Below are 54242 nucleotides of genomic sequence, written 5' to 3' on the forward strand. Positions count from 1 at the left end.
GAGGACCTCAAGCCCTCGGACATCCTCACGAAGGACGCCTTCCACAACGCGATCAAGGTCAATTCGGCGATCGGCGGCTCCACCAACGCGCCGATCCACCTGGCCGCGCTGGCGCGCCACGTCGGCGTCGACCTCCCGCTCAAGGACTGGGAGACCGAGGGACATCAGGTGCCGCTGCTGGTCAACCTGCAGCCCGCGGGCGAGTATCTCGGCGAGGATTATTACCGCGCCGGCGGCGTGCCCGCGGTGGTGGGCCAGCTGATCGGGCAGGGGCTGATCGCCGAGGGCGCGCTGACGGTCAACGGCCGCACCATGGGGGAGAATTGCCGCGGCGTCCCCATCGAGGACGAAGCGGTGATCCGCCCCTACGACCGCCCGCTCAAGGAGGCGGCGGGGTTCCTGGTGCTGACCGGCAATCTGTTCGACGCGGCGGTGATGAAGACCAGCGTGATCTCGCCCGAGTTCCGCGACCGCTATTTGAGCAACCCCGCGGATCCCAACGCCTTCGAGGGCCCCGCGGTGGTGTTCGACGGGCCCGAGGATTATCACGCGCGGATCGACGATCCCGCCACCGGGATCACGCCCGAGACCTTGCTGTTCATGCGCGGCGCCGGGCCGGTCGGCTATCCCGGCGCGGCCGAGGTGGTGAACATGCGCCCGCCGGCGTATCTGATCACCGAGGGCGTCCACGCGCTGCCGTGCATCGGCGACGGGCGCCAGTCGGGGACGAGCGGGTCGCCGTCGATCCTCAACGCCTCGCCCGAGGCGGCGGCGATGGGGGCGCTGGCCTTGCTGCGCACCGGCGACCGCGTGCGCGTCGACCTCAACCGCGCGCGCGTCGACGTGCTGGTGGAGGAGGCCGAACTGGCCGAGCGCCGCCGCGCGCTGGAGGCGGCGGGGGGCTATGCCTATCCCGCCTCGCAGACGCCGTGGCAGGAGATCCAGCGCGCGGTGGTGGGCCAGATGAACACCGGCGCGATCCTCGAGGGCGCGGAGAAATACCAGCGCATCGCGCAGACCATGGGCCTGCCGCGCGACAACCACTGACGGGGGAGGGCGTGGCGGCGCTCGGCCGCCAGCGCCGTGCGTGGCGGGGTGGCACCACCATCCACCGCTGGCGTCATCCTGAGCTTGTCTCAGGATCCACTGTCCCGCAGGCGCCGCGATCGCTGCATTCGCGGCACGGTGGATCCTGAGACGAGCTCAGGATGACGCCAGGAGGTGAGGGCGCCGTGCCGACTTACGGGATGGCACACTGACGGGATGGCGCACTGACGTGACGAGATGGCGCTCGGGGGCGAGCGCGCGGGGCAGGTGCGCTCACCGCTCGCCCTCTCTGCGCCTCCGCGCCTCCGCGTGAACAAATTTTCTCACGCGAAGCCGCGAGGACGCGAAGCAGTGAGACGCGGCACGATCACCGCCTGAGCAACACCTTCGCGTCCTCGCGTCTTCGCGTGAGATGATTCCGCGCGAAGAGACAGGACGCCCCCGACCAACATTCGCGCAGCGACGAAGCACCAGCCCGCTCAGGCGACCAGCGCGCGCTCGGTGTCGATGCCGGCCTGGCCGATCAGCTGCTCGGTCACGCCGCGCGCCGCCGCGGTGTCGCCGTTGGCGATGGCCTCGAACAGCTCGCGATGGAGCGGGATCGGATCGCGATAGTGCAACGGCACGCGATATTTGAAGAAGGTCGTCCAGCGCACCGCCGCGGCGATGCTGCTTGACAGGCTGACCAGCAATTCGTTGCCCGTCGCCTCCAGGATCGTGGCGTGGAAACGCTGGTCGGCGGTCTGGCCGTCCTGGGTGCGCAGCCCGTGCTGCGCCATCACCTCGAGCGCGTGCCCCATGCGCGACAGCTGCGCCGCGCTGCGCTGCACCGCCGCCAGCTCGGCCGCGGCAGGCTCGACGATCATGCGCAACTGGAACAGGCTGCGCACGAAGCCGAGCGAGGGCGCGCCCTCGAACATCCAGGCGAGCAGCTCGGGGTCGAGCAGGTTCCACAAGGCGCGCTCGCGCACCCGCGTCCCTGCCTTGGGGCGGCTCTCGACCAGCCCCTTGGCGCTGAGCATCCGCAGCGATTCCCGGATGACGCTGCGCGAGACGCCGAACTGGCCCGCCAGCTCCAGTTCGCCCGGCAGCACCGCGCCGCTCGGATATTGGCCGGTGACGATCGCCACGCCCAACCGGCGTGCGAGCGTGACATGCGCGGGGCCTCGACGCTCTCCGTTCGTCACTGCTCGTCTCCCTCCCGGAACGACAGTCTAGGCCGTCGTCACCGGTCGGCAAGGAAATTGTCTAACAACTTCCGGACTGATGCACCGATGCCCGGTCAGGCGGCGACCAGCGCGGGGTCGGTCGCGGCGATCCAGCCGCCGCCCATCACGCGCTCGCCGTCGTACAGCACCGCGGCCTGACCCGGGGCGACGCCATATTCGGGCGCGTCGAACACCAGCCGGTCGCCGTGGAAGCGTGCGGCGACCGGCTTGGCCATCGACCGCACCTTGGCGGTGAGCGCGCCGTCGATCGGGCCGAGCAGGTTCATCCGCTCGAGCCGCGCCGCGGCGGTGGCGAGCGCGACGCGCGGGCCGACCACGACCCGCCGCGTGTCCGCATCGAGGCGGACGACGTAGAGCGGCTCGGCGCTGCCCCCGATCTCCAGCCCGCGACGCTGGCCGACGGTGTAATGGACCAGCCCGCGATGCTCTCCCAGCTTGCGCCCGGCGAGATCGACGATATCGCCCCCGCTCGCCGCTTCAGGGCGCAGGGTCTTGACGAGCTTGGCGTAATCGCCGTCGGGCACGAAGCAGATGTCCTGGCTGTCGGGCTTGTCCGCGACCAGCAGCCCCAGCTCGGCCGCGATGGCGCGGACGCGCGGCTTGGGCAGCGCGCCGAGCGGGAAGCGCAGGTAATCGAGCTGTGCCTGGGTCGTGGCGAACAGGAAATAGCTCTGATCGCGCGCGGGATCGGCGGCGCGGTGCAGCTCGGCGCCGCGTGCGCCGACGACGCGACGGACATAATGGCCGGTGGCGAGGCAGTCCGCGCCGAGGTCGCGCGCCAGCGCGAGCAGGTCGGTGAACTTCGGCCCCATGTTGCACTGGACGCAGGGGATGGGGGTGCGCCCGGCGAGATAATCGTCGGCGAACTGATCGATCACGCGGTGGCGGAAGCTGCTCTCGTGATCGAACACGTAATGCGCGATCCCGAGCCGGTCCGCGACCGCGCGCGCGTCGCGGATGTCGCGCCCCGCGCAGCAGGCGCCGGCGCGCTGGGTCGCCTCGCCATGGTCGTAGAGCTGGAGCGTCACGCCGATCACCTCGGCCCCCGCGCGCACGGCGAGCGCGGCGACGACCGAGCTGTCGACCCCGCCCGACATCGCCACGACGATGCGCCGCGCGCCCGGCGTGAGCTGGAAATCCACCGTGTCCATGATCGCTCGCGGATACTCCCTCCACCCCGCGCGCGTAAACCCAAATGAACGAACCGTTGCCGCGGGCTTTACGCGACCTTCAGACCGCGCGCGGTACAGCCCGCGCCATGTCACTCGAACCGACCATCTCCGACCCGCCGCTGCTCACCGCGTTGCGCCAGCGCCAACTCGCGTCGCGCACCGCACAGGTCGCGCGCGGACTCGACGTGCCGCCGGGCGCGCGTGCCGCCAAGGGCACGTTCAACGCCACCGCGGCGGCGGCGCTGAGCGATTGGAGTAGACGTGAATAGCTCGTTTACCGGTCCGTTTTAGAAGGCGTTCAACCAGCGTCCGTTACGCAAGAGGCACAACAAGGGTCCAACGTGGCGAGGGGGCCGAACCCCCGAAACCGAGGTAGGTAATGATCGAGAATCAGAAAATCCGTCCGGCCAAGGTGATAGGCCCGCTCGGCGAGCCGCTCACGCTCGACTCACTGCCGCCGGCGGACACCACCCGATGGGTGGTGCGGCGCAAGGCCGAGGTCGTCGCCGCGGTCAACGGGGGGTTGCTGACCGTCGATGAGGTGTGCCAGCGGTACAATCTGACGGTGGAGGAGTTCGCCGGCTGGCAGCGCGCCATCGATCGTTCGGGGATGCCCGGGCTGCGGGTTACGCGGATTCAGCACTATAAGTCGCTTTACGAGCGGCAGCAGAACTTCTAACCCGTCACGTCCCATTTTCAGAATTACGGGGCCGGAACAATGGGCCGGCCTCGTGAGTATTTCCCCGCAGAGCCCGTCACCGTGTGGGCGCATCGCAGGGGAGTATCGTTATGGGTATCATCATCTGGCTCGTCATCGGCGGTGTGATCGGCTGGCTCGCCAGCATCATCATGCGCACCGACGCGCAGCAGGGCATCTTCCTGAACATCGTGGTCGGCGTGGTCGGCGCTTTCATCGGCGGTCTGCTGTTCACCGGCGGCTCGATCAACAACGCGCCGCTGACCATCTATTCGTTCCTGGTCTCGCTGGTGGGCGCCGTGGTGCTGCTCGCGATCGTGAACCTGGTTCGTCGCGGCCGGGTGCGCTGAGCGACTGATGGCTGAGCCGGCGTCGCGCCCGCGGCGCGCGCCGAGCTGAACGAGGCGGTCGCCCTTCGCGGGGCGGCCGCCTCTCTCTTATGGGAACGGCGAGATCCTCGCCGCATGGTGGGAAGGGCCTCGCCGGGCGGCGCTGCGCTCGTGAAGGACCCTCCACCCGCCTGCGGCTGGTCCCCCTTCCCGTGCCGGGGAGGATCCTACCCTCTCTATCCTCTCGCCTTCGGCTCCCTATTTCAGCAGGAAGCGGACGTTGAGCGTGGCGCTGAGCTCGCTCTCCCCCGGCAGCACCGCGCTGGCCGCGTCCGCCTGCGGTGCCGCCGCCCGCATCTGCGCGAAGGGGCGCGGCGGCTCGCCGTCGCTCTCGCCGGCCTCGCCGATCGACACGATGCGATCGACCGTCAGCCCCGCCGCCTTGGCGTAGAGCGTCGCCCGTGCCCGCGCGCGCGTCACCGCGTCGGCGCGCGCCTCGTCGAGCGCGCCCGCGGCGTCGGTGAGCGACAGCGTCGGCCCGTCGATCTGGTTGGCGCCGGCGCGCACGAGCGCGTCGAGCACCGGACCCGCCTTGGCGACGTCGCGGAACCGCACGCTCACGGTGTTGCTGGCCTGATAGCCGGTGACCACGGGCGGCTGGTTCTCGGCATAGCGATATTGCGGGGCAAGCGCGACGCGGCTGGTGGCGATGTCGCGCGGTGCGATCCCGGCCTTCTTCAGGGCGGCGACCACCGCCGCCATCCGCTGCGCGTTCTGCGCCATCGCGGTGGCAGCGACCGCGTCCTGCGTCACCACGCCCGCGCGCACGGTGGCGAGATCGGGCACGCGCGACACCTTGCCGACCGCGGTGACGTCGAGGATCGTGCCCTCGGGCACCACTGTCGCCATCGGCAGCGGGGTCTGCGCCGTCGTCGCGACCGGCACCGACCCGAGCGCCAGCAGCGCGCCACCTAACAGCCAATTCATCGTCTTACCTCCCAGCCTTCAACAACTTGCGCTGTGTTGGACCGCGATGGAACGCAAGCTGAACGCGATAAACTACGTTGTCGCTTGCACAAAATGTCGCGCTCGGGCAGCGCCGGACTTGTACGCGGTGATGTATGCGGGTAATACACGCCGGCCGGAGGGGGATGGATGACGTACGAGGCTGGTACTCTGCAGGGCGAGCAGCTGATGATCGAGGACGCGACGCCGCGCCGCCGTCGGCGCTGGATGCTGATCGCGGGGATCGCGCTGCTGGTCGCCGCGCTCGCCGGCTATTTCCTGACCCGGCACAAGGACGCGCCCGCGGCCGCACCGGCGGATCAGGCACCGACGGTGACCGTGGTGGTGCCGGGTGCGGAGTCGGTGGCGCGCCGCGTCAGCGCGACCGGCTCGCTCGCCGCCAAGCGCGAGATGCCGGTCGGCGTCGCGGGCGAGGGCGGGATGGTCAGCCGCGTGCTGGTCGAGCCGGGCCAATGGGTCCGCGCGGGTCAGGTGCTGGCCACGATCGACCGCTCGGTACAGGTCCAGACCGCCGAGTCGCTCGCCTCGCAGATCGCGGTGGCGCGCTCCGACCTCACGCTCGCACAGGCCGAGCTGGAACGCGCGCAGAGCCTGGTGGATCGCGGCTTCATCTCCAAGGCCGACGTGCAGCGGCGTATCGCCACGCGCGACGCCGCGGCGGCGCGGCTCAAGGTGGCGGGGGCGACCTATTCGGAGCAGCGCGCGCGCAACGCCCGGCTCGATATCCGCGCGCCCGCGGCGGGGCTGATCCTCACGCGCGGCGTCGAGCCGGGACAGATCGTCAGCTCGGCCTCGGGCACCTTGTTCCGCATGGCGCGCGACGGCGAGATGGAGATGCGCGCGCAGCTTGCGGAGAACGATCTCCAGGGCGTCCGCATCGGCTCGACCGCGCGGGTCACGCCGGTGGGCGACACGCGCTCGTTCGAGGGCCGGGTGTGGCAGATCGCGCCGATCATCGACACGCAGACGCGCCAGGGGATCGCGCGCATCCAGCTCTCCTACGACCCCGCGCTGCGCCCCGGCGGCTTCGCCTCGGCGACGATCGTGGCGGGGGCGGCGAGCCAGCCCGAACTGCCCCAGTCGGCGTTGTTGAGCGACGACCGCGGCAATTACGTGTACATCCTCGACGCGGAGAATCGCGCGCAGCGTCGCGACGTCACGATCGGGACGATCACGGAGAGCCGTGTCGCGATCGCCAGCGGGCTGAACGGGGACGAGCGCGTGGTGCAGTCGGCCGGCGCGTTCCTCAACCCCGGCCAGAAGGTCAAACCGGTGCGGGCGCGGGTCGCGGGCCAGTAGAGCGGGATCAGAACCATGGGCTTTCGCAACATCTCCGCCTGGTCGATCCGCAACCCGGTGCCGGCGATCGTCCTGTTCGTGATGCTGACGGTCGCGGGGATCGTCAGCTTCATTCGCATGGACATCAACGACTCGCCGGACATCGACTTCCCGGCGGTGATGATCACCATCACCCAGCCGGGCGCCGCACCGAGCGAGCTCGAGACCCAGGTGACGCAGCGGATCGAGGCCGCGGTGCGCACGCTGGAGGGCGTCGACGAGATCCAGTCGTTCGTGTCCGAGGGGACGTCGAACACGATGGTGCAGATGGCGATCGGCCAGTCGGTGGACCGCGCCGTCAACGAGGCGCGTGACGCGGTCACCCAGATCCGCGGCAACCTGCCCGAGGGGATCCTCGAGCCCCAGGTCAGCCGCGTGAAGATCAACGACAATGATCTCGGCAGCTACAGCGCGATCGCCACCGACATGACGGTCGAGCAGCTCAGCTGGTACATCGACAATACGGTGACCAAGGAGCTGCTCTCCGTCCCGGGCATGGGCGGGGTGGAGCGCAACGGCGGTGTCAGCCGCGAGATCCGCGTGATCCTCGATCCCGCGCGGCTGGCGGCGCAGGGGCTGACCGCGAGCCAGATCAACAACCAGCTGCGCCAGGTGAACCTCGATGCGCCGGGCGGCCGCGCCGAGATCGCGGGGGCCGAGCAGTCGGTCCGCGTGCTCGGCAACGCGCGCACCGCCTATGATCTCGGCCAGACGCAGATCAACGTCGGCGACGGCCGCACCATCCGCCTCGCCGACGTCGCCACGGTGCGCGACCTCTACGCCGAGCAGCGCTCCGCCGCGGCGGTCGACGGCAAGCCGGTGCTCAGCTTCGACTTCAAGCGCGCCAAGGGCTCGTCCGACGTCACCGTCTTCCGCGAGGGCAAGAAGAAGCTGGAGGAGCTCGAGAAACGCAATCCCAAGGTCAAGTTCCGGCTCCGCGTCGATGGCTCCAAATATCCGCTGGAGCAGTATAAGTCGGCGATCCACGCGATGCTGGAGGGCGCCATCCTCGCGGTGGTCGTGGTGTTCCTGTTCCTGCGCGACTGGCGTGCCACGGTGATCTCGGCGCTGGCGATCCCACTCTCGGCGATCCCGACCTTCTGGTTCATGGAGCTGATGGGCTTCACGCTGAACGAGATGACCATGCTCGCGCTGAGCCTGGTGGCGGGCGTGCTGGTCGACGACGCGATCGTCGAGATCGAGAACATCGTCCGCCACATGCGCATGGGCAAGACGGCCTATCAGGCCTCGATCGACGCCGCCGACGAGATCGGTCTCGCGGTGCTGGCGACGACGATGGCGATCGTCGCGGTGTTCCTGCCGGTCGGGCTGATGCCGGGCATCTCCGGCCAGTTCTTCAAGAATTTCGGGCTCACCGTGGTGGTGGCGGTGCTGATGAGCCTCGCCGTCGCGCGGCTGATCACGCCGATGATCGCGGCCTATTTCCTGCGTGCCGGCGGCCATGTCGAGCATGGCGGCGGGCCGGTGATGAACTTCTACCAGCGCGTGCTCGCCTGGACCCTCGACGAGGGCGGTGCGCCCGCGGCCCGCGCGAAGGGCGGGGTGCATCGCGCGCTCGGCTATTGGCGCGATCATCGTCTGTGGACCGTGATGATCGGGGTGGGGGCGTTCCTCCTCACGCTCTTCCTGTTCACGCAGATCCCGATGTCGTTCCAGCCCGCCTCCGACCAGCCGCGCAGCACGGTGACGATCACCATGCCGCCGGGCAGCACGCTGGAGACCACCCAGAACGCGGTCGACCAGGTCTATGAGCTGATCCGCAAGCAGCCCGAGGTGGAGAGCGTCTACACCCGCACCCTGGTGGGCTCGGGCCGCGTCACCGCGCAGCTGCGCGAGAAGCGCGACAAGACCTCGACCGAGTTCGAGCGCGGCCTCGCGCCCGAGCTCGCCAAGATCGCCGACGCGCGCGTCAACTTCCAGTCGCAGTTCGGCTTCGGCGACAACAACCGCGACATCTCGGTGACGCTCGGCGGCGACGATCCCGTCGTGCTGCGCCAGGCCGCCGACCGCGTCGTGCGGGAGATGGCGAAGATGCCGGGGCTGATCGCGCCGCGCATCGCGGGCGATCTCAACCGGCCGGAGATCATCATCAAGCCGCGCTCCGACCTCGCCGCCAACCTGGGCGTGACCACCGCGGCCTTGTCCAACGCGATCCGCATCGCCACGATCGGCGACATCGACCAGAACAGCGCGCGCTTCTCGCTGAGCGACCGGCAGATCCCGATCCGCGTCGCGCTGGAGCAGAGCTCGCGCTCGCGGCTGGCGACGATCCAGAACCTGCCGGTGCAGACGCAGAGCGGCGGCTCGGTGCCGCTCAGCCTCGTCGCCGACATCGGCTTCGGCTCGGGCCCGACGCGCATCCAGCGGATCAACCAGCAGCGCCAGCTCACCATCGGCGCCGATCTCCAGCCCGGCGTGGCGACCAGCGTGGCGCTGCCCAAGATCAAGCAGCTGCCGGCCATGAAGTCGCTGCCGGTCGGGGTGCAGGAGCTCAACGTCGGCCAGGCCAAGTGGCAGCTCGAGATGTTGATGAACTTCGTCACCGCGGTGGTGTCGGGCGTGTTCCTCGTCTTCTCGGTGCTGGTGCTGCTGTACCGCCGGCTGCTGCCGCCGCTGGTCAACATGGGCTCGCTGCTGCTCGCGCCGCTGGGTGGTCTGCTCGCGCTGCTGATCTCGGGCGACGCTTTGTCGATGCCGGTGTTCATCGGGCTGCTGATGCTGCTCGGCATCGTCGCCAAGAACTCGATCCTGCTGATCGACTTCGCGCTGGAGGAGATGACCGCCGGGGTGGCGCCCTATGCCGCGATCGTCGACGCCGGGCGCAAACGCGCGCAGCCGATCGTGATGACGACGGTGGCGATGGTGGCGGGCATGGTGCCGACGGCTTTGTCGCTGTCGGGCGACGGCGCGTGGCGCGCGCCGATGGGGATCGTCGTGATCGGCGGGCTGACCGTCTCGACCATGCTCACGCTGCTGATCGTGCCGGCGGCCTTCTCGCTGGCGATCGGGATCGAGCGCCGCGTCGGTCCGTGGCTCGGCCGCCGCCTGCTCACCTATCGCCCGGGTGATGATGGCACGCTGATCGAGCACGCGCCGCACCCGGCGATACCGGCGCCGCCGGGGCGGATCGGCTTCCACGAGGACGGCACCAGCCCGGCGGAGTGAGGGGGGCGGAAGGCTGATCGTCATCGGTGCATCCCCGTTCCCCGATGGAGGCCGGGGCCCAGGTGAGGGACGCTGGTGAGACCCACGACCGCCTTCCCACCTGGGCCCCGGCCTTTGCCGGGGAACAGGGAGGCACGGAGTGAGTGGGGCGGGCCGCCCTGTCCACGCTCCACCCCGGCGGACGCCGGGGTCCAGTTAGGTGACGTCCGCGGCTCTCACGATGGCCTTCCCACCTGGACCCCGGCGTGCGCCGGGGTGGTGCCATGGGAGGGAGTGGACTGCTATCCCGGGCGCCGTGCCGGGAAGGCGGCAGGGTGATCGCTGATCACGAACGACCTTGAACATTCGCGCTATTCACGGATTGTGCCGCTGATGCCAGCGCTCGCCCGATCCACCGCGCCGCCGCCCGCTCTGGTGCGGATGCGGCTGGTCGCGACCGGGCTGCTCGTCCTGATGGCGGGCGTGTTCCTCGCCTCGCGCGCGCTCGAGCCGCAGCACGCCGCCTGGGGCTTCGTCCGCGCCTTCGCCGAGGCGGCGATGGTGGGCGGGCTCGCCGACTGGTTCGCGGTGACCGCGCTGTTCCGCCACCCGCTCGCGCTGCCGATCCCGCACACCGCGATCATCCCGCGCAACAAGGACCGGATCGGCGACCAGCTCGCCCAGTTCCTGCGCGAATATTTCCTCGTGCCCGCGGTCGTGGCGCGGCGGATGGGGCGGGTCGACGTCGCCGGGGCGGCGGGGCGCTGGCTCGCCGACCCACCGGCGGCGGGCAGCCGGCTGACGCGCGGCGTCTCGCGCCTGTCGGTCGAGGTGCTCCAGTCGCTCGACCAGGAGCGGCTCGGCGGCATGGTGCGCGCCATGCTGGTGGCGCGGGTACGCGAGGCGCGGCTCGCGCCGATGCTGGGCCGCGCGCTCGCCGCCGCGCTGGCGGAGGGGCGCCATCTGGCGGTGATCGATAGCCTGATCCTCTGGGCGCGCGACGCGCTCGCCAGCAACGAGCACCTCGTCCGCGCGATGGTGCACGACCGTGCCGGCTCGATCCTGCGCTGGACCGGGCTGGACGAGACGCTCGCGAACAAGATCATCGACGGGCTCGACAAGATGGTCGCGGAGATGGCGGAGAACCGCGAGCACCCGCTGCGACTCAAGGCCGAGGAGGGATTGGCCCAGCTCGCCGAGCGACTCCAGCACGATCCGGCGATGCACGCGCGGGTCGAGACGCTCAAGCTCGAGCTGCTCGAGAACCCTGCGATGCAGGACTGGATCAACGGCCTGTGGGAGCAGGCGCGCGCGGCGATGCTGCGCGCCGCGCGCGACCCGGAGGCGATCCTGCGCGGCGGGCTGGGCGACGCGCTGCGCCAGCTCGGCGCGACGCTGCGCGACGAGCCGCGACTGGGGCGGACGATCAACCGCTTCGTGCGCCGCGCCGCGGTGGGGGCGGCGGCGGACTATGGCGACTCGATCGTGCGGCTGGTGTCGGAGACGGTGCGCGGCTGGGACTCGCGCACGATCACCGCGCGGCTGGAGCATGCGGTGGGCAAGGACCTGCAGTTCATCCGCGTGAACGGTACGCTGGTGGGCGGGCTGGTGGGCGTGCTGATCCACGCGGTCGACGTGATGCTGTGAGGGGGAGGGGGCGCCTCCTTCTCTCTTCCACCCCGGCGGATGCCGGGGTCCAGGTGGGAAGGCTGTGGTGGGACTCAGCAGCGTCCCCCAGCTGGGCCCCGGCGTCCGCCGGAGCGGTGGCAGCGGGGGCACGCCTTCACCTTCGCCGAGAGGTACGCCGGCGGAACGAACTGCGCGCCGGAACGCTTGTGGCGAGATGAGCTTTGCCGCATGGGATAGCAGATGACCGCGGCAGCTGATTTCAGCGAGGAGAGAGACGGCCAGGCGCCGGTGCTGCGCTTCACCGGCGATCTGTCGCTGGCGCGGCTCGGTAACCTGCCCGACCGGCTCGGCAAGGTGCAGGGCGAGGTCGCCACCGTCGACCTCTCCGATGTCGACCGGATCGACACGATCGGCGCCTGGGTGATCCACCGCTTCGCGCGCCAGCACGACGCCGAGATCAGGGGGCTGGACGAGGACGCGCGCCACCTGTTCGAGCAGGTCGAGGCCGCGGACCAGCCGGTGCAGATGCGGCCGCAATCGGGCTCGTCGTTCCGCCGCGTGCTCGGCGAGATCGGTGAGGCGACGAGCAACGCCGCGCGCACCTCGCTCGGCCTGCTCGGCTTCATGGGCGCGACCATCGCGACCTTCGGCGGCGTGATCCGCCATCCCAGCCGCTTCCGCTTCAACGCCACGGTGCAGCGTTTCGAGGTGGTCGGCGTCTCGGCGCTCGGCATCATCGGGCTGATGAGCTTCCTGATCGGCATCGTCATCGCGCAGCAGGGCGCGGTGCAGCTGCGCCAGTTCGGCGCCGAGGCCTTCACGATCAACCTGGTCGGCCGCATCACGCTGCGCGAGCTGGGCGTGCTGATGACCGCGATCATGGTCGCGGGCCGCTCGGGCTCGGCCTTCGCGGCGCAGCTCGGCACGATGCAGCTGACCGAGGAGATCGACGCGATGCGCACGATCGGCGTCTCGCCGATGGAGGCGCTGGTGCTGCCGCGCACGATCGCCGCGATCGTGCTGATGCCGCTGCTCGGCTTCTATTCCTCGGTGATCTCGATCATCGGCGGCGGGCTGCTGTGCTGGTTCGCGCTCGACATCCCGCCGGTCGCCTATGTCGCGCGGATCCGCGAGGTGGTGCCGATGACCGACCTGTTCGTCGGCCTGATCAAGGCACCGGTGTTCGGCGCGATCATCGCCGTCGCCGGCTGTTTCCAGGGGATGCAGGTGAAGGGCGACGCCGAGCAGGTCGGCCTCAAGACCACCTCGGCGGTGGTGCAGGCAATCTTCATGGTGATCGTGGTCGACGCCTTCTTCGCGGTCTTCTTCGAACAGATCGGCTGGATCTGATGGCGCGGCGTGACACCCGCCGGCGCGACGAGCCGATCATCCGCGTCAAGGGGCTGCGCAACAGCTTCGGCGACGCGGTGATCCACGACGAGCTCGACCTCGAGGTCCGCCGCGGCGAGATCCTCGGCGTGGTCGGTGGGTCGGGCACGGGCAAGTCGGTGCTGATGCGCTCGATCATCGGGCTGCAATCGCCCGATCACGGCGAGGTCGAGGTGTTCGGCGAGCCGACGCTCGGTCGCTCCGAGCATGAGACGGTGGAGATCCGCAAGCGCTGGGGCGTGCTGTTCCAGGGCGGCGCGCTGTTCTCGACGCTGACGGTCGCCGAGAACGTGCAGGTGCCGCTGCGCGAATTCTATCCCGAGCTCGACCTCGCGCTGCTCGATGAGATCGCCTCGTACAAGGTGGTGATGACGGGCCTGCCCGCCGACGCCGGGCCGAAATATCCGGCCGAGCTGTCGGGCGGGATGAAGAAGCGCGCCGGTCTCGCGCGCGCGCTCGCGCTCGATCCCGAGCTGCTGTTCCTCGACGAGCCCACCGCCGGGCTCGACCCGATCGGCGCCGCCGGCTTCGACGAGCTGACGCGGGCGTTGCAGAAGACGCTGGGGCTCACCGTCTTCCTGATCACGCACGACCTCGATACCTTGTACGCGATCTGCGACCGGGTGGCGGTGCTCGCCGACAAGAAGGTGATCGCGGTCGGCACGATCGACGAGCTGCTCGCGCTCGATCACCCCTGGATCCAGGAATATTTCAACGGGCCGCGCGGGCGCGCCGCGGTCGCCTCGCAGAGCGCGGCGGCGGAGCGGGTCGACGCCGCCGACGTCGACGCGCGCGCGCACCCGACCGACGTGAGCGAGCGAGTCACCGGGCAGCACAGCCAGGGCGGCCTCGCCGACAACAGGGCCCGCGGGGCCGCAGGGGCAGAGTGATGGAAACGCGATCGAACCACGTCCTCGTCGGCGCCGTCGTGCTGATCCTGCTGGCGATGGTCGCCATCTTCACGGTGTGGATCGCGCGCATCGGCGGCACCGAGGAGCGCGAATATGACATCTTCTTCCGCCAGGCGGTCGACGGCCTCGCCAAGGGCTCGTCGGTCACCTTCTCGGGCGTACCCTCGGGTCAGGTGAAGTCGATCTCGCTGTGGCAGCCCGATCCGCAGTTCGTCCGCGTGCGCATCAGCGTCAACGGCGACACGCCGATCCTGCGCGGCACCACCGCGACGATCCAGGGCAGCTTCACCGGCACCAGCACGGTCAGCCTCGACGGCGCGATCAAGGGCGCGCCGCCGATCGCCTGCCCGGAGAATGACGCGGGCAACGTCTGCCCGCTGGGCAAGCCGGTGATCCCGACCAAGACCGGCGGCATCGGCGCGATCCTCAACTCGGCGCCGCAGCTGCTCGAGCGACTGTCGACGCTGACCGAACGGCTCACCGGCATGCTGAGCGACCGCAACCAGGCCTCGATCGCGGGCATCCTCGACAACACCAACCGGCTGACCGACGCGCTCGCCGACCGTGGCCCCGAGATCGCCGCGACGCTGGCGCAGACCCGCGTCGCGATCGCGCAGGCGGGCAACGCGGCGCAGCAGATCGGCGAGCTCGCGCAGACCACCAACGGCGTGCTCGCCAACGACGTGCAGCCCGCGATGGCCAACCTGAACAAGGCGATCACCTCGGCGCAGGCGAGCGCGGACACGCTCAACAGCGCGATCGGCGACGCGCGACCGGGGCTGACCACCTTCAGCAAGCAGACGATCCCGCAGATCAACCAGCTGGTGCGCGACCTGCGCGTCACCACCGCGTCGCTGTCGGCGATCTCCGAACGAGTCGAGCAGGGCGGCGCCGGCTCCCTGATCGGGCAACAGAAGCTGCCGGACTACAAGGGGAAATGATCGTGCGATCGGTGGCCAAGACTCTCCTCGTGGCGGCGGTGCCGGTGCTGCTGGCGGGCTGCGTGCGGTTCGGCGCCGAGCCGCCGCCCTCGCTGCTGACGATCGCGGCGCAGTCGCAGCCCCAGCCCGGGGCGGCGCAGAACTCGGCCAACGCGCGCTCGATCGTGGTGCAGGTGCCCGCGGTGCCGACCGCGATCGCGACCACGCGCGTGCCGGTGCAGGAGACCGACACGACCATCGCTTATGTCAAGGACGCGCAATGGGCCGAGCCGCCCGCGCGCCTTTTCGCGCGGCTGCTCGCCGATACGGTGACCGCGCGCGCCAACATGGTGGTGCTGTCGCCGGCGCAGTCGTTCAGCGATCCCAGCGCCAATCTGGCGGGCGAGCTGCGCTGGTTCGGGCTGGATGCGACGCAGCGCCAGGCGGTGGTGGTGTATGACGCCGCGCTGACCCCGCCGGGGGCGACCAACGTGGAGAAGCGGCGCTTCGAGGCGCGCGTGCCGGTGGCGGCGATCGATGCGCCCTCGGCGGGCGGCGCGCTGAGCCAGGCGGCCAACCAGGTGGCACAGCAGGTCGCCGACTGGGTGGCGGGGCAGCGCTGACGCGCTCGCCCGTGCGCGAGGCGGCTTGCGCGCGGGCGCGCGAGCCTCTAGGCGGGCGGGCTTCCGGGTATGCGGAGCGGTGGCCGAGTGGTCGAAGGCGCTCGCCTGGAAAGTGAGTATACGCCAAAAGCGTATCGAGGGTTCGAATCCCTCCCGCTCCGCCAAAACCCCATTTCAATCATCCCCAAATGATGCCGAAAGCCGCTGAAAAGCGTGCGTTTTCGCGCTATGGTCCTCCCGATTGATCCCGAGTGATCCCGTCCAAGCGCGGGGTATCGGGGGGCATCAGTCGGGGTATGGATCTGGTGGAGTGGGGTACGATGGCGCTGACCGACGCAGCGGTGCGGAAAGCGGAGCCGAGGGACAAGCCGTACAAGATGGCCGACTCAGGCGGCCTCTACCTGTACGTGGCTCCTACCGGGCTGAAATCCTGGCGCATGAAGTTCAAGGTCAGCGGCTCCGAGAAGCTGCTGACCTTTGGCACCTACCCGGGCGTGAAGTTGACCGAGGCGCGCGACAAGCGCGATGACGCCCGCAAGCAGCTGCGCGACGGCTCGGACCCGTCGGGCGTGCGCCGGAAAGCCGAGGAGGCGAGGGAAGCTGAGCGCGCGGCGGCGGCACAGCTCCTGACCTTCGAACAGGCGGCGCGGCGCTGGTGGGAGCTACAGCGGGGCCGCTGGGCGCCGGTCCACGCCGCGGACGTGATTGCCAGCCTTGAGCGCGACGTGTTTCCGACGCTCGGCAAGCGCGCGCTGGTGTCGATCAAGGCACCGGACGTGCTGACGACGCTCCGCCTGGTCGAGGATCGCGGGTCGATCGAGACGGCAAAGCGCCTGCGCCAGCGGATCGCGGCCGTTTACGACATGCACAAGAGCGAGGGCGTCACCGAGACGAACCCGGCGGCGGGCATCGGCAAGGCGCTCAAGCCACTGCCGACGAAGGGCCGGCAGCCGGCGCTCACCGACCCGGACGAGGCGCGGCAGGTGCTGATCGCGGCCGAGGCGTCCGGCGCATCACCGATTACGAAGCTGGCCTCGCGCTTCCTCGCGCTGACGCAGAGCCGGCCGGGGATGGTCCGCGGGGTCACCTGGGACGAGATCGAGCGCATAGACTGGACAGGGGAGCGCTACGGCCCCGACCTGCCGGTCTGGCGCGTGCCGGCGGCTCGCATGAAGCTGGTGATGGACCTGAAGGGCGAGGAGACGTTCGAGCACGTCATTCCGCTCTGCTGGCAGGCAGTGGACGTGCTACGCACGATGCACCGGCTCACCGGCCGCAACCGGCTGATCTTCCCGGGCCAGCGCCACAGCCACCGCCCGCTCAGCGAGAACGCGATCGGCTACCTCTATAATCGCGTGGGGTATCACGGCCGGCACGTACCCCACGGCTGGCGCTCGTCCTTCTCGACGACGATGAACGGGCTGGCGGTGCGGCAGAAGCGCCTCGGCGACGAGGCGGTGATCGAGCTGATGCTGGCGCACGTGCCCGAGAACAAGGTCAAGGCGGCCTATGACCGCTCGGGCCATATGGAGCGCCGGCGCGAGCTGTCGCAGGAGTGGGCGGATCTCCTGCTCAAGGACATGGCACCGGCCGCCACGCTCATGTCAGGTCGGAGGCGATAGGCCATTGCCAAGCGGCGGCGGCCCGCCAAGGTTCGCCGCTCGTTTGGAGGGGTACGAATGGCGCGGAAGTGGGTGGTGGCGGCGATCGCGATGGTCGCACTGTTCATCGGGGCATACTTCGGGTCGCCCTACTGGGCGGCGCGCCAGCTGTACGCTGCGGCAGGTAGCGGCGACGTCGATCGCATTGAGGCCGCTGTCGACTTCCCGGCGGTGCGTGAGAGCCTGAAGGGCCAGCTCACTGTCGCGCTGACCGAGAAGTTCGACGAGGACCAGAGCGACGATCCGTTCAAGGGCATCGGCACGCTCCTGATGCCGACGATCGTGCAGCGCGCGGTCGACGCCTTCGTCACGCCGGACGGGATCGCCGCGATCGTGAAGCGGGGTCAGCTTGAGAAGAGCCAGGACAAGGGGCCGAAGCCCGACCTCTCCTACGACTATGAGTGGCGCAGCTTGGACCGGTTCGGCATCACGATCCACGCCAAGGACGTGCCGGCCGCGCGCGCGCCCATGATTGTGCTGGAGCGGCGCGGCCTGTTCACGTGGAAGATGATCCGCCTCCAGGTGCCGAAGGACATGATCAAGAACGGCTGACCGGCGGCATGGACTAGGATCGCCGCGCATGTAAGCTATGCCAAGCGCACGATATTGACAAACTGTGCGCCCAAGCGCCATATGATGCATAAGGAGAGTGTATAATGGCGTTTCGAGCAGATGAAGCGGCGGCCGAACGGCTCGCCCGGACAAAGAGCTTTCTGATCCCGCGCGCGTTCCCGGCGGCGCTGCGCGCCCGCGCAGAAGAGGTGTTCGACGAGGTCGTCGAGCAATGCGGCCCCGCGGTTGATGGCTATCCGAGCTGGCACCCACTGGTCAGCGGGCATCACGGCAGGCATCCGCACACGACTCCTGGCCGCCATCAAGGTTATGTCGGGCTAGATCATACGCGCTATTTCGCGCACGGGTTCGTGACCTGCCCCTATGGCGATGGTCAGACTGTGATCGACTCGGTACAAGAGCTGGCGCGCAAGTTGGACGTGCCAGCTTCCATTTACGCTGAGGCGCTCGATTGCAAGTTCTACAATGAGGGCACGACGCCGATCCTCGTTCGCTGCGACTGGACCTACGATCTTGAGGGCAACCACACGATCCCGAAGCGTGTTGCTGTCCCGATGATGATGGAAAACGAGCTGCCGAATTGGCGTCGGGCCGAGGTTGCCGAGACGTGGGAGACGATGCGTCCCTATTTCCTCGGCTCCCCGCATGGCAGCCGTTCGTCGCTGTTCGTCACCCAGGACACCGCCATGGCGATGAAGAAAGCCTACGCGGCCATGACCGACTCCGGCATGTTCGGCCCGCCGTACGACCGCGATTAGGTCAGCCGCGATAGTCCTTCCCTGCGGCAATTAGGGCGCGGTGCACTTCCGATCCGTGCCAAGACGGTGGGATATATGTGCCCGGGATGGAGCGACACAGCTGCACCATCTGGTGCACCTGGGCGAGATAGCCGTCCAGGCGCTCCATCTTCAGCCCCGTGAGGGTCTTGGATCCGCGAATATCGGTCGACTTGAGCACGTCGACTGGGGTGTCTGATACCCACCAGCGGTCAGGGTCGTCACCGACGTCGCGAGCGCTCTCGTTGAGTTCGCGTCCCTCGCCGGTGTCATATCCGCGATGAGCCGGCCAAGGCACGACGGGAATGTCGGCGCTGCGAAAGCCGATCGCCATGCGGTTCAAGACCATGGCGGCAGCGGCCTCGGGCGCAAGCTCGAGCCTTTTGCGCTGCCCCGTCTCCTTGTCGACCCCATACATATCGAAGTGCTGAAGGCACTTCGGCACGTTGATATCGGACGTGAACCACGCCAGCGCTGGGAAGTCGCGCATGGGACGCCGCATGGCGGTGGAGGTCATGATCTCGCCGAACGCGGGATGCATGGCGCCCTTCGATCGACCCTCCAGGTCGATGACACCGCTCATCCAGATCAGGTTGGTCCGCAAGATGCTGGTGTGGTGCCACACCATGCCGTTCATCTCAGCGAGTCGACGCTTAGCTTCGCCCATCGTCCTGTCCTTTACGCCGCTTCAGCCCGCCAGCCCATCGGGTTCGCCACCCATGCGTCGATATCGGTCTGATACCATGCGACCAGGCCGTCGCTGATCGGCACCGACGTCGGGAAGGTGCCGGCGGCGATCCTGCGGTAGATTGTGGTGCGCGACAGCGCGGTGCGCGCCCGGACCTCGGCCAGGCGCAGCAGACTATCGCGGCTGCGGTCGACGGTGATCATTCTCGTTTCCCTCTGATGGCCTCTGATATCCGGCCGATGGACGTGTGGAAGCGGTCGGCGAGCTCGCGCACGCCCAGGTGAGGGTTGCTGACGAACGCCTCGCGCACCGCCACCTTCTGGTGCTCGGTGAGGCGCGGCCAGCGAGCCCGCACCCGGCGCAGTGGCGACCTGCGGCGGGTCTCGTCGGCCAACTGGTGCAGCTCTGGAATGCCGTGCTCGTCCGCCAGCTCGTGCATGCGGTCGCGGATCTCGGGGATCCTCATGGCTGATGTCTCCCGACTCGCGCGACCTCACGCGTGATGATGAAGGTCTCGCCGGGATTAGCCTCGACCAGATGGAGGGCCGCGGCTTCAGCGTCAGCGAAGCGGCGGTGTGCAATGCCGCGCCGTCGGCCGTCCTTCTGGACGCGGTATGGGCCGGCTGCGGCGAGCACGTCGAAGTCGCCGCGGCTCATGCTGCCGCCTCCGACATCGCGACGAGCAGCCCGCCAAGGCGAAGAAGTGTCATGAAGGCGTCGTGGTCAGGCAGGCACTGTTCGTGAGCCGCGAGAAACGCAGCCAGATCCTCTGCCTGCTCGCGCCACGTCTCAGCCGCGCGTGGCCGCAAAGTCAGCTCATGGGCTTGCCCGGCGAAGAGGCCCATAAAATCCGCCGCAGTCGCACGCTGGATGGTCATGCCTGCGGCCTTCGATCATCGAGATGGATGACGTTGTCATCGGCGAGGTCCTCGCCTTCGTTGCGCTCCCACAACCAATCCTCACAGCCGCGGTTAGAGCGGGTCTCGGGCTGAAGCGACACCGGGACGCCGGCGATCGCCAGCACCACCGGCGCGCGGAAGGTGCAAGTGCCGAGCTCGCGATCGGAACCTTCGGGGCGGCGCCATCCGGTAGTGACGGCCGGCAGATCGCGCCGCCAGTATGCGCAGGTAGCGCATTTCACATCCGTGGGGATCATAGCTGGTTCTCCGCACGCTCAAGGAGCAGGCGAAGGGCGATCTCCAGATCATACTTCTCGCCGACGTTCGGGCGGCTAGCCTTGAAAATGGCGCGCGCGTCGATCGCGCTCTCGCGCTGTGCAGCGACGCCGAGGGCGAGGAATGCCTCGACCCTGGCGCGCGCATCGTCGTCGAGTGCGAAGCAGAGCGCAGTGAGCAACTCGCGCTCGGGCGACGGCCCCAATTTGATCAGGGTCGCAGCCGTTCGCATCGCTTCCCGGATCGTCGGGTAAACATACTCGACTTCCAGCTTCGGCAGTCCTGCCTTGGCCGCGCGAGCAGCCTGGTTGCGGTTCTGCTTCACCTTCCGCTTGGCTGCGGTGGGTAGTGAGATGACGACGCCGGTCACTTGCATTCTCCAGCAGGCATCGATTGATGCGGCACGCTCATTGCGTCCGCGATCGCCGGGCACACTGCCGCGATCTGCCGGCAGAGCCGGGTGATGAAGACTGGCTCATAATTGTGCGTCGACGACGTGCTGAGAAGCAGCGGCGGCTCGCCGCGCTTCGGCTCAAACTCGCGGACCAGGATGGGGTAGAGCTGCAGCACCACATCGTCCGCGTTCGCGGGGGTGAGGGCCTGAAGATGCTCATACAGGACACCGGCGCGGTCCGTGAGCTGGTCCATGATCTCGTCGGGGCACGGGCACGAATAGTGCACTGCCACCTCGGCCAGCTTCCAATCCTGAAAGGCCGCAGCCACGGCAGGCGAGGCGCTCACGCGACCTCTCCAGCCGCGAGCCGGCGAATGTCCGCAACGAGTGGCACGATCAGCGAGGGATCGTCGAGATCGCGACCGGACTCCGTCGTCAGGTCGATCTTCAGCACCACATCGGCGAGCGTTTCGGCCGGCTCCGCCATCGCGCGGTCCCACAGCGCGAAGTCGCGGTCGCACAGCTGATCATATCGCCGGTTGATGGCGACGATGTTAAGCCGGGCGAGAGCGGCGTGCTCATAGTCCTTCCGGCGGCGCTGCTGCTCGGCGATGATGGCGTCGCGCTCGTCAGCGAGATCGGCGAGCTCGACGTGCGCCGCATGCCACTCCGGGTCCTCCTCGCACATGTCGGCCCACTCAGGCCAATCACGCACGCGCCGCCCCATCTCGCAGGAGAAGCCGTCAGTGCTGAAGGTGCGACGCTCGCCGTTGATGTTGACGAAGGACTTCGTGGTTGTCCGGTGCGGCGGCTCCGGTTCGGCGACGTAGGCGGCGTGAGCAGCCTTGAGCGCCGCGTGCGCGGGCGCGCCGACCTCGCGCCAATAAGCCGCGGCGATCAGCTCGGCGCGCTTCTGGAGCGCGATCAGCCGGCGGAGGCGGGTGCTCCCGGCCGCCGCGGCGGTGGCGCCGTGAGCGGGCGCGGCGCACTGCGCGACGCCGGCGACGGCAAGAAGACCGGCGCCGCCGATCAGGGCGCGGCGAGTGGTGGAGCGAGTCATGCCTGGTTCTCGTGATGAGGGGCGCCGGCGCTGAGAGAGCGCAAAGCGCGGAGCGCCTCGATCGCGGGCGCCGAGGCGGCCATCAGGTTCGCCGCGGACTCCGCGAGGCTACCGACAGGGGCGGGGAAATGCGGAGCGCTCGAGGGCGAGTTCGTCTGTTCGCGCGAACGGGTCGCGCGCTGTGCTTCGGCGGCCATGAGCCAACCTCCCTGCTAAGTGTGGCGCAGGTGGATCGGCGGAGGCTGGCCCGTATCGCTGGTGGCCAAACGCGTCTTTCCAACCCTGCTCATCAGGGTCGGCTGGCCTCACGGCTGCACTCACCTGACAGAAGGGTTAATACAAAATGTATCAGATCGCGTCAATACGCTTTGTATCGACTAGGGGGATCCCATGCGGAAAACGATACGTCCGATGAATTCGGCCTCGGCAAGGCTGCTTCCGAAAACTGCGCTTTGGCCTGGCTCTCCCGGAAGGAGGAGGACCTGCCCCATCTCATCCGCTTGAGCCCAGGTCACTAAGGGGCCTGCATTGTCGCGCATAAGCCAAAGTTCCGGTGTAGCGCCTACAGCTCCTGTGGAGCTATCAACGATCAGAACGTCGCCTCGCTTGATCGACGAGCGAGGGAAGCGCTTACGAACGCGAAAGGCAAACACGTAGCCGCCGTAGATTGCTTCGGCGTCGACCTCGAGGTCGCTCGCTTGAAGGAAGTGCATGGGTGGTTGGCCATCGACGCCTTGGATCCACCTGGCCGCCTCGTCGTTGATCGACAGTTCCGGCACCATGATGTGGCCGGTTAATCGATGGATATCGTCGATGGCCGTTCGTAACGCGTCGTCCTCGCCTACCTCGTGTGCATACTCCGCTACATGAAACTTGGCATACGGCACGCGATCGTTGCTCACCACTTCGTCAAGGGCGAGTAGCCAGCTCGGCGCGACCGAGAATGAGCGACCATAAAGGGTCGCCTGCACCGCGCTAAACGGGCGGGTGCCGTTCTCGTGGTGGCGATATGCGCCTTCGCTCCAGTCAAAGTGCCGGGCTGCGGCTGATGCGCTTTTGAAGCCAGCAGCCTTGCGTGCAGCGCGAAGGCGGGATGCGGGAGAGGAGGGAGGTTCGTCGTTCACGCCTCCCTTATAGCGATCAGCGATACAGATGGTATCGTCAAAGATCGATACGGTCGGTATCGTTCTGGGATGCTCATTGACCCGTTCGCCATCTTTGACTCTGCCGAGGATCTTGGCCGGGAAATCAACGTCCGCGGTGTAACGGTGCGGCAGTGGCGTAATCGTGGCGGTCGCATTCCGCCGCGATATTGGCTTGTTATCCAAGAAGCCGCTCGCCGGCGTGGGCATGATCTGCCGCTCGAAAGCTTCCTGCCGGTCCTCTCGGCGTGAGTTTCGTGCAGCAGAGAGCCGAGCGCGACGCAGCCTTCCGGCGTGCGGTCGACGAGGCGAAACAGCGGCACAACATCAGCGACGTGGTGCGACGCCGCACGAAGGTGACGCGTGTCGGGCGCGAGTACCGCGCGCTCTGCCTGTTCCACACCGAGAAGAGTCCGTCGATGCAGTTGAACGATGCCAAAGGCACGTTCCACTGCTTCGGCTGCGGCGCCGCGGGCGATATCGTCTCGCTGGTGATGCACGCCGAGGGGATCGGTTTCGTGGACGCCATTAAGTGGCTCGGCGGGGCAGGGCTGCCGGCAGTCGACCCGGCTGAGCGTGTTAAGGCAGCGCAGGAGGAGGCGGCTGAGCGCGAGGCAGCGATCCAGCGTGCCCGCGGTGTGTGGGAGGCGGCAGTTCTCACGGACGGCACGCCGGCCGCGGCGTACGCGCGCTCACGGGGCATCACCATGCCCCTGCCGCCATCGTTCCGCTTCGGACTGACGCCAGCATGGTACGACGATGAGACCGGGGAGTGCGGCCCGAACCTGCCGGCGCTGCTCGCCGCGGTTGCCATCGAGGGGCAGCCTCACCCGATCGGGCTCCAGCGTATCTTCATCAAGCCGGACGGGTCGGGCAAGGCCGATATGCGCGCACCCAAGCGCTCGCTTGGGCGGATAAAGGGGGGCGCGGTGCGGATCACCGGGCGCAACAGCAACGCCCCTCACGAGGTAATCATCACCGAGGGGCCGGAAGACGCCTTGTCCTTGGCGCAGGAGCTTCCCGGCCGCGAGGTCTGGGCCACCCTCGGCACGGCTCTGATGATCGAGGCTGAGTATCCGGCGAGGATCACGACCATTGTCATCGCGGGGCAGAATGATGCGCCAGGCCGCGCGGCGGTCGCGAAGGCCGGAGCGGGCCTGCGCGGACGTGGATACGATGTTCGCGCGATGTGGCCCGGCGACGGCTTCAAGGACTGGAACGACCAGCTGCGCGGGGTGCAAGCGTGAGCTCCGCGGCGATCCAGGCACAATACGAGGACGCCCGTCCGTTCTGCCCGTCTCCCGCGGAGGGTGAGGACCGACCAGGCTGGCGAGCGCCTGATATGTCGATCCTCACGGGTGGCCGCACGACGCCGCCCACGATGCCGACGGACATATTCGGATCGCTGTGGCCGCTGATCAGTGACCTTGCAGCGGGTGCGGGCGCGCCGGTCGACTATGTCGCGGTAGGAGTGCTCGGCGCCGCCGCCTCCCTGATCGGGGCCAAACGTCGCGTCCAGCCCTTCGCCACCACACCCAAGTGGCAAGAGCCATGCGTGCTGTGGGTCGCTCCGGTCGGTGATCCGTCGTCGAACAAGTCGCCGGCGATCGACGCCGCCACCGAGCCGCTCAGCCTTCTCGAGCACGAGCTCGCGCAGCAGCATAAGTCGCGCCTGATCAACTATCAAACGGAGCAGGAACGCGCCCGCGCTGAGAAAGCCGAGTGGCAAAGCCTGGTCAAAGCCGCGACGAAAGATGGCGTCTCCACGCCGTCTATGCCGACTGCGGCGCAAGAGCCCGAAGAGCCGCAGAGGCCTCGGCTACACGTGAAAGATGCAACGCCGGAGGCGATGAGCGACATTCTCGCTGGTAATCCGAACGGCACTCTGCACTTGCGTGACGAGTTGGCGGCATGGCTCACCAGCTTCGAGCGCTATTCGCCCGGCGGACGCGAGTTCTGGCTTGAGGCTTACGGCGGTCGCCCGCACGTGGTCGATCGTAAAAGCAACAAGAACGGCCCGCTCTTCATTCCCTTCAACGGCGTCACCGTGCTGGGCGGCATCCAGCCCGAAAAGCTGCGCGACTGCCTGCTGAAGACGGCCGACGACGGTCTCGTGCCCCGCTTCCTGTGGGTATGGCCGGACCCGATCCGGTATCAGCGACCACGCGAGCTCGCCGACGTCAGCCAGCTTGAGCAGATCTACCGGCGGCTGTTGTCCCTCGAAGCTTCCAAGGGAGAGGACGGGCGTATCGAGGCGCGGGTCATCCTGCTCGCGACCGACGCTGCGGACGTGTTCGAGGCGTGGATCCGCGACAACGACGAGGCGGTCCGCGAGGCGTCATCGCTCTACAAGGGCTTCGTCGGCAAGCTGCGCGGCATGGTGCTCCGCCTGGCTCTCGTCGCCGAGCTGTTGAGCTGGGCGGCAACAGGAGACCGCGAACCGACGACGATCACGCTGCGCACGATCGTCGCGGTGCTCGAGTTCGTCGACGATTACGCCAAGCCGAGCGCCATCCGTGTTTTCGGGGATGCTGCACTGCCCGAGGCCGAGCGTAATGCGGCGGCGCTCGGTCGATATATCCTCAAGACCAAGGCTGAGCGGATTAACGCGCGCGATGTGCGCCGTACCAGCGGCATTGCCACCCTCAAGGCCGTGCCAGAGGTAGAGGCTGCGACCGAGGCCCTCACGGAAGCAGGGTGGCTTCGGCCGGCGCCTCACAGGAACGGCGAAGCCATCGGTCGCCCGTCCAAGGACTTCCTCGTCAACCCTGCCGTTCACGAGGCGTCCCGTGAGTAGCTGGAGGGACGTCGCTGCGGCGGCGGCCGAACAGCGTCAGCAGCTCGCGCCTCCCGAGCCGGAAACATACGGCCTGGCTCCCGACCTCATCCGTAGCCTTCGTGAGCTCGACCAGTCGCCGCCGCCGCGGCGTTTGGAGGATGCGCGCCAATGGCGCCCGGTCGTGCGCGACGCTCTCCGCATTGTCCGAGAAGGCTGGGCGGCGCGCGCCCTGACGCTCGGATGGTCGCATCACGACCTCTTCGGGATCGGACCGGTTGATGACTGGGAGTTCTCCGGTTTGGCCGTATGGCTGAACGGGCGTCCACTGCTGAGCCTCGATGACGCGACAGCATCCGCTGGCGGCGAGAGCCGGTTCGGGTCGATCTTCATCCGCGGCGGCATGGGGCATGGGACGCATCCTACCGTCACGCCGGTGCTGCTGTGGGAGTTTGCCCGATGAGCGCGCCTTTTGGCAGTTTTGGCACTTCTGGCAGCGGGCCTCGGTCGCAGTCTGAGCCGTCAGCCCCCCTCACGCGGCGTAGGCTAGAAAAGACATCTATCTATCTATTCCGGCAGGGCAGGCCTGAGAGCGACGGTGCCGCTGCCGAAACTGCCAAAAGCGCCAAAACCCCTCCCAAATCGAAAGCCTGCAACATGAAGGACGCTGAAGGAGCGCACTGGTGCATTCTGCGCACTGCCGGCCCCAGCACGACTAAGCTGGCGGCGTCGCTGTCGGCAGCCGGCATCGGGGCATGGACGCCGGCGCTGGTGACGAAGCGTCGCCTGCCGCGTCGCAAGGCGACGATCGAGCGGACCGCGCCGATCATGCCGACGTTCGTGTTCGTGCCGGCTGATCGGCTGCCGGACCTGATGGCGATCCTCGCTCGCCCGTCGAACCCGCATCCGCAGTTCTCGATCTTTCCCAACGCCTGCCGCACTGGCCCGGCGCGGATCGGCGCGAGCCAGATGGCGAGCCTGCGCGAGGTCGAGGAGCAGGCTGCCGAGGCGTACCGCCGCGAGAAGGAGCGGCAGCGCAACAAGGCGCTGCGCGCGTCGGCTCAGGCCATCCCGCTCGGCACCCAGGTGCGCGTGCCGCAGACCGCGTTCGCCGGGCTGATGGGCGTGGTCGAGGGACACGAGGGCCGCAACATGCGGGTCAACATGGGCGGCGGTTTCATCGTGAAGATAGAGGCTTGGCTGCTGAAGGCGGATCAGGTAGAGGTGGGCTCGCTCTGATGGGCGCCGCCGAGAACCGGCCCGCGGCACGTAGGACTGGAGGTCACCCGACCCGCCGCCACCGTGCCCCCAACGCAGGTCGCCCGATGAGGCGCCGGGCGAGCACAAGCGAAGCTATGACCGGCGATGCCGAGTAAGCCGCCCAGCCTGAGGCCGCGCAAGGTCTCCGCCTCCCGCAAGCTGTCCAACTGGACGACCACCCGCGCGAGCAGACAGGCTCGTGGCTACGGCCGCGAGCACGAGCTGATGCGGGCTCAGGTGCTGAGGGAAGAGCCGCTCTGCCGCATCTGCACCGCCGAGCACCGCATCTCGGCCACCGAGATAGCCGACCACATCGTGCCGAAGGCTGAGGGTGGAAGCGACGAACGCGACAATTATCAAGGCCTCTGCCGTCCCTGCCACAAAGCGAAGACCGCGCACGAAAGTGCGCGGGCGAGACGCAGGTCGTGATCGCAAGTGGTTGAGGGGGTGGGGGCGGGTCGAAACTCAGGGGCAAATCCGCGTAGGACCGTAACCCGGGGTCTTTTTTCACGCGCCCGAATTAAACTTTCCGGCCGAATTAAATTTTGAGGCGGCGATGAAGCCCGGACCCAAGCGGAAAACTCCCACGGAGAAGGCGGCGACTGGCACGCTTCGGCCATTCCGCGACGCTGGTGTGACCGAGATCGTCGTGCCGGGCAACCCGCCGATCGCGCCGGAGTATCTCACGCCCGAAGCGATCATCGTCTGGCAGGAAACACTGGGCCGGGTCATGTCGGCTGGAGTGACCGAGCTCGATAGCGCGCTGCTCGCGCGCTACTGCTCGCTTGAGGCTCTGGTGCGCAAGGCGTTCGCCGCCGGCAACGAGCCTCCGCCCGCCGCCTACCTGACGGTGCTCCGCCAACACGAAGAGCTGCTCCGCATCGCCGGACCCAAGAGCCGCGTCGGTGGCGGGAGTGCTGCGGATGGCGCGAAGTCGAGCAACCCCTTCGCCCGCAACGGTCGCGCCGGCCGGTAGGGATTACGCCGCGATCGCGCTGGCCTATGCCAAGGCGGCGGCGGCGGACAAGAAGCAGCGGAAGCACTGCAAGTGGGTCCGCCTGGCAGCGCAGCGCCACCTCGACGACCTGAAGCGTCAGCGGTCCGTGGCGTGGGGCTATCGCTTCGACCCTTGGCACGCGAACGATATCTGCGACTTCGCCGAGAAGCTGCCGCACGTCGAGGGCGTGTGGGAGACCCCGACCATCACGCTCGAGCCGTTCCAGATCTTCATCCTCGCGATGGTGTTCGGCTGGCGGCGGCGCGACACTGGCGGGCGCCGCTTCACCTCGGTCTACGAGGAGGTCGCCCGCAAGAACGCGAAGTCGACCAAGACCGCGATCGTCTCGCTCTACTGCCTCGCTTGCGAGGACGAGCCGGGGCCGCAGGTGCTGACCGCGGCGACGACGTTCGACCAGGCGAAGAAGGTCTTCCACCCGGCGAAGCGGATGGTCGAGAAGACGCCCGCCCTACAGGAGGCGTTCGCGCTGATCCCGTGGGCGAAGTCGATCACCTGCGGCGACAACGGCGGCTACCTCCAGCCGATGCACTCCAAGGCGAAGAGCCAGGACGGTCACAACCCGCACCTGGTCACGATGGACGAGCTGCACGCTCACTCCGATCGCGGCCTCTTCGACGTGATGAATTCGGCGTTCGGCGCCCGGCGCAACCCGCTGATGTGGATCATCACGACGGCCGGCTTCAACCTTCACGGGGTCTGCTACGAGCAGCGCACGCTGGCGACCAAGGTGCTCGAGCGCACGGTCGTCGCCGAGCATATCTTCGCGATCATCTTCACGCTCGATCGCGCCGAGGATTACGGCGACGATCGCAAGCTGGGTGATGATCCCTACGACGCGTCCAAGTGGATCAAGGCCAACCCGCTGATCGAAGCATCCCGGCCGCTGCGCGACGAGGTCGCGAAGCGCGCGGTGGAGGCACAGGCCAGCCCGGCGGCCGAGGGCGAGTTCAAGACCAAGCACCTCAATCAGTGGCTCGGCGCCGCCTCGGCCTGGCTCAACGTGACCCAGTGGGCGCTGTGCGCGGATGCGTCGCTCACCCTCGACGACTTCGTCGGTCTCGACTGCTATCTCGGCGGTGACCTCTCCAACGTCGATGACCTCTCGGCGCTGGTGCTGGCCGCCGAGGACAGCACCGGCCGGCTGCTCGTCAAGCCGTGGTTCTACGTGCCCGCAGCGCGGCTGGAGAACCAGAACACGTCGCTAAAGCAGATCACCGACCTATACCGCGGCTGGGTCGCTGAGGGCGCGCTGACCGCCACGCCCGGCGACTTCATCGATCACAACACGATCGAGGCGCAGATACGCGAGCTGAAGTCGCGGCTGGCGATCAGGCGGGCCACCTTCGACCAATGGAACAGCGCGCTCGCAATGGCGTCGCGGCTCAACCAGGACTTCGGCGACGGCGGCGAGGCCTTCGCGGTGCAGCTGGCGAAGAACGCCAACAACATCACCGACCCTGCCAAGGAGCTCGAGGCGCGGGTCAAGTCTGGGCCTGCTCGGCTGCGGCATGACGCGAACCCGGTGCTGACCTGGATGGTCGGCAACGCGGTGGTCGAGCGCCGCGTCAACGGGAGCATCCTTCCGAAGAAGGAAACCCCCAACTCGCCCCAGAAGATCGACGGAGTAGATGCTGTGCTCAACGCTACTGCCCCGATGATCGTGCCCGTGGCCGACGACAACCTCGACGACGTCATCGCCGGGCTGAAGGCGCACGTGAAGGCTGGCTTCTGATGGCCGGCGGCTGGGTGGGCTCCGTCCTAAGCTGGGCGGGTATCGGCAATCAGAGCGGCAAGCTCTCGGGCGCGCCCGAGGATCAGCCGACCGACAAGGCGATCAAGTACGGGTCGGCGATCGACAGCGTCGGTCAGGTGGTCAATCAGAAGACCACGCTCGGCCTCTCGACCGCTTGGGCGTGCATCGGGCTGAAGTCCGAGCTGGTCGCCTCAATGGGGTGTGGGGTCTACAGCAAGAGCTCGACCGGTGGCCGCAAGTCGGAGTCGGGCCACTGGCTCTACGACCTGCTTCACGAGGAGCCGAACGCGGATCAGACCCCGTTCGAGTTCTGGGCGGGCCAAGTCGCCGCCATGGATCTGTGGGGCAATGCCTTCGCCGAGAAGGAGACGCTCGGCAGCCGAGTGACCGCACTGACGCCGCTTCCGCCGCAGCTGGTGACCGTCACTCGCGACCGCAACAACCAGCGGGTCTATCTGTTCTCGGACCGCGGCAAGGAAGAGCGGCTGCCGGCCGAGAAGGTCTTCCACCTGCGCGGCATCACGCTCGGTGGTGACGTGGGCCTTTCCGCGATCGAGTACGGCCGGCGCACGCTGGGCGGCGCGATGGCGGCGAACAAGGTGGCCGGCGACACGTTCCGCGGCGGCCTTCAGCTCGCCGGCTTCATCGAAACAGCATCGCAGAAGCTGTCGCCCGAGCAACGCGCTGACCTGCTCGAGATCTTCGACGCCTGGGTCGGGCAGGCGATGCGCGGGCGCGTCGTCCCGCTCGAGAAGGACTTCAAGTTCCAGCCGCTCAAGATGAGCCCGGTCGACGTGCAGCTGCTCGAGTCCCGCGGCTGGGACGTCGAAGAGATCTGCCGGTGGTTCGGCATGCTGCCGATCCTGATCGGCCACGCGGCCAAGGGGCAGACGATGTGGGGCAGCGGCATCGAGCAGCTGCTGCTCGGCTGGCAGACGCTCCGCCTCAACCCGCTGCTGCGACGGATCGAGCAGGCCGCGAAGCAGCAGCTGCTACCGCGCGCGGAGCGGAAGCTGGTCTATCCCGAGTTCAACCGCGAGGCGGTGATGGCGACGGACAGCGCCGGCCGTGCCGCGCTCTACTCGGCCTTCGGTCAGAACGGCGTGATGGACCGCAACGAGATGCGGTCGCGCGAGAACCTCGATCATCGCGAGGGCGGCCAGTACCTGACGGTGCAGTCCAACCTCGTCCGCCTCGACCAGCTCGGCACGGATGGCGCCGCCTCGTCCGAGCAGCAGCTGCGCTCGGCGCTGCTCGGCATGCTGGGCGTCCAGGGCGGCGACATCGAGGCGCTGATCGCCAGCAAGGTGCAGAGCATGATGGGCCACAACGGCGGTCCGAGCTTGGAGGCATGACAATGAACATGGGTCGCGTCTTCGGGCGCAAGCACACGGGCGCGCTCAAGGTGCGCGACTTCGATTTCGAGGTGAAGGCGGTCGGCGATGACGGCACCTTCAGCGGCTACGGCTCCGTCTGGGACGTGGTCGACAGCTATCAAGAGATCGTCGCCCGCGGTGCCTTCACCGAGAGCCTCGCCGAGATCCAGGCAAAGGGGCGGCCTGTGCCGATCCTGTGGCAGCACCGGTCCGGCGAGCCGATCGGCGCCTGGTCCAACCTGAAGGAGGACGAGCGCGGGCTATACGGCGACGGCGAGTTGCTGATCGGTGACGTGGCGCAGGCGCGCGAGGCGCACGCGCTGGCGAAGCGTCGCATCGTGACCGGCCTGTCGATCGGCTACTGGGTGCGCGAGTCCAGCTTCGACGAGAAGACCGGGATCCGCACCCTGACGAAGCTCGACCTGGTCGAGATCAGTCTCGTGACCTTCCCCGCCAACGATGACGCTCGCGTCGAGGCGGTCAAGTTCAAGCTCGCGCACGGCGAATTGCCGACCGAGCGCGAGTTCGAGAAGTACCTGCGGGAGGTAGGCTTCTCCAAGACGCGGGCCGCTGGCGTCGTCGCTCACGGCCTGACGGAAATGCGGCGGAGGGAGTCCGACTGCGACACGACGACGAACCCGGCTCTCAAGAGCCTCTCGGACACCCTGAGCGGCTTCAAGCTCTAAGCCGCCCGCAAGAGGAAACCCACATGAACATGATGACCTCCGCCGCGGCGCTCGCCGCCGGCTCGACCCGTCTCGTCGCCGCTCAGCCGCGCGAGTTCGGCCGCAAGGACGGCGCCGCCGACGCGCCGTCGCTCGATCAGCTCCAGCGCAATCTCGACAGCGCCCTCACCGAGGTGAAGGGCTTCGCGCAGGAGTTCCGCGCGAAGAGCGCCGAGGGCACCAAGGTCAGCGATGAGGCCAAGGAGAAGGCCGACAAGGCGCTGGTCGACCTAGAGGCGATCCGCGGCGACATGAAGGAGCTCTCGCAGAAGCTGGCGCAGGGTCGGCGCGGCGGCGAGGACGACCCCGAGATCAAGAGCCTCGGCCACGAGGTCGCCAACCACGCGGACGTAAAGTCCTACGCCGAGGGCGGCTGCAAGGGCACGATCGGCTTCACCGTCAAGGCGGTGACCAGCGCGACGGGCTCGGCCGGTGGTCTGATCCGGCCCGAGCGCCAGGCCGAGATCGTCGGCATCCCGCGCCAACAGCTGCGCGTGCGTGATCTGCTGACGCCCGGCCAGACCGAGAGCAACTCGATCGAGTATGCGTATCAGACGGTGCGCACCAACAACGCCGCCGCGGTGGCCGAGGGCGCGCAGAAGCCCGAGTCCAACTATGGCTGGGACGTGGCGAATGCCCCGGTTCGCACGATCGCGCACTGGGTGCCCGCGTCGCGCCAGGCTATGGACGACGTGCCGCAGCTCGAGAGCCTGATCGACGGCGAGCTGCGCTACGGACTCGACGACGCCGAAGACGCGCAGCTGCTGCTCGGCGATGGCACCGGCCAGAACATCCTGGGCCTCTACACCCAGGCGCCGGCCTATGCGCAGCCGAGCGGCGTGAGCATCTCGGGCGAGACCCGGATCGATCGCCTGCGTCTGGCGATCCTCATGGTCGAGCTCGCCGACTATGCGCCCGACGGCATGGTGCTGCACCCGACGCAGTGGACGAACATCGAGCTGACCAAGGACAGCGCGGGCGGTTACGTCTTCGCGAACCCGCAGGGGCTGGCGTCCAACACCCTCTGGGGTCGCCCGGTCGTCTCGACCAAGCGGATCGGCACCGGCAACTTCCTGGTCGGCGCATTCAAGACCGCCGCCCAGATCTTCGACCGCATGGACACCGAGGTGCGCATCTCGGACCAGGATCGCGACAACTTCATCAAGAACATGCTCACGATCCGCGCTGAGAAGCGCCTGGCGCTCGTCGTCCGCCGCCTCACCGCGCTGGCGAAGGGCAACTTCACCGGCCTCTGAGGCTCGGACTCAAGGGGAGGGCGGCTCTCGCCGCCCTCCTTTCTCAACCGCCGCGCCCGGCGACGGTTCAGAAAGGAGACGACCCATGAAAAACGCATACGTGACCAGCGATCATCACGGCGACAACGGCACCGTTCGCGAGGGCATGATCCTGGGCGACATGACCCAGAAGCGCTTCGACGAGCTGGAGAAGCTCGGCCTGGTGCGCGAGGCAACCGCGGCAGAGGTCGAGAAGGGCTATGAGCCCAAGATCGATAACGATCCGACCAAGGCCGAGGGCCAGAAGCAGGCCGAGGCGCCTGCCAACAAGAAGGCGGCCACCCCCGCCAACAAGGCCGCCTGACCATGGCGCGCGGGCAGCGCCTTCGGGCGTTCGCATGCTCGCCGACCTTCGGCGCCGTCCCGGCCATCACCGGGACGGCGAAGGTCGGCTCTGTGCTAACCGCCTCGGACGGCGCTCCGCGCGCCGGTTCGGTGGCTCGCCAGTGGAAGCGCGGCGGTGTCGCGATCGCGGGCGCAACCGCATCGACCTACACGCCCGTGTCAGCTGACATCGGTGCCGCGATCACGGTCACCATCACCCTGACGAGCACCCTGCGGGCCAGCAACACGAAGGCAGCCACGTCGGCGCCCACGGCGGCGGTGGTCGCCTGAGCGTGCGCGTCGTCGTCGTCACGCCGCCTGAGCCGGTCGTCTCACTCAAAGAGGCGAAGGATCATCTGCGCGTTCGGCACAGCGCCGAGGACGCACTGATCACCGGCATGGTGGCGGCGGCGACGCAGCTGCTGGACGGTCCCGCTGGTGACTTCGGCCGCGCGCTTGGCGTGCAGACCCTGGAGGCGCGGTTCGGCCTGCCGCCGCACGGCGCTCCGCTGCGGCTGCCCTATCCTCCCCTCATCGAGGTGCTGTCGATCAGCTACCTCGACCACAACAACCAGGTCGTCGCGGCTGACCTCGCCGACTTCATCGTCGATGGCAGTGAGCTGACGCCCGAGGGTTCTTCCTTCGTTTGGGAGGGGGGATCGCTGCGCAGCGATGCAGTTCGGATCCGCTACCGCGCCGGCTACCCCGACGACACGAGCGGCGACGAGCCGAAATCGACGCTGCCGGCCGCGGTGCGCGCCGCAATCCTGCTGATGGTCGGCGACCTCTACCGCAATCGCGACACGGTCACCCCCGTGCAGGCGATCTCCATCCCCATGTCGACGACCGTCGATCGGCTGATCGAGCCGCTTCGGGTCTACGCCCGATGATCGGCCTCGACCGCGGCGCAATGGACCGCCTGTTGCGCATCGAGAAGCCGGTCAAGAAGAGCGGCTTCACCGGCGCCGGCAAGGGCACGTGGCAGGAGGTCGCGACCGTGTGGGCGAGCGTGCAGGACGCGCTGCCGAGCCGCGGCGAGCGCCTGGCAGAAGGGCTGAATGTCGCCACTCGGCCTGCTCGCGTCCGGATGGACTGGAGCGACGCCATCACCTCCGCCATGCGGCTCGTCGACGTCACCGACGGCATAGACGGCCGCGTCATGCAGATCATCACCGCGCCAGCACGGCTCGGCCGCGACGGGCTTGAGGTGATGGTCGAGGATTACAGTGAAGCCGGGAACGCGGCCTGACGATGACCATCACGGTCCGCGGGCTCGATGACGTCCACCGGTACATTCAGAACGCGCCTGAACGGATCAAGCGCGTGCTTCAGGGCGCCGGGCGTGCGGGCGGCAAGGTGGTGGCCGAGGAGGCGAAGGACCGCGCCTGGTCCGAGGACATCCGCAAGGACGTGATCGTAAAGGTCGAGGTGACCGACGATCGCATCCGCGTCGTGGTGGACGTTAAGCCCGGCTGGGGCCGCTCCCTGGCCATCTGGGCCGAGTATGGCACGGTCGGGCACTACATCAGCGTCGATCGCGAGCAGAGCGGCGGGCGCACCACGCGTCGCGTGAACAAGCTGGCGAAGGGCGGCGTGCTGGTGATCAACGGCAAGCCGGTCGGCAAGACCGTCTGGCACAAGGGCGCCCGGCAAGAGCCATTCATGCGGCCCGCGCTCGATCTCCGCCGCGCCGACGCCATCCGAGCCGCGCAAGCCTACATCGATCAGCAGGTGCGAAACGGCGCGATCGCTGGCGGTCCGATCGACGAGGTGGACTGATGACCAGCGCGGAGATCATCGGCGCGCTTCTCTACGCGCACGAGCCGCTGACGGCGGTGGTGCCGGTCGATCGGATCAAAGGCGGACGACTGCCCGACGAGACGGCGATGCCGTGGCTGCTCGTCCGCGAGATCAGCATCATCGACCGCTATCCGCTGAAGAGCCCGGGCTGGTACCGCTCGACTGCGCGCGTGTCGGTGATGGTCCGCGCCGCCTCCTTCGACGACCAGATCGCCGTGATGAAGCTGGTGCGGAGCATTCCGCGCGGCGCGATCGGCACGGTCGGCGATGCCACCAGCGTGGTCGTCCACACCTTCGGCGGCGGCCCCGACGTGATCGGCCCGGGCGACAGCTTTGAGAAGACGCAGGATTTCAGGGTCGCATTCGACACCCTGGACTGACCTCCCGCTCGGCCCCGCGCGCCCTGCGGCTCACCCCAGGAGACAGAGCATGAGCAAGAAGCACTATGCGACGCGTGATTTCCGCGACGCTGGCACCGAGCGGCACTTTGCCGCGGGCGAGCATGTCGACGTGAGCGCGTCCGTGCTGACCAACTATCGCGCCGCCGGCTTGGTGAGCACCGATGGGCCGCAGGACGCAGAGCCGGCCGCCGACGCGGCGCCGGCCGAGCCGGCCGCCCAGGCGAAGCCGAAGCGCGCGCGCCGCTCGACCAAGGCCACGAGCTGAACCGCTTTCCCCGCATTCGCGGTGAATGACCGCCGGCAGTGCCGGCTCGCCCAACAGGAGAAACACCATGGTTGCTACGACCGCGGCGGGCACGGCGCTCGCCATTTCCGCCGGCACGCCCGCCGCACAGACCGCCGCGGCGTTCGCGGCGCTGACCTTCACCGAGATCGGCGGCATCGACAAGATCGGCACGATCGGCCCGACCTTCGGCAAGGTGGAGTTCCAGCCGCTGAAGGGGCCGAAGGACAAGCTGAAGGGCTCGCCCGATTACGGCACGCTCCAGCCCTCGGCCGCCTATGACGAGAGCGATGCGGGTCAGACCCTGCTGCGGACTGCCGCGGAGGACGAGACCAACAAGCTCTACGCGTTCAAGGTCACGTATCCGAACGGGACCATCCGCTTCTGTCAGGGCCGCGTGTTCGCCGCCCCCGAGAGCGTGGACGGCGCCGAGTCGGTGCTGATGACGAACGCCGACATCGGCATCTGCACGAAGCCCATCAAGGGCTGATCCCAACCCCATTCCGGCACCCAGCCGGATCATAGGCATCGGCCCGCCCTGCGCTTTCGCGGGACGGGGCGGGTCGGTGCATCCCGCGAAGGAAGACCAAGACATGAAGATCGCAACGCTCGCCGTCGCCACCACGGCATTCCTCCACCTCAAGGGGCCGGACGGCACCCCGCTCTACGATGGCGGCGAGGCGGTCGGCATCGACCTCTATGGCCCCGGGTCGGCCGAGCACGGCCAGATCGAAGAGCGCCAGTCCGCCCGCGTGGTGAAGCGCATGGCGGAGAACGAGAACAGGATCGCGCACGTGCCGCTGGCGCAGCGCCGCATCGAGGCGGCGGAGGATCTGACGTCGTTGACGGCCGGCTTCCGCTACATCGAGCACGAGACCCCCGACGGCACGCCGCTGAGCGGCCCGGCGCTCTACAGCGCAGTCTATTCGGATCCGAAGCTCGGCTGGATCAAGGAACAGGTCATCAAGTTCGTGGGTGACTGGGGAAAGTTCACGCCCGGCTCGCAGACGAGCTGACGCTGTGGGTGCGGCAGATGGCGTGGCTCAACGCCACGCCTAAGCCGCCCCCCGGATCGAGGCGTGACGACGCCAACCGGCAGGCTCAGCGCCTCTCGCGCATTGATCAGCTGAAGAAGGACAAGGCGCCGATCCCGATGCCGCCTAATCCGGCGCCGCATATCACCGGCTGGTTGATCGCCATGGGGATCGTCCAGCCGACCGGGATGAGCATCGCGGCCCTCGGGTGGGCGGAGATCGCCGGCTGGCAGCAGTCGATGTGCATCCGCCTCACGCCTTGGGAAGCGAGCCTGCTCCGCAACCTGTCCTCGGCCTACGTGGCCGAAACACGCCGCGCCGAGAGCGAGCTCTGCTCGGCGCCCTGGCAGGTGGCAGTCACGCAACGCGAAATCGACGCTGAGATGGCTCGGCTCGAGCTGGTGCTGGGGGGAGGCGACGACGATGAATGACGGCTCCACCGGCCTCGGCGTCGGCTTCGACATCGACTTCGGCAATAGCTTCGGCGGGCTGAAGACGCTCGACGACATCATCGGCGCTACCGCCGCCAACGCGGTGCGCGAGTTCCAGCGCATCCAGGGTGCCGTGATGAGCGGCACCGACCTCAAGCGTGCCGCGGACGAGTTCCGGGCGCTGGGGCGCGAGACGCGGAGCGCGGCGCAGGATTTCGCCCGCGTCGAGCGCGAGGTCGAGGGGCTGACGCGCGGGCTGGAGCGGCAGAACGCCACCTTCGGCATGTCGCGGCAGGAGATCCAGTCGGCGAAGATCGCCGCCGCGGCGCTGAAAGCCGAGCAGCTCGGCATGACGGAGGCGGTCAGCCGGCTCCGTGCGGAAGAGATCCTGCTGAACGACCAGCGCGCCAAGGCGGCGGCGGCGAGCTCGGCCGAAGCGCAAGCGACGCGCGAGGCCGCCCAAGCCTTCCATCTGTTCGAGGCAGCTGCCCGGCGGGGCGCTGAGGCAATGCGCGAGGCCGCCGCGGCGGAGAAGGCGCTGGAGACCGAGCGCCAGGCGCAGGAGCTGCGGTCTGCGGCGCTGGCGTTCCAGCTGTTCGAGGCTCGTGCCCGCGACGGCGCGCGTGCGATGCGTGAGGCGGAAGCCGCGTCGCGCGCACTGGCGCTGGAGACGACGGCCCAGGAGGCGCGCAGCGCCGCCCTCGGCTTTGCCATGTTCGAGGCGCGTGCTCGCGAGATGGCGCAGGCCGCCCGCGAGGCGGCGGCGGCCGAGGCGACGATCGCGCGCGAGGCGGCTACCGTCCGTGCCGCGCTTGACCCCATGTTCGCCGCGCAGCGCCGGTTCGACGACGAGATGGAGCGGGCCGACCGGCTGTTTGCCGCCGGCGCGCTCAGTCAGCGCGAATATGCCGCCGAGACGACCCGCGCGCGCGAGGCGCTGGCAGCTCACGCTCGCCAGGTCGCCGGCACGGGCGACGTCATCGCCGCCGGCTCCAAGCGCTTCACCCAGGGTGTCGACGACATCGAGAAGTCGGTGCGCCGGCAGGGCTTCGCCGTCCAGCAGCTCGCGATCCAGTCGCCCGACATCGTGCAGGGCCTGCTCACCGGCCAGAAGCCGATGACGGTGCTGATCCAGCAGGGCGGGCAGCTCGTCCAGATCGCCATGATGGCGCAGGGCGGCATCCGCGGGTTCGCCGCAGAGATCGGCATGTTCGCGCTGCGCTTCGCGCCGCTGATCGGACTGCTCGGCGCGGCCACGGCCGGCTTCGCGCTCTTCAATCGCTGGATCAACCAGGGCGTCACAAACGACCAGCTGACGAGCGACCTCGGCAAGATCACCGGCGGTGCCAACGCGACCAAGGCCGAGCTGTTCAAGCTCAAGGACGAGACGATCACCTGGGCTGACACGTCGAAGGCGATGTTCGAGGTTGTCGGCAAGGACGTGGCCTCTGCCTTCGTCGGCGACATGAAGAACATGACGAAGGAGACGAAGCAGACGCTCGACGATCTCGCCTCCTATGCCAAGGCGGCGCTGGCCGGTGTCTACGCGTTGGTCGCAGGGTCAAAGGCTTACCTGGGCGCAATCAGCAGCCGCGAAGGCCTGTGGAAAGCGATGACGGGGGGCGACCCCGAGCTGCTCGACCGGACGTTCGGCGCCGAATACCGGAAGGTCGACGGCTATCTGACGAAGCTGGGCGGCCGGATCCGCAAAGCTGCGGTCGATAATGCTCGCGATCGGCTGGCTGACAAGATCGGCTACAATGCGCCCGCGGCGCCGAAGGTTGATCGGCACGCCGAACAGTTGGCGCGCCAGGCCCAAGCGGAAGAGGCCATGATCGCCGGCCAATATAAGATCGCCGAGGCTTACCGCGTGTCCGGGGCGCAGGCGATTATCGCCGAGGCGCAGGTGAAGGCGGAGACCAGCGCCATCCTGAAGCGCGGCGACGCGGCGGAGTTCGTGGCGCGCCAAATCCGGCTCGCGGTCGCGCAGCGCGTCTCCGACGCGTCGCGCACGGCCGCGGCGATGCGGGATCAGGCCGCGCAGCAGCAGCTGGTGAACGACGACGTGGCGAACGGCGTGATCCCGGCTGAGCGCGCTGCCGAGTTGCTGAAGGATCGTCTCGCGGATCTGCCGCTGCTGAACGCGCTGGAGGCGGCGCGCACGATCCAGGGCAAGGAGGGCACCCGCGCCGTCGAGGAGGCGAACAAGGCGCTCGCCGACGCGCGCCAGGCGCGCGACGATCTCACCGAGTCGGAGCGCCGCGCAGCTCTCCTGGCTGCTCAGAACGGCGCTGACGACCGACTGGCGCAGCTTCAGGAAGAGATCCGGCTGATCGGCGCCACCGACGTCGCGCGCGCTCGCTCCATGGCGATCCTCAGCGCAACGCAGGAGGCGGCGCGCAAGCAGTGGACCGGTCCGGGCGCCGCGCAATACATCGAGGAGCAGGCCAAGATCGCCGAGGGCGAGGTCCAGCGTCAGGTGCTTGTCGACGCGCTCAATGGCAGTCTGACCCACCAGGCCGACTTGTACGACGCCATCGCCACCAACGTCACAAACGCCGCTCGCGGCATGGCAGACGCGTTCGGAAGCGTAGGTCGTGCGATCGGCGACACCGCCGCCATCTTCTCGCAGTTTCGCGCCGACCAGCAGCGCCTGACCGACGTCTATCGCCAGCAGATCCGGCTCTACAGCCAGCTGCCCGCCAGCGAGTCGAGGACGGCCGCGCTGCGGCGCGCCAACGCGCAGTACGAGGTCCGGACCGCGACCGCCCAGATCGGCTTGTTCGGCGACATGACCGCCGCCGCGAAGGGTTTCTTCGACGAGAAGAGCCGCGGCTATGCGGCGCTTCAGGCGGCCGAGAAGGTCTACCGAGCCTTCGAGTTCGCCATGTCGGTGCGCGCGATGGTGCAGGACGTCAGCGAGACCATCTCGTCGGTGGCGAACAGCGGGGCGCGCGCGGCAGCACAGGCCACGGAGGGGGTCGCGACCCAGTCGAAACTGCCATTCCCGTTCAATCTGGCGGCAATGGCGGCGACCGCCGCGGCGCTGGTCGCCGCAGGCGTGACGATTGCCTCTGGCAGTGGGCGTGGCGGCAGCGCGCCGGTGACAAATACGGGCACCGGGACCGTGCTAGGCGATCCCACGGCTAAGTCGGAGAGCCTGAAGCGCTCAATCGACAACCTGGCGGGCATCGAGTCGGCGACCAGCATTTACACGCGCGAGATGCTGGCCACCTTGCGGTCGATCGAGGGCGCGATCGGCGGTGTCGCGGCTCAGATCGTGCGCGCGGGCGACGTGAACGCGTCGGCCGGCATCACCGAGGGCTTTCAGAAGAACCTAATCGGCTCCGTCCTTAGCAAAATTCCACTGATCGGCGGCATTCTTGGCGGATTGTTCGGCAGCAAGACCGAAGTGGTCGGCAGCGGCCTTTTCGCCAACGGTCAGACGCTGGATAGCATCCTCAACCGCGGCTTCGACGCTTCGTATTACAGCGACATCAAGAAGACTAGCTCGTTCCTTGGCATCAAGACCGGATCGAAGACCTCGACGCAGTATACTGGCGCAAGCGCGGAGCTGGAGGGGCAATTCACCCTCATCTTGCGGCAGTTCAACGACGCGATCGCCTCTGCGGCCGGGCCGCTGGGGCAGTCGACCGACGAAATCCAGCGCCGGCTCAACGGCTTCGTCGTGAACCTCGGCAAAGTCGACCTGAAGGGCCTCACGGGCGAACAGATCGAGGAAAAGCTGAACGCGATCTTCGGCGCGGCGGCTGACAATATGGCCGCGGCGGCGTTCCCGGGCCTTGCGCGCTTCCAGCGGGCAGGTGAGGGCGCCTTCGAGACGCTCACTCGGGTCGCATCGACCGTCGAGGCGGTCACCATGGCGCTCGACCTGCTCGGCGGCGCCAGCCGCAACCTGGGGATCGACGTCAAGGTCGCGCTGGCCGACCAATTCGACAGCGTCAGCGACTTCACGAGCGCCGTCGAGGCATATGCCGACGCCTACTACACGGCGGAGGAGAAACAGGCGGCGCAGGCGGCGCAGATGAACCGCGTGTTCGCCAGCTTGGGTCTGACGGTGCCCGGATCGCTCGCCGCGTTCCGCCAGCTCGTCGAGGCGCAGGATTTGACCACCGCGGCGGGTCGATCGACCTATGCCGCGCTGCTGAACCTCGCGCCTGCCTTCGCCGACCTTCAGAAGGCCATGGAGGGCGCCAAGAGCGCAGCCGACGTGCTCGCCGAGCGACAGGATCTTGAGCGGCAGCTGCTCGAGCTCAACGGCAATACCGCCGCACTTCGCGCGCTCGATCTCGCCAAGCTCGACGCCAGCAATCGCGCGCTCCAGCAGCAGATCTGGGCCATTCAGGACGCGCAGGAGGCCGCCAGGGCGGCGAACGAGCTGCGCGAGGCGTGGAAGTCGGTCGGCGAGGGCATTCAGGACGAGATCAAGCGCATCCGCGGCCTGACCCAAGCGGACACCGCTGGCGGCTTCGCGGCGATCATGAGCAGCTTCAACGTCGCGACTGCCGCGGCGCGTGGTGGCGATCAGGAGGCGGCCAAGTCGCTGCCTGGCCTGTCGCAGGCGCTGCTTTCGGCCGCCGCCAACGCCGCAACGAGCCGGCAGGAGCTGGAGCGGGTCCAGGCACAGACGGCGGCCTCGCTCGAGGCCACCTATGCGGCGATCAGCCTCTTCGCGACCGGCGCTGGTGGTCCTGGCACCAAGGCGGCCGATCAGCTCAGCGCCGGCTCGACTGCGAGCCAGGCCGCGGCTGCGTCGCAGGCGTCGGAAGAGACGATGGCCGAGGTCTTCGACCGCCTGCTCGACGAGGTGATGGGCATGCGGGGTGAGAACGCCAACGTGCTCGCCGAGGTCGCCGGTGGCGTGCGCAAGATCGGTCGCACTCTCGACGATGTCACCGCTCAGAGCGGTGGCGACGCGATCAGCACCGTGGCGGCTGCCGCATGAAGGTTGTCACCGACAGCAACGAGACGATCGACCTCGGCGTGACCGAGACGTCGGCGACGATCAGCATCACCGATTACAGCCGGCGGGTGACGGACGACTTCGGCGTCACCACCGTTGTGCCGCGCAAGTTCGCGCGCCGGCTGTCAATTCGGATGCGGCTTGAGACCAGCGCCGTTGACGCGGTGCATCGGCGGCTGGCGGGCCTGCGCGCGGTGCCGGCCAACTGGATCGCCGGCGAGAGCCTCGCGTGGCTGGCGGTGCGCGGCTTCTTCAAGGACTTCGAGATCGACGTCGCCGACGCGCGCAGCAGCTTCTGCACGCTGTCGGTCGAGGGGCTGGCGGAGAGCGAGACGGTCGCCGACAACGGGATCGAGCCCGCGCCGGCCGGGTCGACGTCCAGCCTTCGCCTGCTCCAGCCTGTGGCCGTCACCGGCAGCACCTTGGTGTCGAGCAACGTGCCGGAGAACGACTATCCGGCGTGGTCGAGCGCGAACACCTACGGCAAGGGTGCGCGCGTCATCCTGGCGTCCACGCATCGGGTCTATGAGAGCGCCGACGCGGGCAATGTTGGCAACGACCCGTCGGGCGCTTCCGGCCGGTGGATCGACATTGGGCCTACCAACCGATGGGCCATGTTCGACGAGGCGCTTGGCACTTCCACTATCGCCAGCGGGTCGGTGTCGGTGGTGCTCAACGGCTCAGCGACCACCGCGATCGCGCTGGTGGACGTCACCGGCGCCTCGGTGCGGGTCCAGGCGTCGGGCTATGACCGCACCCAAGCGGCCGGCGCGGGCGCCATCGTCTTCGCCGACCTACCGAGCGTCACGGGCCAGATCACCGTGACGACGACCGGCAGCGGCGCGGTTGCGGTCGGCACGCTGCTGATCGGTCGCGTCGTCGGGCTCGGCATCACCGAGGCTTCGCCCACCGCAGGGATCACCGATTACAGCCGGAAGGTCGTGGACGACTTCGGTGAGGTCAGCGTGGTGCAGCGCGCCTGGGCCAAGCGCATGTCGGCGCGCGCGCTGCTGCGCACCGAGGCGGTCGACCAGGTGGCGAATTGGATCGCGTCGGTGCGCGCGCGGCCCTGCCTCTGGATCGCCGATAGCGCGCTCGACGCGGTCACGATCTACGGCTTTTTCAAGGACTTCTCGATCGAAGTTGGCGAGCGCGTCAGCAAGCTTTCGCTGTCGGTCGAGGGGCTGAGCAAGGCGGCGCCTGCCGCGGCTACAGGCCCAGGCGGCAGCACCGGGCTGACCCCGCGCGGGAATTACGACTCGAGCGTGGTCTACAGCGAAGGCGATGTCGTCCTGTATCAAGGCTCGAGCTGGTACTTCATCGCCGAGACGCCGAGCAGCGGCCACGCCCCGCCAGCCGCTCCGGCGACCGAGGACGCCTATTGGCGCATCCTGGCGCGCGCGGGCACCGGCGAGCCTGGCAAGGATGGCGCGAGCGCCTTCACGCTCGTGCCGAACACCGGCACCACCTATGTCACCGCCAACTCGGTCGACGGCACCTCGGGCTCACCCGTCTTCGGATCGGACGCAGCATATACCGCGGAGGCTTTCAACGGCGGCGCGGTGCTGTCGTTCTCCTTCCCGCCAGCGCACGGCGATTACATCATCGCTGGCCTGACGCAGGGCAACGGCATCGATCGCGGCAATTCGTCCGACAGCGTGACCTTCGGCTTCTACCGCAACCCGGACAACGGTGAGACCCGCGCGCTCATCAACGGCGCGCAGTATGGCGCCTCGGGGCCGACCGTGACCGGGCGCGGCTCCGCGCGCATCCAGTTCGATGGGCGCTACATTCGCTGGTACGTCAACGGCGCGATGATCGCGCAGCCCTACGATTGGATGGGCTCGACCAGCGATCCTTACGCACCCCAGCATGCCCTTCGCGCCAAGTTCGTCTTGGCGGGGAATACGCCACGGTTCGAGCAGATCTCGCTCGCTGCTGCCGGCGCGGCTGGTGCTGATGGTGCGGACGCTCCGCTGCTCCGCGTGCAGTGGTCGATCGACGGCGTCTCCAACTGGCACGACAATTACATGGGCGCCGACGTTTTCCAGCGGCAGTCCACCGACGGCGGGTTGACCTGGGGGCCAGCGTACCGCGTCATTGGCGAGAGCGGCACGGTCGGCCAGGACGGCAGCTTCACCTCGTTCGTGTTCCGGCGCTCGGCGACGATCCCTGCGGCGCCGGCAGACAACAGCGGCAATCCGCCAGCAGGCTGGACCGACGGCCCGCCCGCCGGGACCGACTTTCTCTGGCAGAGCAAGGCAACGTTCCGCGGCGCAACACAGCTGACCAGCTGGACCACGCCCGCGCGCATCAGCGGCGACGACGGGTTCGGCGTGAAGGTGACGCCGGACAACTTTCAGCAGGCCGTGTTCTCGACCGGGGCCAACAAGCCGTCATGGACGGGCGGTCAGGGCACCATCACGCTCAACAAGGGCGGCCAGATCATCACCAGCGGCGTGACCTATTCGCTCAGCGCTGTGGATGGCGTGGCCAACCTATCGCTGAGCGGCAACGTCTTCACCTTCTCGGGTGCGATCGGTGACAGCGGCACCTTCGTCGCGCGCGCCCATTACAACGGGCAAACCTATGAGGCGCGGGTCACCGTGCAGAAGGTCTATGACGGCGAGCCCGCTTTCAAGGGCTCGGTCGGGTTCGGGTCGGGCGGCGGATCGGCCAGCCTGGTGGTGCCGGCGGGGCGCCAGTGCGTCATCAGCGGGTCGGCTCAATATTCGATCACTGGGAGCGGCCTCGGCAATAATCAGCAGCGCATGTCGGTCTATTGGAGCAACAAGACCGACGGCGGGCCGCTGAACTTCCTCGGCTCGGCTGATGGGACAGTCGCCTACCGCCGGAACGTCGGCACGCCGAGTGACCCGGTGATTGAGGCGCAGGCGGGCACTGTCTCGGCTTCCTTCCCCTTCACGGCGCCGTCGCCGTCGAAGGAGATCACCTACACAATCGTCGTCGAGCCGATCGTCGCGCAGGCTCCCGCGTCGGTGATCGGCAGCGGCGGGCTGGAGGTGCGCTCATGACCCCGATCGTCAGCACCGTCGCGGTCTATCGCAAGGCGACCGGCGAGCTGGTGCATCTCACCACGGCTGACCTGGCGCCAGCCGCGGGCGACCCGCTGCTCGGAAAGCTGACGCTGCCCGCTGGCTACAACGAGCAGACCTGGGTTTGGAACGCGGCGACCAAGGCGTTCGCCGAGGATCCCGCGCGGGTCGAGGCGGTGCTGGTCGCCCAGGTGAAGGACACGGCCGAGTCAAAGAAGATGGGCTTCCTCTCGGCGGGTGGCGCCAAGAAGGCCGAGTATGCGCAGAAGGCGGCGGAGGTCTCCTTCTACGACAGCCTCGGCGGCTCGGTGATCGCCATCCTCGCCGCGGTCGGCGCGCTTACGCCGGCGCAGCGCCGCGCCAAATTCGGCTACGCGCTGGCGGACGCCGCGGCGTTCGGTGACACGACGATCACCAACGCGATCGAGCGTTTTCGCTCAGGCATGGCCGCCTCTGACAAGGTGCCTTCCATCGCCGCGGCCGAGGCCAAGGGCTGCGCCGCCATCAAGGACGCGACCACCGTGGCAGCCAAGCGCACTGCCTACGCCGCGATCGACTGGAATTGGAAGGCCTGACCTCGGGCCAAAGAGAGGATCACAGCTATGCAGACGACCTTCCTGTCGGCGATCGGCCGATGATGTCGCTCGCCCTCATCAACGCGGCTGCGCAGGCGGCCGACGCGGCGAATAGCCTCTCGGCCGCCGTCGTCGAGCAAGTCCCGTCGCCCGCGCCGCCGAGCTTCAACAACAACCCCAGCCTGTTCTTCTGGAACCTGCTGCTGATGACCTCGGGGTTCTTCCTCGGCGTGATGATGGTGGGGCGGCAGGCGGGGCTGGTCTGGCGCCAGCGGCGCTACGATCACCCGCTTGATCCGGTGAGCCTCTATCGCCTCATCACCCTGCTCGCTGGCGGCGCGCTGACGCTCCGCTGCGGCGCCGAGGCACTAAGCCTCTGGGGGTGGAACCCCTCCGATCCGGTGACCACCGCGCGCGCCTTGATGGCCAAGCGGATCATCGACCCTGTGTCCCTCCTTCTCGGGTTGGCGTGGATGAGCATCGTTCTCCTTGGTGAGCCGGGCATCGAGTTCCAGCTGCGCAAGGCGCCGCTGCCCGTCGATATGTGGTCGCGCTGGCCGGTGCTGGCCCGGGCAGTCCTCGTCATCATCCTGTGCTTCGCCGCGGCCCTCGTCGCCGTCATCTTTCGGTGATGCGCGCGGCCGCGGCAGGAGCGGCCGCAGTTACGCTCCCGGTCACCGCAAATCCCGTCACCTGGGATTTCCTCGGCTACCCCTATCACCCCGGCCCCGTGCTGGTGACCGTGCTCGCGGTCGCGATCACGCGCGCGATCGTCTTCCTCCAGACCACCGGGCGCCGTCAGGTCACGCTCGACTTCCTGATCACCGTGCTGTGCGCGCTCGTCTCGGCGCTGTGGACGCAGGCGCATAGCCTCGAGCTGCTCCAGGCGGGACTGACCGGCATCGGCGTCGCCGCGATGGGTATCGGCATCATTGCGGCAGCGAAGGGTCAGGTCGGCGCGGCGCTCCGCGCTGGCGCGCAGACGATGCTCAAGACCCTCGCTGGCGGCGACGCCGCGGCGATGAACAAGGCGATTACTCGCCTCGATGAGGTGCCGGGCACCGGCGACGACAAGGCGAGCTGACCGCCTCCTTCTGAAAGGGACTGACATGGCAGATGAACCGGCGTGGCTCGCAGCCGCGCGGGCGAAGCTCGGCACGCGTGAAGCGCCTGGCCCCGCCAACTCGCCGACGATCATGGGCTGGGCCAAGCGCGTCGGGAACAAGGCGCTCGGCATGGTCTACAACGCCGACAGCGTGCCCTGGTGCGGCCTGTTCGTCGCCACCTGCATGCACGAGGCGGGGATCAAACCGGCGCCGATCGCGGTGCGCGCGAAGGCGTGGGCGACGTGGGGGCTGGCGCTCAGCATTGACGAGCTCGCACCCGGCGCCGTGCTGGTGTTCGAGCGGCCGGGCGGTGGTCACGTCGGCTTCTACGACGGCGAGACTGCCACTGCCTATCGCGTCCTCGGCGGCAACCAGGGCGACGCAGTTTCGTGCGCGTGGATCGCCAAGGAGCGCTGCGTTGCCCGCCGCTGGCCGTCCGATCAGCCACTCGTCGGCAGCCGGGTACGGCTCGCGTCGACCGGCGCCAAGCTGTCGAGCAACGAGGCGTGATGCGCTGGGTCTTGGGCAGCGCTGGCCTGGTGCTCGTCTGCGTCGTGCTCGCGCTCGCGGTCGTCGGGATCAAATCCTGCGCTGAGCAACCGGACATCACCACGACGGTGGTCGAACCCGCACGCGAGGCCGGCATGGCCGCGGCGGCGGTCGATGGCACCGCGATCACCGCCAAAGTCATGGTGGAGGCCGCGGAGGCCGACACCGCCACTCTGGAGAACGACCGTGTCATCCGATCGACGCCGGGCGCCGCGGCGACCGTTCCTGCTGCCGTTACTGCTGCTGGCCTGCGCGCTCAGTGCATGCGGCAAGCCTACTCTCGTGACCCGCGCTGCGCTTCCGTGCTCGCAACTGGTCGCCAGCCCGCTCGCTGACGATGTTCCGGGAGCCCCTCTCCCGCCGACTGGCGCGTCTGTGGCGGACTGGGTCACCTTCGCCGACGCCCAGACCGGCCAGCTCGACAAAGCCAACGCCTACAAGCGCGCGTCGCTGGACGTGATCCGGCGCTGCGAGGCGCGCGACCGCGCCGTCGACCAGCAGCTCAAGGCGCGCTGAACCCCTCCGATCAAACACCGGCTCGACCGGACCTCAGGGAGAACACCTATGCCCTCGACCACCGCAGCCGGCTCGGCGATCGCAATCTCGACCGGTACCCCGGCCTCGTTCGACGCGGCAGGCTTCGCCGCGCTGGCTTACACCGAGATCGGCGGGATCGATAAGATCGGCGTCATCGGGCCGACGTTCGGGAAGGTGGAATTTCAGCCCCTCAAGGGGCCGAAGGACAAGCTGAAGGGTGCTCCGGATTATGGCACCCTGACCCCGTCAATGGCCTATGACGAAGCCGACGCCGGGCAGGCGGTTCTGCGCGTCGCTGCCGAGGACGAGACCCAGCGCCTCTACCCGGTGCGGGTCACTTACCCGAACGGCTCGATCCGCTACGCCCGCGCGCGTGTCTTCGCCGCGACGGAGAACGTCGATGGCGCCGAGTCCGTCCTGATGACGAATGCGTCGATCGAGATCTGCACCAAGCCTGTGAAGGTGTCGGCGAGCGGCACGCCCGCGCCCGCCTTCACGACGCCGCCGTCGATCAGCCCGAGCAGCGGCGCGGTCGGCACGACCTTCACCGCCAGCAACGGCGCGGCCAGCAACTCGACGGCCCTGACCCGCCGCTGGCTGCTCAACGGCTCGTCGATCGGCACCGGCGCGACCGTTACGCCGAATGCCGCCGGCACGCTGGTGCTGGAGGTGACCGCAACCGGCCCTGGCGGATCGACGGTCGCCAACTCGGCGTCCGTGACGGTCGGCAGCACGAGCACCAAGTTCACCCGCACCGCGGCTGCGGCGGCCACGAGCAACCCGGAGACGGCGCCGCTCGCGACCGGCGCGACGCAGGAGATGAACACCACCACCGACTCGACACTGAGCCAGAAGATCGCCGGCTCCGCGCTGCTGCCGATCATCACCGCGACGGGTGGGTCGCCTTACCTGCGCACCGCGAACAACGGCGTCTACTTCCCGAGCGGCGCTTATGCGGGGTCGAGCAGCAACGGCAATCTCGGCACCGCTGCGCCGAGCTATGCGACCGACGCGGCGTCGTGGGGCTATGAGGTCGAGATCTACACCAACGCTCCGCGGATCGAATTCGCGCAGAACGCGGGTGTGACGACGCACGGCGCTCGCGTCCAGGTCGACGGCCGCTACGTCGACAAGGCCGGCAAGTTCTACCCCTCGGGCTCGGCCTCCTTCACCGTGGTCGACTTCGCCGGCGTCAGCGCGTGGCGGCGCATCAAGCTGGAGGGTGAGTTCAACACCTGCCTGTTCAGCATCAACGTCGCTCCCGGCTTCGAGGTGCAGAAGGTCGCGGCACCGGCTGACCGGGTGCTGGTGGCGGGCTTCGGCAACAGCCTGTTGGAAGGCGTGCAATCGATGCCGACCGGCCAGACGATCGGGGCGATCATCCAGCAGGCGGGCTTCTTCAAGACCGCGGCGCGGCTGGCGGGCTGGACGGACGCGCGGCAGGCCGGCGTCGGCGGCACCGACTTCTTCCGGGTCGGCACGAATGGGCGCTTGCCGATCATGCACCAGATCCCGCGCTTCCTCGTCGTCAACCCGGACATCGCCGGGGCCGACGTAGACCTCGTGGTGTTTAGCACCGAGACGAACGACATCAGCGTGTGGCTGGGCTCCGGTGGCTGGACGGTGACCTCGCCGGACGGGAACACGACGTTCACGTCCTCCACGGCGCAGGACACCGCGACCTATCAGGCGCTGGTGGCCTATACCCTGGGCCGCATTCGCGCGACGTTCCCGAACGCCATTATCATGGTGCCGGGTGTCTGGCCGCAGAACCTGGGGATCACCTCAGGGATCATCGCCATGGAGAACGCCATCAAGGCGGCGGTCGCGCAACTCGGCGACGCCAAGGCCATCTTCGTCCCGGTGAGCACCTCGACTTCGCCGTGGCTGACGGACGCGAACAAGGCGACCTACCTCGGGCAGGACAATCTGCATCCGACCCCGCTGGGCCATGCCGAGCTGCTCGGCGGCAAGGTCAACGCCGCCTACCGCGCGATCATCGCCGGCCAGCAGCCGGCCTGATCTCCGCACCTTCCACGCTCCCGCGCCCCGCCTCACTCCGGTGAGCGCGGGGCGCTTCTCATGTGAGGCCAGCCCATGACGCTGATCGGCTTCTGCCCGACCAACGAGGTCGGTGATTTCCGGCGCGCGACCAAGTTCCTCGGGCGCCGGCCCGACCTCGTGAACCTCTTCTTCGACCAGCGGGCCGGCATGCTGCCCGGATCATGGTCGTGGCAGGTGAAGCGCAACCGCGAGTTCTATCAGGCGGGCGCGACGCGCGTGCTCTGGTCGGTGCCGTGCCCCGGCGCCGGGCAGCTCGAGGCGATCGTCGCCGGGCGCCACGACGCCATGTACGAGGCGATGGCGCAGGCCATCCTCGCGGCGGTGACCGAGTTCCGCGACGCCCGCGCGCGCATCCGCCTCTTCTGGGAGCAGAACTTCGCGTGGCAGGAGAACGCGGCGCGCGCGAAGGACGGCAGCTGGAGCCCCAGCCTCTACGTCCAGGCGTTCGAGCACGTCGCCGCCATCTTCCTGCGGGTGCTCGGCAAGGCGAGGAGCGGCGGTGACCTCGCCTACATCATCTGGTGCCCGAACGTCGGCGTCTATGACTGCGACCCGGCGAGCACGCTGCCCGGGCGCAGCTTCTTCCACTGCGTCGGGCAGGACTTCTACCTCCAAGCGCGCTACGACCGCACGGGCTTCTTCGGCTATTTTCGCGACCGCGCGTGCGGCCTCGCCTGGGGGCGGCAGCTCGCGACGTCGCTGAACCGCGATTACGCCCTACCCGAGTGGGGCATGGACGATGACCGCTTCCTCCCCGACTTCTACGCTGCGCGCGACTGGATCGGCGCGAACAACCTGCATCACCATGGCTGGTGGGACCGTACCGACGGCGGGGTCGACAGCACGATCACCGTGGGGGCGCCCAGTCGATCCAAGATCGCAGCCGCCTACCGGGAGGCCTTCGCATGATCCGCTTCGCCATCGCCGCTGCTCTCGCGCTGCTGCTCGCCGCGCCGGCCGTGCCGCAGACGATCACCGGCTGCTCGTCGGTCCCCGTCAACCGGATCGAGACGAGCACAGACCGCACGAAGCTGGCCGCAGACATCGCGTGTCTGGAGCGCGTGAAGGTGTCGGCGACCAACTCGATCGCGCGGCGCCAGTCGCGGCTGACGAAGCTCGATGCTGCGCCGGCGACGCCGAAGCCGCCAGCCGTTCCGACAGGAGCACCCGCGGCCGGCTCCGGTGACGCGGTCGAGCCTGAGCCGGATGGCGCCAGCCCCACGAAGATCCCGGCGCCGATCGCCAGCAACATCGACGTGGCGGCCTGGCTGACACCGGGCGACCGCATCCCGCCGAAGGAGCTGTATGACGTCGTCGGCTCCTTCCGCTTCATCTGCTTGCCGGGGCAGGTCGGCTCTGACGATCCCATCGTCTTCCCGGGCCAGCCGGGCAAGTCGCACCTCCACCAGTTCTTCGGCAACACCGGGGCGAACGCGCGCTCGACCTATGCCTCGCTGCGCACGACGGGCGACAGCACCTGCGGCAACCAGCTGAACCGGTCCGCCTACTGGATCCCGGCGATGCTTGATGGCCTCGGCTTCGTGAGGCGGCCGGATTACGTCTCGATCTACTATAAGCGCCGGCCCGACACCGACCCGCTCTGCAAGGTGCAGGGCATCGCCTGCGTCGCGCTCCCGCGCGGTCTGCGCTTCATCTTCGGCTACGACATGGTCTCGGGCAAGCAGAAGACCGGGGCCGGCTATTTCAACTGCTCCGACGACTCGGGCATGTGGAGCACGGGGCACCATGCGGACATCGCCTCGATCGCGATGAAGTGCGGACCGGGGCCGAACGGCGAGCGCCGCCGGCTCGGCGCGATCATCACCGCGCCCGACTGCTGGGACGGCAAGCGGCTCGACAGCCCCAACCATCGCGACCATGTCGCCTATGCCTCCTATGGCATGGACGGGGTACTGCGCTGCCCGGCGGCGAACCCCTATATCATCCCCACCTTCACCCTCGGCGCCTGGTACGACGTCGGGACGATCGCCGCAGGCCAGCCGGGCTCGGTCGCGACGTGGAGCCTGTCCAGCGACGACATGACGATGGACGGGAAGGTAGTGCGCATGACCGCGGGCAGCACGCTGCACGCCGACTGGGACGGTGCGTGGGACGACACCGTCATGGCGGCGTGGACCGACAACTGCATCAACAAGCTGCTCAACTGCAACGGCGGCGAGCTGGGTAACGGCATGGTGCTCAAGCCGCAGTTCGCGGCGGCCGACATGGGGCCGAAGCTGATGCCTATCCCTGCGCGCGGGCAGATGATCCCGGCGCGCCCCTGATGGGTGACCCGCGGCGCACACGGTAGGGTGCAGAGCCGGCGCCGCGGGTCGACGCCCGCCCCGCAGTCGCGCGCTGGTGCGTCAAGCTGAGGTTGCCTTGATGCCACGGAGATCCGTGGTGAAAGGCGACCCGGCAGCATCAGCCTGCAGGGCCGAGTTACATAGCCTCGGGGCCGAGGATCTGCGGGTCGCAGCGTCCCGTACGGACGTAAAATGTGTAAATTCAAATCTCTGCTTTGCAAGGAATTTGGCGGGGCAGGCGCGTTAAGATCGTTTCGCAGCGATTACAGGAGCCGCCAGTTTGCGCCGACTTATTTCCGCCGCGAGGAAGGCAATACCTGCTTCGTCGCAAGACAGCTGTGCGCCGCTAAACGCTTTTAGTAGCTCGTCATCAGCCTCAGGAACCAAGGCGTACCTGCCACCATCTACCTGCACGAGCTTGTAGACGAAGAGCCGACCTCCTGCACGTCCGCCCTCTTGAATAACGTGCCTAGAGCTTCCGTTCTCGAGCCGCACGATCGACCCGTTTTCAGGGCCGCCGACCGCTTTGAAGTGCCGCGGTTGCTTCCATCCCGGTTTCAATCTTGGAGCCACATCCCTCAATCTCAATGAGTGCGATCGGACCCGACCGTAAGGTTGACGTCAAACATTGTGGCTGCGCCCGTCGTCTCGTTCCGTACTTCGCAGGTAGCAACTCGGGTGAACAGCTTGGTGGGCTTGCTGAGCATGATGTTCACCGCCGAGCGAACGGCAGAGTAGCGCGCGGCGCTGTAGCTGGCGTGCCGCTCCAGGCCCTCGCTGACATCCTCATTGTCAGCCACCGTGATACGAAAAACCGTCACGGAGCCGTTAAACATCAATTGCTCAGGGCTAGCAATCGCTCGACATTGAACTTGGTCCCAAACGGGTGCGATTGGCCCGACTACTCGCTGGTGTCTCCACGGGTACCTGATGCCTCTTGGCCTCGGCTTATGCCACTCCCCTTGGCCTCGAAAACCTCCAAACGCCTTTTCGCTGTCCGGTAGGCGGTCAGCTTCGCTTCTGTCGCCTCGCTCCTGATGTGAACGTCGTCTACGAAGAGGGTGGGCTCAAGGGCGTCCATCACGGCACGCTCGGCGGCAGCTAGCATCAGCCAATCGGGCTCGTTCACTTCCCTCTCACGCGTTGAAGCGCTTTCCGCTCGCCGGAGACTCGAAGCCGCTGATTGCGAGGGCGGCTAAGCTGAGGCCGCTCTCATCCGTCAGTTCGATCTCGAGATGACCGTCCGTCCAAAACGATCCATCAACGGTCGCCAGCGCTCGGCTGGCTTCCTCAACGGCTTGCGCCTTCGCAGCCTTCAAATCGGGGAGATCGACAACCTTGTTGCCAATCTCCCCATTGTCGTCGCGGACGGTGAAGCGAAATCGTGGCATGTCGTCGTAATGCGGCTCAGCTCAATTCGATGCCGCGTTTCACTCACGTTACGGCGAATACCGCCGCTAACCAAACCTACATCAGTCAATAATAGAAGCCCAAGCGTCGGAGCTGAACTCCCGACGGGCTGCGCCAGTCGCCCGCACGACCGGCTGGCGCAGCCCTCACTCGGTTGGCGAACGCTCCAGAAAGCCGATCGCGGTTCGTGCAAGCTCGCGAAAGCGGATGTGCCAAAGATCACCCGCATCGGCCC

General features: G+C 68.1%; 62 protein-coding genes and 1 tRNA gene (1 of these 63 running past the window's edge). 46 read left to right on the forward strand and 17 right to left on the reverse strand.

Annotation, left to right across the window (positions count from 1 at the left end; all coding sequences use genetic code 11):
• On the forward strand, window positions 1-1047 hold a 1047-nt coding region (locus tag EV292_RS00005; RefSeq protein WP_207913303.1), incomplete at its 5' end, for a dihydroxy-acid dehydratase.
• Window positions 1048-1526: 479 nt separating this feature from the next.
• Here EV292_RS00005 and EV292_RS00010 read toward each other — a convergent pair.
• Together EV292_RS00010 and mnmA are read right to left on the reverse strand one after the other, a co-directional pair.
• Window positions 1527-2234: a FadR/GntR family transcriptional regulator gene (locus EV292_RS00010; RefSeq protein WP_132907157.1), complete on the reverse strand. Its 708-nt coding sequence runs from the start codon at window positions 2232-2234 to the stop codon at window positions 1527-1529.
• 95 nt (window positions 2235-2329) lie between these two features.
• Window positions 2330-3427 (reverse strand): tRNA 2-thiouridine(34) synthase MnmA, encoded by a 1098-nt coding sequence (gene mnmA / locus EV292_RS00015; RefSeq protein WP_132907158.1) that lies wholly within the window; start codon window positions 3425-3427, stop codon window positions 2330-2332.
• A gap of 107 nt (window positions 3428-3534) precedes the next feature.
• On the opposite strand from mnmA, the gene EV292_RS00020 reads away from it, so the two are divergent.
• The 3 genes from EV292_RS00020 (at window position 3535) to EV292_RS00030 (ending at window position 4495) form a co-directional block, all read left to right on the forward strand.
• The gene (locus tag EV292_RS00020) at window positions 3535-3717 is read left to right on the forward strand and encodes a hypothetical protein (protein WP_132907159.1); all 183 of its coding nucleotides are present in this window, start codon (window positions 3535-3537) and stop codon (window positions 3715-3717) included.
• A 110-nt stretch (window positions 3718-3827) separates the two neighbouring features.
• Complete coding sequence (locus EV292_RS00025) at window positions 3828-4127, forward strand: DUF1153 domain-containing protein (RefSeq protein ID WP_132907160.1); 300 nt, start codon at window positions 3828-3830, stop codon at window positions 4125-4127.
• Window positions 4128-4237: 110 nt separating this feature from the next.
• Window positions 4238-4495 (forward strand): GlsB/YeaQ/YmgE family stress response membrane protein, encoded by a 258-nt coding sequence (locus EV292_RS00030; RefSeq protein WP_132907161.1) that lies wholly within the window; start codon window positions 4238-4240, stop codon window positions 4493-4495.
• A 237-nt stretch (window positions 4496-4732) separates the two neighbouring features.
• Here the strand turns inward: EV292_RS00030 and EV292_RS00035 are convergent, their stop codons facing one another.
• Window positions 4733-5461, reverse strand: a complete 729-nt coding sequence (locus EV292_RS00035) for an SIMPL domain-containing protein (RefSeq protein ID WP_132907162.1) — start codon at window positions 5459-5461, stop codon at window positions 4733-4735.
• 168 nt (window positions 5462-5629) lie between these two features.
• On the opposite strand from EV292_RS00035, the gene EV292_RS00040 reads away from it, so the two are divergent.
• From EV292_RS00040 to EV292_RS00090, 11 genes are all read left to right on the forward strand, one after another.
• The gene (locus EV292_RS00040; protein WP_132907163.1) at window positions 5630-6799 is read left to right on the forward strand and encodes an efflux RND transporter periplasmic adaptor subunit; all 1170 of its coding nucleotides are present in this window, start codon (window positions 5630-5632) and stop codon (window positions 6797-6799) included.
• A 15-nt stretch (window positions 6800-6814) separates the two neighbouring features.
• Window positions 6815-10024: an efflux RND transporter permease subunit gene (locus EV292_RS00045; protein WP_132907164.1), complete on the forward strand. Its 3210-nt coding sequence runs from the start codon at window positions 6815-6817 to the stop codon at window positions 10022-10024.
• Window positions 10025-10396: 372 nt separating this feature from the next.
• Window positions 10397-11650 (forward strand): DUF445 domain-containing protein, encoded by a 1254-nt coding sequence (locus EV292_RS00050; RefSeq protein ID WP_243693523.1) that lies wholly within the window; start codon window positions 10397-10399, stop codon window positions 11648-11650.
• 222 nt (window positions 11651-11872) lie between these two features.
• Window positions 11873-12982 (forward strand): ABC transporter permease, encoded by a 1110-nt coding sequence (locus EV292_RS00055; RefSeq protein WP_132907165.1) that lies wholly within the window; start codon window positions 11873-11875, stop codon window positions 12980-12982.
• Window positions 12982-13911, forward strand: coding sequence for an ABC transporter ATP-binding protein (locus tag EV292_RS00060; protein ID WP_132907166.1), 930 nt, complete (start codon window positions 12982-12984; stop codon window positions 13909-13911). Before EV292_RS00055 ends, EV292_RS00060 begins: the two co-directional genes overlap by 1 nt.
• Window positions 13911-14873, forward strand: a complete 963-nt coding sequence (locus tag EV292_RS00065) for an MlaD family protein (protein ID WP_132907167.1) — start codon at window positions 13911-13913, stop codon at window positions 14871-14873. The genes EV292_RS00060 and EV292_RS00065 overlap by 1 nt, the downstream gene beginning before the upstream one ends.
• Window positions 14870-15475 carry an ABC-type transport auxiliary lipoprotein family protein gene (locus EV292_RS00070; protein WP_132907168.1) on the forward strand — a complete coding sequence of 202 codons (606 nt, stop codon included), beginning with the start codon at window positions 14870-14872 and terminating at the stop codon, window positions 15473-15475. Before EV292_RS00065 ends, EV292_RS00070 begins: the two co-directional genes overlap by 4 nt.
• Before the next feature lie 73 nt (window positions 15476-15548).
• Window positions 15549-15639 (forward strand) — tRNA-Ser (locus EV292_RS00075).
• Window positions 15640-15795: 156 nt separating this feature from the next.
• The gene (locus tag EV292_RS00080) at window positions 15796-17097 is read left to right on the forward strand and encodes an integrase arm-type DNA-binding domain-containing protein (protein WP_132907169.1); all 1302 of its coding nucleotides are present in this window, start codon (window positions 15796-15798) and stop codon (window positions 17095-17097) included.
• 75 nt (window positions 17098-17172) lie between these two features.
• A complete protein-coding gene (locus EV292_RS00085) occupies window positions 17173-17688 on the forward strand; it encodes a DUF2939 domain-containing protein (RefSeq protein ID WP_165926974.1) in 516 nt (171 codons plus the stop codon).
• 104 nt (window positions 17689-17792) lie between these two features.
• On the forward strand, window positions 17793-18467 hold the full coding sequence (locus tag EV292_RS00090; protein ID WP_132907171.1) for a hypothetical protein: 675 nt from the start codon (window positions 17793-17795) through the stop codon (window positions 18465-18467).
• A 1-nt stretch (window position 18468) separates the two neighbouring features.
• Here the strand turns inward: EV292_RS00090 and EV292_RS00095 are convergent, their stop codons facing one another.
• The 11 genes from EV292_RS00095 to EV292_RS00145 form a co-directional block, all read right to left on the reverse strand.
• Window positions 18469-19152, reverse strand: coding sequence for a hypothetical protein (locus tag EV292_RS00095; protein WP_132907172.1), 684 nt, complete (start codon window positions 19150-19152; stop codon window positions 18469-18471).
• Between the two features lie 11 nt (window positions 19153-19163).
• Window positions 19164-19376: an AlpA family phage regulatory protein gene (locus EV292_RS00100; protein ID WP_132907173.1), complete on the reverse strand. Its 213-nt coding sequence runs from the start codon at window positions 19374-19376 to the stop codon at window positions 19164-19166.
• Complete coding sequence (locus tag EV292_RS00105; RefSeq protein WP_132907174.1) at window positions 19373-19639, reverse strand: hypothetical protein; 267 nt, start codon at window positions 19637-19639, stop codon at window positions 19373-19375. The genes EV292_RS00100 and EV292_RS00105 overlap by 4 nt, the downstream gene beginning before the upstream one ends.
• Window positions 19636-19830: a hypothetical protein gene (locus tag EV292_RS00110; RefSeq protein ID WP_132907175.1), complete on the reverse strand. Its 195-nt coding sequence runs from the start codon at window positions 19828-19830 to the stop codon at window positions 19636-19638. The genes EV292_RS00105 and EV292_RS00110 overlap by 4 nt, the downstream gene beginning before the upstream one ends.
• Window positions 19827-20051 (reverse strand): hypothetical protein, encoded by a 225-nt coding sequence (locus EV292_RS00115; protein ID WP_132907176.1) that lies wholly within the window; start codon window positions 20049-20051, stop codon window positions 19827-19829. The genes EV292_RS00110 and EV292_RS00115 overlap by 4 nt, the downstream gene beginning before the upstream one ends.
• Window positions 20048-20329 carry a hypothetical protein gene (locus EV292_RS00120; protein ID WP_132907177.1) on the reverse strand — a complete coding sequence of 94 codons (282 nt, stop codon included), beginning with the start codon at window positions 20327-20329 and terminating at the stop codon, window positions 20048-20050. Before EV292_RS00120 ends, EV292_RS00115 begins: the two co-directional genes overlap by 4 nt.
• The gene (locus tag EV292_RS00125; RefSeq protein WP_132907178.1) at window positions 20326-20718 is read right to left on the reverse strand and encodes a hypothetical protein; all 393 of its coding nucleotides are present in this window, start codon (window positions 20716-20718) and stop codon (window positions 20326-20328) included. Before EV292_RS00125 ends, EV292_RS00120 begins: the two co-directional genes overlap by 4 nt.
• Window positions 20715-21089 (reverse strand): hypothetical protein, encoded by a 375-nt coding sequence (locus tag EV292_RS00130; RefSeq protein ID WP_132907179.1) that lies wholly within the window; start codon window positions 21087-21089, stop codon window positions 20715-20717. The genes EV292_RS00125 and EV292_RS00130 overlap by 4 nt, the downstream gene beginning before the upstream one ends.
• The gene (locus EV292_RS00135) at window positions 21086-21802 is read right to left on the reverse strand and encodes a hypothetical protein (RefSeq protein ID WP_132907180.1); all 717 of its coding nucleotides are present in this window, start codon (window positions 21800-21802) and stop codon (window positions 21086-21088) included. The genes EV292_RS00130 and EV292_RS00135 overlap by 4 nt, the downstream gene beginning before the upstream one ends.
• On the reverse strand, window positions 21799-21999 hold the full coding sequence (locus EV292_RS00140) for a hypothetical protein (RefSeq protein ID WP_132907181.1): 201 nt from the start codon (window positions 21997-21999) through the stop codon (window positions 21799-21801). The genes EV292_RS00135 and EV292_RS00140 overlap by 4 nt, the downstream gene beginning before the upstream one ends.
• Before the next feature lie 180 nt (window positions 22000-22179).
• A complete protein-coding gene (locus tag EV292_RS00145; protein WP_132907182.1) occupies window positions 22180-23154 on the reverse strand; it encodes a helix-turn-helix transcriptional regulator in 975 nt (324 codons plus the stop codon).
• Window positions 23155-23192: 38 nt separating this feature from the next.
• On the opposite strand from EV292_RS00145, the gene EV292_RS00150 reads away from it, so the two are divergent.
• The 31 genes from EV292_RS00150 (at window position 23193) to EV292_RS00290 (ending at window position 52576) form a co-directional block, all read left to right on the forward strand.
• On the forward strand, window positions 23193-24191 hold the full coding sequence (locus EV292_RS00150) for a CHC2 zinc finger domain-containing protein (protein WP_132907183.1): 999 nt from the start codon (window positions 23193-23195) through the stop codon (window positions 24189-24191).
• A gap of 95 nt (window positions 24192-24286) precedes the next feature.
• A complete protein-coding gene (locus EV292_RS00155; protein ID WP_132907184.1) occupies window positions 24287-25741 on the forward strand; it encodes a DUF3987 domain-containing protein in 1455 nt (484 codons plus the stop codon).
• Window positions 25734-26183 (forward strand): hypothetical protein, encoded by a 450-nt coding sequence (locus tag EV292_RS00160; protein ID WP_132907185.1) that lies wholly within the window; start codon window positions 25734-25736, stop codon window positions 26181-26183. Before EV292_RS00155 ends, EV292_RS00160 begins: the two co-directional genes overlap by 8 nt.
• Window positions 26184-26377: 194 nt before the next feature.
• Window positions 26378-26959: a hypothetical protein gene (locus tag EV292_RS00165; RefSeq protein ID WP_132907186.1), complete on the forward strand. Its 582-nt coding sequence runs from the start codon at window positions 26378-26380 to the stop codon at window positions 26957-26959.
• A gap of 126 nt (window positions 26960-27085) precedes the next feature.
• Window positions 27086-27409 (forward strand): HNH endonuclease signature motif containing protein, encoded by a 324-nt coding sequence (locus EV292_RS00170; RefSeq protein WP_132907187.1) that lies wholly within the window; start codon window positions 27086-27088, stop codon window positions 27407-27409.
• A 205-nt stretch (window positions 27410-27614) separates the two neighbouring features.
• Window positions 27615-27956: a hypothetical protein gene (locus EV292_RS00175; protein WP_243693524.1), complete on the forward strand. Its 342-nt coding sequence runs from the start codon at window positions 27615-27617 to the stop codon at window positions 27954-27956.
• Entirely contained in the window at window positions 27904-29730 is a 1827-nt protein-coding gene (locus tag EV292_RS00180) for a terminase large subunit (RefSeq protein ID WP_132907189.1), read from the forward strand. Before EV292_RS00175 ends, EV292_RS00180 begins: the two co-directional genes overlap by 53 nt.
• Window positions 29730-31106, forward strand: a complete 1377-nt coding sequence (locus EV292_RS00185; RefSeq protein ID WP_132907190.1) for a phage portal protein — start codon at window positions 29730-29732, stop codon at window positions 31104-31106. The genes EV292_RS00180 and EV292_RS00185 overlap by 1 nt, the downstream gene beginning before the upstream one ends.
• A 2-nt stretch (window positions 31107-31108) precedes the next feature.
• Window positions 31109-31813, forward strand: a complete 705-nt coding sequence (locus EV292_RS00190) for an HK97 family phage prohead protease (protein ID WP_347812567.1) — start codon at window positions 31109-31111, stop codon at window positions 31811-31813.
• Window positions 31814-31836: 23 nt separating this feature from the next.
• The gene (locus EV292_RS00195) at window positions 31837-33108 is read left to right on the forward strand and encodes a phage major capsid protein (RefSeq protein ID WP_132907192.1); all 1272 of its coding nucleotides are present in this window, start codon (window positions 31837-31839) and stop codon (window positions 33106-33108) included.
• Between the two features lie 85 nt (window positions 33109-33193).
• Window positions 33194-33451 carry a hypothetical protein gene (locus tag EV292_RS00200; RefSeq protein ID WP_132907193.1) on the forward strand — a complete coding sequence of 86 codons (258 nt, stop codon included), beginning with the start codon at window positions 33194-33196 and terminating at the stop codon, window positions 33449-33451.
• Between the two features lie 2 nt (window positions 33452-33453).
• Window positions 33454-33762, forward strand: a complete 309-nt coding sequence (locus EV292_RS22435; RefSeq protein ID WP_165926975.1) for a hypothetical protein — start codon at window positions 33454-33456, stop codon at window positions 33760-33762.
• Between the two features lie 2 nt (window positions 33763-33764).
• The gene (locus tag EV292_RS00205; RefSeq protein WP_165926976.1) at window positions 33765-34361 is read left to right on the forward strand and encodes a head-tail connector protein; all 597 of its coding nucleotides are present in this window, start codon (window positions 33765-33767) and stop codon (window positions 34359-34361) included.
• Window positions 34358-34720, forward strand: a complete 363-nt coding sequence (locus tag EV292_RS00210; RefSeq protein WP_132907195.1) for a head-tail adaptor protein — start codon at window positions 34358-34360, stop codon at window positions 34718-34720. Before EV292_RS00205 ends, EV292_RS00210 begins: the two co-directional genes overlap by 4 nt.
• A 2-nt stretch (window positions 34721-34722) precedes the next feature.
• On the forward strand, window positions 34723-35250 hold the full coding sequence (locus EV292_RS00215) for an HK97 gp10 family phage protein (RefSeq protein ID WP_132907196.1): 528 nt from the start codon (window positions 34723-34725) through the stop codon (window positions 35248-35250).
• On the forward strand, window positions 35250-35651 hold the full coding sequence (locus EV292_RS00220; RefSeq protein ID WP_132907197.1) for a hypothetical protein: 402 nt from the start codon (window positions 35250-35252) through the stop codon (window positions 35649-35651). The genes EV292_RS00215 and EV292_RS00220 overlap by 1 nt, the downstream gene beginning before the upstream one ends.
• Before the next feature lie 49 nt (window positions 35652-35700).
• A complete protein-coding gene (locus EV292_RS00225; protein WP_132907198.1) occupies window positions 35701-35937 on the forward strand; it encodes a hypothetical protein in 237 nt (78 codons plus the stop codon).
• 25 nt (window positions 35938-35962) lie between these two features.
• Window positions 35963-36445 (forward strand): hypothetical protein, encoded by a 483-nt coding sequence (locus tag EV292_RS00230; protein WP_243693525.1) that lies wholly within the window; start codon window positions 35963-35965, stop codon window positions 36443-36445.
• Between the two features lie 76 nt (window positions 36446-36521).
• A complete protein-coding gene (locus tag EV292_RS00235) occupies window positions 36522-36971 on the forward strand; it encodes a hypothetical protein (RefSeq protein ID WP_132907200.1) in 450 nt (149 codons plus the stop codon).
• Window positions 36972-36988: 17 nt separating this feature from the next.
• Window positions 36989-37420, forward strand: a complete 432-nt coding sequence (locus EV292_RS00240) for a hypothetical protein (RefSeq protein WP_243693526.1) — start codon at window positions 36989-36991, stop codon at window positions 37418-37420.
• The gene (locus EV292_RS00245; protein WP_132907202.1) at window positions 37413-42386 is read left to right on the forward strand and encodes a phage tail length tape measure family protein; all 4974 of its coding nucleotides are present in this window, start codon (window positions 37413-37415) and stop codon (window positions 42384-42386) included. The genes EV292_RS00240 and EV292_RS00245 overlap by 8 nt, the downstream gene beginning before the upstream one ends.
• Entirely contained in the window at window positions 42383-45439 is a 3057-nt protein-coding gene (locus EV292_RS00250) for a hypothetical protein (protein ID WP_132907203.1), read from the forward strand. The genes EV292_RS00245 and EV292_RS00250 overlap by 4 nt, the downstream gene beginning before the upstream one ends.
• Window positions 45436-46035, forward strand: coding sequence for a hypothetical protein (locus EV292_RS00255; RefSeq protein ID WP_132907204.1), 600 nt, complete (start codon window positions 45436-45438; stop codon window positions 46033-46035). Before EV292_RS00250 ends, EV292_RS00255 begins: the two co-directional genes overlap by 4 nt.
• Window positions 46036-46094: 59 nt before the next feature.
• Complete coding sequence (locus EV292_RS00260) at window positions 46095-46667, forward strand: hypothetical protein (RefSeq protein WP_132908095.1); 573 nt, start codon at window positions 46095-46097, stop codon at window positions 46665-46667.
• Complete coding sequence (locus tag EV292_RS22865; protein WP_243693614.1) at window positions 46667-47119, forward strand: hypothetical protein; 453 nt, start codon at window positions 46667-46669, stop codon at window positions 47117-47119. The genes EV292_RS00260 and EV292_RS22865 overlap by 1 nt, the downstream gene beginning before the upstream one ends.
• A gap of 25 nt (window positions 47120-47144) precedes the next feature.
• A complete protein-coding gene (locus tag EV292_RS00270; protein ID WP_165926977.1) occupies window positions 47145-47651 on the forward strand; it encodes a TIGR02594 family protein in 507 nt (168 codons plus the stop codon).
• Complete coding sequence (locus EV292_RS00275; protein WP_132907206.1) at window positions 47651-48025, forward strand: hypothetical protein; 375 nt, start codon at window positions 47651-47653, stop codon at window positions 48023-48025. Before EV292_RS00270 ends, EV292_RS00275 begins: the two co-directional genes overlap by 1 nt.
• Before the next feature lie 40 nt (window positions 48026-48065).
• Window positions 48066-48206: a hypothetical protein gene (locus EV292_RS22440; protein ID WP_165926978.1), complete on the forward strand. Its 141-nt coding sequence runs from the start codon at window positions 48066-48068 to the stop codon at window positions 48204-48206.
• Window positions 48207-48254: 48 nt separating this feature from the next.
• Entirely contained in the window at window positions 48255-50249 is a 1995-nt protein-coding gene (locus EV292_RS22445; RefSeq protein ID WP_165926979.1) for an SGNH/GDSL hydrolase family protein, read from the forward strand.
• A 75-nt stretch (window positions 50250-50324) separates the two neighbouring features.
• Window positions 50325-51200 (forward strand): hypothetical protein, encoded by an 876-nt coding sequence (locus tag EV292_RS00285; protein ID WP_132907207.1) that lies wholly within the window; start codon window positions 50325-50327, stop codon window positions 51198-51200.
• Complete coding sequence (locus EV292_RS00290) at window positions 51197-52576, forward strand: DUF1996 domain-containing protein (protein WP_132907208.1); 1380 nt, start codon at window positions 51197-51199, stop codon at window positions 52574-52576. Before EV292_RS00285 ends, EV292_RS00290 begins: the two co-directional genes overlap by 4 nt.
• 605 nt (window positions 52577-53181) lie before the next feature.
• Here EV292_RS00290 and EV292_RS00295 read toward each other — a convergent pair.
• The 3 genes from EV292_RS00295 to EV292_RS00305 all read right to left on the reverse strand — a co-directional run.
• On the reverse strand, window positions 53182-53433 hold the full coding sequence (locus EV292_RS00295) for a hypothetical protein (RefSeq protein WP_132907209.1): 252 nt from the start codon (window positions 53431-53433) through the stop codon (window positions 53182-53184).
• Window positions 53434-53733: 300 nt separating this feature from the next.
• On the reverse strand, window positions 53734-53988 hold the full coding sequence (locus EV292_RS00300) for a hypothetical protein (RefSeq protein ID WP_132907210.1): 255 nt from the start codon (window positions 53986-53988) through the stop codon (window positions 53734-53736).
• Between the two features lie 165 nt (window positions 53989-54153).
• Window positions 54154-54242, reverse strand: partial view of a hypothetical protein gene (locus EV292_RS00305; protein ID WP_165926980.1) — the final stretch only. The gene runs 184 nt beyond the window's last position; the window shows 89 of its 273 coding nt (coding positions 185-273); its start codon lies off the right edge, out of view; the stop codon is at window positions 54154-54156.

Source organism: Sphingomonas sp. BK235 (assembly GCF_004345855.1).
Taxonomy (GTDB): Bacteria; Pseudomonadota; Alphaproteobacteria; order Sphingomonadales; family Sphingomonadaceae; genus Sphingomonas.

Excerpts from the sequence above, each read along its gene's own strand:
- EV292_RS00145 (WP_132907182.1), bottom strand. The coding sequence starts at position 23,154 with ATGCCCACGCCGGCGAGCGGCTTCTTGGATAACAAGCCAATATCGCGG.
- EV292_RS00065 (WP_132907167.1), top strand. The coding sequence starts at position 13,911 with ATGGAAACGCGATCGAACCACGTCCTCGTCGGCGCCGTCGTGCTGATC.
- EV292_RS00070 (WP_132907168.1), top strand. The coding sequence starts at position 14,870 with ATGATCGTGCGATCGGTGGCCAAGACTCTCCTCGTGGCGGCGGTGCCG.
- EV292_RS00095 (WP_132907172.1), bottom strand. The coding sequence starts at position 19,152 with ATGGGCGAAGCTAAGCGTCGACTCGCTGAGATGAACGGCATGGTGTGG.
- EV292_RS00200 (WP_132907193.1), top strand. The coding sequence starts at position 33,194 with ATGAAAAACGCATACGTGACCAGCGATCATCACGGCGACAACGGCACC.
- EV292_RS00170 (WP_132907187.1), top strand. The coding sequence starts at position 27,086 with ATGCCGAGTAAGCCGCCCAGCCTGAGGCCGCGCAAGGTCTCCGCCTCC.
- EV292_RS00110 (WP_132907175.1), bottom strand. The coding sequence starts at position 19,830 with ATGAGCCGCGGCGACTTCGACGTGCTCGCCGCAGCCGGCCCATACCGC.
- EV292_RS00025 (WP_132907160.1), top strand. The coding sequence starts at position 3,828 with ATGATCGAGAATCAGAAAATCCGTCCGGCCAAGGTGATAGGCCCGCTC.
- EV292_RS00080 (WP_132907169.1), top strand. The coding sequence starts at position 15,796 with ATGGCGCTGACCGACGCAGCGGTGCGGAAAGCGGAGCCGAGGGACAAG.
- EV292_RS00090 (WP_132907171.1), top strand. The coding sequence starts at position 17,793 with ATGGCGTTTCGAGCAGATGAAGCGGCGGCCGAACGGCTCGCCCGGACA.
- EV292_RS00030 (WP_132907161.1), top strand. The coding sequence starts at position 4,238 with ATGGGTATCATCATCTGGCTCGTCATCGGCGGTGTGATCGGCTGGCTC.
- EV292_RS00155 (WP_132907184.1), top strand. The coding sequence starts at position 24,287 with ATGTCGATCCTCACGGGTGGCCGCACGACGCCGCCCACGATGCCGACG.
- EV292_RS00220 (WP_132907197.1), top strand. The coding sequence starts at position 35,250 with ATGACCAGCGCGGAGATCATCGGCGCGCTTCTCTACGCGCACGAGCCG.
- EV292_RS00240 (WP_243693526.1), top strand. The coding sequence starts at position 36,989 with ATGGCGTGGCTCAACGCCACGCCTAAGCCGCCCCCCGGATCGAGGCGT.
- EV292_RS00245 (WP_132907202.1), top strand. The coding sequence starts at position 37,413 with ATGAATGACGGCTCCACCGGCCTCGGCGTCGGCTTCGACATCGACTTC.
- EV292_RS00105 (WP_132907174.1), bottom strand. The coding sequence starts at position 19,639 with ATGAGGATCCCCGAGATCCGCGACCGCATGCACGAGCTGGCGGACGAG.
- EV292_RS00135 (WP_132907180.1), bottom strand. The coding sequence starts at position 21,802 with ATGACTCGCTCCACCACTCGCCGCGCCCTGATCGGCGGCGCCGGTCTT.
- EV292_RS00195 (WP_132907192.1), top strand. The coding sequence starts at position 31,837 with ATGAACATGATGACCTCCGCCGCGGCGCTCGCCGCCGGCTCGACCCGT.
- EV292_RS00060 (WP_132907166.1), top strand. The coding sequence starts at position 12,982 with ATGGCGCGGCGTGACACCCGCCGGCGCGACGAGCCGATCATCCGCGTC.
- EV292_RS22445 (WP_165926979.1), top strand. The coding sequence starts at position 48,255 with ATGCCCTCGACCACCGCAGCCGGCTCGGCGATCGCAATCTCGACCGGT.
- EV292_RS00040 (WP_132907163.1), top strand. The coding sequence starts at position 5,630 with ATGACGTACGAGGCTGGTACTCTGCAGGGCGAGCAGCTGATGATCGAG.
- EV292_RS00050 (WP_243693523.1), top strand. The coding sequence starts at position 10,397 with ATGCCAGCGCTCGCCCGATCCACCGCGCCGCCGCCCGCTCTGGTGCGG.
- EV292_RS00190 (WP_347812567.1), top strand. The coding sequence starts at position 31,109 with ATGAACATGGGTCGCGTCTTCGGGCGCAAGCACACGGGCGCGCTCAAG.
- EV292_RS00260 (WP_132908095.1), top strand. The coding sequence starts at position 46,095 with ATGATGTCGCTCGCCCTCATCAACGCGGCTGCGCAGGCGGCCGACGCG.
- EV292_RS00115 (WP_132907176.1), bottom strand. The coding sequence starts at position 20,051 with ATGACCATCCAGCGTGCGACTGCGGCGGATTTTATGGGCCTCTTCGCC.
- EV292_RS00180 (WP_132907189.1), top strand. The coding sequence starts at position 27,904 with ATGGCGCGAAGTCGAGCAACCCCTTCGCCCGCAACGGTCGCGCCGGCC.
- EV292_RS00230 (WP_243693525.1), top strand. The coding sequence starts at position 35,963 with ATGACCGCCGGCAGTGCCGGCTCGCCCAACAGGAGAAACACCATGGTT.
- EV292_RS00165 (WP_132907186.1), top strand. The coding sequence starts at position 26,378 with ATGAAGGACGCTGAAGGAGCGCACTGGTGCATTCTGCGCACTGCCGGC.
- EV292_RS00035 (WP_132907162.1), bottom strand. The coding sequence starts at position 5,461 with ATGAATTGGCTGTTAGGTGGCGCGCTGCTGGCGCTCGGGTCGGTGCCG.
- EV292_RS00045 (WP_132907164.1), top strand. The coding sequence starts at position 6,815 with ATGGGCTTTCGCAACATCTCCGCCTGGTCGATCCGCAACCCGGTGCCG.
- mnmA (WP_132907158.1), bottom strand. The coding sequence starts at position 3,427 with ATGGACACGGTGGATTTCCAGCTCACGCCGGGCGCGCGGCGCATCGTC.
- EV292_RS00250 (WP_132907203.1), top strand. The coding sequence starts at position 42,383 with ATGAAGGTTGTCACCGACAGCAACGAGACGATCGACCTCGGCGTGACC.
- EV292_RS00185 (WP_132907190.1), top strand. The coding sequence starts at position 29,730 with ATGGCCGGCGGCTGGGTGGGCTCCGTCCTAAGCTGGGCGGGTATCGGC.
- EV292_RS00055 (WP_132907165.1), top strand. The coding sequence starts at position 11,873 with ATGACCGCGGCAGCTGATTTCAGCGAGGAGAGAGACGGCCAGGCGCCG.
- EV292_RS00140 (WP_132907181.1), bottom strand. The coding sequence starts at position 21,999 with ATGGCCGCCGAAGCACAGCGCGCGACCCGTTCGCGCGAACAGACGAAC.
- EV292_RS00270 (WP_165926977.1), top strand. The coding sequence starts at position 47,145 with ATGGCAGATGAACCGGCGTGGCTCGCAGCCGCGCGGGCGAAGCTCGGC.
- EV292_RS00225 (WP_132907198.1), top strand. The coding sequence starts at position 35,701 with ATGAGCAAGAAGCACTATGCGACGCGTGATTTCCGCGACGCTGGCACC.
- EV292_RS00120 (WP_132907177.1), bottom strand. The coding sequence starts at position 20,329 with ATGATCCCCACGGATGTGAAATGCGCTACCTGCGCATACTGGCGGCGC.
- EV292_RS00100 (WP_132907173.1), bottom strand. The coding sequence starts at position 19,376 with ATGATCACCGTCGACCGCAGCCGCGATAGTCTGCTGCGCCTGGCCGAG.
- EV292_RS00300 (WP_132907210.1), bottom strand. The coding sequence starts at position 53,988 with ATGCCACGATTTCGCTTCACCGTCCGCGACGACAATGGGGAGATTGGC.
- EV292_RS00215 (WP_132907196.1), top strand. The coding sequence starts at position 34,723 with ATGACCATCACGGTCCGCGGGCTCGATGACGTCCACCGGTACATTCAG.
- EV292_RS22865 (WP_243693614.1), top strand. The coding sequence starts at position 46,667 with ATGCGCGCGGCCGCGGCAGGAGCGGCCGCAGTTACGCTCCCGGTCACC.
- EV292_RS00290 (WP_132907208.1), top strand. The coding sequence starts at position 51,197 with ATGATCCGCTTCGCCATCGCCGCTGCTCTCGCGCTGCTGCTCGCCGCG.
- EV292_RS00255 (WP_132907204.1), top strand. The coding sequence starts at position 45,436 with ATGACCCCGATCGTCAGCACCGTCGCGGTCTATCGCAAGGCGACCGGC.
- EV292_RS00210 (WP_132907195.1), top strand. The coding sequence starts at position 34,358 with ATGATCGGCCTCGACCGCGGCGCAATGGACCGCCTGTTGCGCATCGAG.
- EV292_RS22435 (WP_165926975.1), top strand. The coding sequence starts at position 33,454 with ATGGCGCGCGGGCAGCGCCTTCGGGCGTTCGCATGCTCGCCGACCTTC.
- EV292_RS00275 (WP_132907206.1), top strand. The coding sequence starts at position 47,651 with ATGCGCTGGGTCTTGGGCAGCGCTGGCCTGGTGCTCGTCTGCGTCGTG.
- EV292_RS00285 (WP_132907207.1), top strand. The coding sequence starts at position 50,325 with ATGACGCTGATCGGCTTCTGCCCGACCAACGAGGTCGGTGATTTCCGG.
- EV292_RS00295 (WP_132907209.1), bottom strand. The coding sequence starts at position 53,433 with ATGTTTAACGGCTCCGTGACGGTTTTTCGTATCACGGTGGCTGACAAT.
- EV292_RS00020 (WP_132907159.1), top strand. The coding sequence starts at position 3,535 with ATGTCACTCGAACCGACCATCTCCGACCCGCCGCTGCTCACCGCGTTG.